This window comes from Rhodohalobacter sp. (assembly GCF_034521535.1).
Classification (GTDB): domain Bacteria; phylum Bacteroidota; class Rhodothermia; order Balneolales; family Balneolaceae; genus Rhodohalobacter.
The window spans coordinates 749,730-807,400 of record NZ_JAXHMF010000006.1; the positions used below are offsets into that span (position 1 = coordinate 749,730).

57 protein-coding genes, 1 tRNA gene and 1 pseudogene (2 of these 59 cut by a window edge) are annotated in these 57,671 nt (G+C 42.3%); 42 read left to right on the forward strand and 17 right to left on the reverse strand.

Annotated features, from left to right (window positions below):
- The 5 genes in view from hisI to U5K35_RS15605 are tightly spaced (at most 53 nt apart) and all read left to right on the forward strand, a layout consistent with a single transcriptional unit that may run on beyond the window.
- Positions 1–358, forward strand: partial view of a phosphoribosyl-AMP cyclohydrolase gene (hisI, locus tag U5K35_RS15585; protein WP_322572428.1) — the 3' portion only. 47 nt of this gene lie to the left of the window's left edge; the window shows 358 of its 405 coding nt (coding positions 48–405); its start codon lies off the left edge, out of view; it ends in the stop codon at positions 356–358.
- Entirely contained in the window at positions 359–730 is a 372-nt protein-coding gene (locus U5K35_RS15590) for a DUF2237 domain-containing protein (protein ID WP_322572429.1), read from the forward strand. It begins immediately after the preceding gene.
- Between the two features lie 53 nt (positions 731–783).
- Positions 784–1,290 carry a class I SAM-dependent methyltransferase gene (locus U5K35_RS15595; RefSeq protein ID WP_322572430.1) on the forward strand — a complete coding sequence of 169 codons (507 nt, stop codon included), beginning with the start codon at positions 784–786 and terminating at the stop codon, positions 1,288–1,290.
- On the forward strand, positions 1,262–1,426 hold the full coding sequence (locus tag U5K35_RS15600) for a hypothetical protein (protein ID WP_322572431.1): 165 nt from the start codon (positions 1,262–1,264) through the stop codon (positions 1,424–1,426). The genes U5K35_RS15595 and U5K35_RS15600 overlap by 29 nt, the downstream gene beginning before the upstream one ends.
- A 15-nt stretch (positions 1,427–1,441) precedes the next feature.
- Positions 1,442–2,059 (forward strand): GNAT family N-acetyltransferase, encoded by a 618-nt coding sequence (locus tag U5K35_RS15605; RefSeq protein ID WP_322572432.1) that lies wholly within the window; start codon positions 1,442–1,444, stop codon positions 2,057–2,059.
- A 65-nt stretch (positions 2,060–2,124) separates the two neighbouring features.
- On the opposite strand, the gene U5K35_RS15610 is transcribed toward U5K35_RS15605, so the two are convergent.
- Positions 2,125–4,671, reverse strand: a complete 2,547-nt coding sequence (locus U5K35_RS15610) for a zinc-dependent metalloprotease (protein ID WP_322572433.1) — start codon at positions 4,669–4,671, stop codon at positions 2,125–2,127.
- 147 nt (positions 4,672–4,818) lie between these two features.
- Between U5K35_RS15610 and U5K35_RS15615 the strand changes: the two genes are divergently transcribed.
- On the forward strand, positions 4,819–5,304 hold the full coding sequence (locus U5K35_RS15615) for a hypothetical protein (protein WP_322572434.1): 486 nt from the start codon (positions 4,819–4,821) through the stop codon (positions 5,302–5,304).
- A 26-nt stretch (positions 5,305–5,330) separates the two neighbouring features.
- Positions 5,331–5,822 (forward strand): hypothetical protein, encoded by a 492-nt coding sequence (locus U5K35_RS15620; RefSeq protein WP_322572435.1) that lies wholly within the window; start codon positions 5,331–5,333, stop codon positions 5,820–5,822.
- Between the two features lie 63 nt (positions 5,823–5,885).
- Here U5K35_RS15620 and atpC read toward each other — a convergent pair whose 3' ends face one another.
- The 3 genes from atpC to U5K35_RS15635 form a co-directional block, all read right to left on the reverse strand.
- Entirely contained in the window at positions 5,886–6,281 is a 396-nt protein-coding gene (gene atpC / locus U5K35_RS15625; RefSeq protein WP_322572436.1) for an ATP synthase F1 subunit epsilon, read from the reverse strand.
- Between the two features lie 17 nt (positions 6,282–6,298).
- Positions 6,299–7,786 carry a F0F1 ATP synthase subunit beta gene (gene atpD / locus U5K35_RS15630; protein ID WP_322572437.1) on the reverse strand — a complete coding sequence of 496 codons (1,488 nt, stop codon included), beginning with the start codon at positions 7,784–7,786 and terminating at the stop codon, positions 6,299–6,301.
- Between the two features lie 200 nt (positions 7,787–7,986).
- The gene (locus tag U5K35_RS15635) at positions 7,987–9,609 is read right to left on the reverse strand and encodes a Na/Pi symporter (protein ID WP_322572438.1); all 1,623 of its coding nucleotides are present in this window, start codon (positions 9,607–9,609) and stop codon (positions 7,987–7,989) included.
- Positions 9,610–9,816: 207 nt separating this feature from the next.
- Here U5K35_RS15635 and rsmB point away from each other — a divergent pair, with 207 nt between their 5' ends.
- The 3 genes from rsmB (at position 9,817) to U5K35_RS15650 (ending at position 14,774) form a co-directional block, all read left to right on the forward strand.
- The gene (rsmB, locus tag U5K35_RS15640) at positions 9,817–11,001 is read left to right on the forward strand and encodes a 16S rRNA (cytosine(967)-C(5))-methyltransferase RsmB (RefSeq protein ID WP_322572439.1); all 1,185 of its coding nucleotides are present in this window, start codon (positions 9,817–9,819) and stop codon (positions 10,999–11,001) included.
- 233 nt (positions 11,002–11,234) lie between these two features.
- Positions 11,235–13,934, forward strand: a complete 2,700-nt coding sequence (locus U5K35_RS15645; RefSeq protein ID WP_322572440.1) for a valine--tRNA ligase — start codon at positions 11,235–11,237, stop codon at positions 13,932–13,934.
- A 351-nt stretch (positions 13,935–14,285) separates the two neighbouring features.
- Complete coding sequence (locus U5K35_RS15650) at positions 14,286–14,774, forward strand: hypothetical protein (RefSeq protein WP_322572441.1); 489 nt, start codon at positions 14,286–14,288, stop codon at positions 14,772–14,774.
- On the opposite strand, the gene U5K35_RS15655 is transcribed toward U5K35_RS15650, so the two are convergent.
- Complete coding sequence (locus U5K35_RS15655) at positions 14,769–15,251, reverse strand: OsmC family protein (protein ID WP_322572442.1); 483 nt, start codon at positions 15,249–15,251, stop codon at positions 14,769–14,771. The two genes, U5K35_RS15650 and U5K35_RS15655, sit on opposite strands and share 6 nt — an antisense overlap.
- A gap of 178 nt (positions 15,252–15,429) precedes the next feature.
- On the opposite strand from U5K35_RS15655, the gene U5K35_RS15660 reads away from it, so the two are divergent.
- The 4 genes from U5K35_RS15660 to U5K35_RS15675 all read left to right on the forward strand — a co-directional run bounded on the left by U5K35_RS15660 (position 15,430) and on the right by U5K35_RS15675 (position 17,339).
- A complete protein-coding gene (locus tag U5K35_RS15660; RefSeq protein WP_322572443.1) occupies positions 15,430–15,615 on the forward strand; it encodes a hypothetical protein in 186 nt (61 codons plus the stop codon).
- A gap of 6 nt (positions 15,616–15,621) precedes the next feature.
- Positions 15,622–16,401, forward strand: a complete 780-nt coding sequence (locus U5K35_RS15665) for an SDR family oxidoreductase (RefSeq protein WP_322572444.1) — start codon at positions 15,622–15,624, stop codon at positions 16,399–16,401.
- A gap of 85 nt (positions 16,402–16,486) precedes the next feature.
- Positions 16,487–16,927: a hypothetical protein gene (locus tag U5K35_RS15670; protein WP_322572445.1), complete on the forward strand. Its 441-nt coding sequence runs from the start codon at positions 16,487–16,489 to the stop codon at positions 16,925–16,927.
- A 1-nt stretch (position 16,928) separates the two neighbouring features.
- The gene (locus U5K35_RS15675) at positions 16,929–17,339 is read left to right on the forward strand and encodes a hypothetical protein (protein WP_322572446.1); all 411 of its coding nucleotides are present in this window, start codon (positions 16,929–16,931) and stop codon (positions 17,337–17,339) included.
- A gap of 7 nt (positions 17,340–17,346) precedes the next feature.
- Here the strand turns inward: U5K35_RS15675 and U5K35_RS15680 are convergent, their stop codons facing one another.
- Positions 17,347–18,330 carry a mechanosensitive ion channel family protein gene (locus tag U5K35_RS15680; protein ID WP_322572447.1) on the reverse strand — a complete coding sequence of 328 codons (984 nt, stop codon included), beginning with the start codon at positions 18,328–18,330 and terminating at the stop codon, positions 17,347–17,349.
- Between the two features lie 58 nt (positions 18,331–18,388).
- The gene (locus U5K35_RS15685; RefSeq protein WP_322572448.1) at positions 18,389–21,445 is read right to left on the reverse strand and encodes an ATP-binding protein; all 3,057 of its coding nucleotides are present in this window, start codon (positions 21,443–21,445) and stop codon (positions 18,389–18,391) included.
- Positions 21,446–21,619: 174 nt separating this feature from the next.
- On the opposite strand from U5K35_RS15685, the gene U5K35_RS15690 reads away from it, so the two are divergent.
- Complete coding sequence (locus tag U5K35_RS15690) at positions 21,620–22,882, forward strand: N-acetylmuramoyl-L-alanine amidase (RefSeq protein ID WP_322572449.1); 1,263 nt, start codon at positions 21,620–21,622, stop codon at positions 22,880–22,882.
- Complete coding sequence (gene udk / locus U5K35_RS15695) at positions 22,833–23,498, forward strand: uridine kinase (protein ID WP_322572450.1); 666 nt, start codon at positions 22,833–22,835, stop codon at positions 23,496–23,498. Before U5K35_RS15690 ends, udk begins: the two co-directional genes overlap by 50 nt.
- A gap of 259 nt (positions 23,499–23,757) precedes the next feature.
- On the opposite strand, the gene U5K35_RS15700 is transcribed toward udk, so the two are convergent.
- Positions 23,758–24,498 carry a type III pantothenate kinase gene (locus U5K35_RS15700; protein ID WP_322572451.1) on the reverse strand — a complete coding sequence of 247 codons (741 nt, stop codon included), beginning with the start codon at positions 24,496–24,498 and terminating at the stop codon, positions 23,758–23,760.
- A gap of 85 nt (positions 24,499–24,583) precedes the next feature.
- On the opposite strand from U5K35_RS15700, the gene U5K35_RS15705 reads away from it, so the two are divergent.
- Both U5K35_RS15705 and U5K35_RS15710 read left to right on the forward strand, forming a co-directional pair.
- Entirely contained in the window at positions 24,584–25,306 is a 723-nt protein-coding gene (locus tag U5K35_RS15705) for an SDR family oxidoreductase (protein ID WP_322572452.1), read from the forward strand.
- Positions 25,303–25,710, forward strand: coding sequence for a DUF4296 domain-containing protein (locus U5K35_RS15710; RefSeq protein WP_322572453.1), 408 nt, complete (start codon positions 25,303–25,305; stop codon positions 25,708–25,710). The genes U5K35_RS15705 and U5K35_RS15710 overlap by 4 nt, the downstream gene beginning before the upstream one ends.
- Before the next feature lie 4 nt (positions 25,711–25,714).
- On the opposite strand, the gene U5K35_RS15715 is transcribed toward U5K35_RS15710, so the two are convergent.
- Together U5K35_RS15715 and U5K35_RS15720 are read right to left on the reverse strand one after the other, a co-directional pair.
- Positions 25,715–27,199: a histidine kinase dimerization/phosphoacceptor domain -containing protein gene (locus tag U5K35_RS15715; protein WP_322572454.1), complete on the reverse strand. Its 1,485-nt coding sequence runs from the start codon at positions 27,197–27,199 to the stop codon at positions 25,715–25,717.
- Between the two features lie 124 nt (positions 27,200–27,323).
- Positions 27,324–27,674 (reverse strand): DUF3127 domain-containing protein, encoded by a 351-nt coding sequence (locus U5K35_RS15720; RefSeq protein ID WP_322572455.1) that lies wholly within the window; start codon positions 27,672–27,674, stop codon positions 27,324–27,326.
- 131 nt (positions 27,675–27,805) lie between these two features.
- On the opposite strand from U5K35_RS15720, the gene U5K35_RS15725 reads away from it, so the two are divergent.
- The 6 genes from U5K35_RS15725 to U5K35_RS15750 all read left to right on the forward strand — a co-directional run bounded on the left by U5K35_RS15725 (position 27,806) and on the right by U5K35_RS15750 (position 34,410).
- Positions 27,806–28,060, forward strand: a complete 255-nt coding sequence (locus tag U5K35_RS15725) for a Smr/MutS family protein (protein WP_322572456.1) — start codon at positions 27,806–27,808, stop codon at positions 28,058–28,060.
- Between the two features lie 82 nt (positions 28,061–28,142).
- Positions 28,143–28,514 carry a hypothetical protein gene (locus U5K35_RS15730; RefSeq protein ID WP_322572457.1) on the forward strand — a complete coding sequence of 124 codons (372 nt, stop codon included), beginning with the start codon at positions 28,143–28,145 and terminating at the stop codon, positions 28,512–28,514.
- A 154-nt stretch (positions 28,515–28,668) separates the two neighbouring features.
- Complete coding sequence (ftsH, locus tag U5K35_RS15735) at positions 28,669–30,591, forward strand: ATP-dependent zinc metalloprotease FtsH (RefSeq protein ID WP_322572458.1); 1,923 nt, start codon at positions 28,669–28,671, stop codon at positions 30,589–30,591.
- A gap of 186 nt (positions 30,592–30,777) precedes the next feature.
- The gene (locus U5K35_RS15740) at positions 30,778–31,593 is read left to right on the forward strand and encodes a DUF305 domain-containing protein (protein WP_322572459.1); all 816 of its coding nucleotides are present in this window, start codon (positions 30,778–30,780) and stop codon (positions 31,591–31,593) included.
- Between the two features lie 129 nt (positions 31,594–31,722).
- A complete protein-coding gene (locus tag U5K35_RS15745) occupies positions 31,723–33,714 on the forward strand; it encodes a hypothetical protein (protein ID WP_322572460.1) in 1,992 nt (663 codons plus the stop codon).
- A 153-nt stretch (positions 33,715–33,867) separates the two neighbouring features.
- Positions 33,868–34,410: a hypothetical protein gene (locus U5K35_RS15750; RefSeq protein WP_322572461.1), complete on the forward strand. Its 543-nt coding sequence runs from the start codon at positions 33,868–33,870 to the stop codon at positions 34,408–34,410.
- A 512-nt stretch (positions 34,411–34,922) separates the two neighbouring features.
- On the opposite strand, the gene U5K35_RS15755 is transcribed toward U5K35_RS15750, so the two are convergent.
- The gene (locus tag U5K35_RS15755) at positions 34,923–35,861 is read right to left on the reverse strand and encodes an NADP-dependent oxidoreductase (RefSeq protein WP_322572679.1); all 939 of its coding nucleotides are present in this window, start codon (positions 35,859–35,861) and stop codon (positions 34,923–34,925) included.
- 267 nt (positions 35,862–36,128) lie between these two features.
- Between U5K35_RS15755 and U5K35_RS15760 the strand changes: the two genes are divergently transcribed.
- A complete protein-coding gene (locus tag U5K35_RS15760; RefSeq protein ID WP_322572462.1) occupies positions 36,129–38,135 on the forward strand; it encodes a serine hydrolase in 2,007 nt (668 codons plus the stop codon).
- Between the two features lie 429 nt (positions 38,136–38,564).
- On the opposite strand, the gene U5K35_RS15765 is transcribed toward U5K35_RS15760, so the two are convergent.
- Positions 38,565–39,224, reverse strand: coding sequence for a hypothetical protein (locus tag U5K35_RS15765; protein ID WP_322572463.1), 660 nt, complete (start codon positions 39,222–39,224; stop codon positions 38,565–38,567).
- Positions 39,225–39,589: 365 nt separating this feature from the next.
- Between U5K35_RS15765 and U5K35_RS15770 the strand changes: the two genes are divergently transcribed.
- The 3 genes from U5K35_RS15770 (at position 39,590) to U5K35_RS15780 (ending at position 41,858) form a co-directional block, all read left to right on the forward strand.
- Positions 39,590–40,069 carry a fasciclin domain-containing protein gene (locus U5K35_RS15770; protein WP_322572680.1) on the forward strand — a complete coding sequence of 160 codons (480 nt, stop codon included), beginning with the start codon at positions 39,590–39,592 and terminating at the stop codon, positions 40,067–40,069.
- Positions 40,070–40,386: 317 nt separating this feature from the next.
- On the forward strand, positions 40,387–41,331 hold the full coding sequence (locus U5K35_RS15775) for a hypothetical protein (RefSeq protein ID WP_322572464.1): 945 nt from the start codon (positions 40,387–40,389) through the stop codon (positions 41,329–41,331).
- Positions 41,328–41,858, forward strand: a complete 531-nt coding sequence (locus U5K35_RS15780; RefSeq protein ID WP_322572465.1) for a DUF6036 family nucleotidyltransferase — start codon at positions 41,328–41,330, stop codon at positions 41,856–41,858. The genes U5K35_RS15775 and U5K35_RS15780 overlap by 4 nt, the downstream gene beginning before the upstream one ends.
- Positions 41,859–42,012: 154 nt before the next feature.
- Here U5K35_RS15780 and U5K35_RS15785 read toward each other — a convergent pair.
- Positions 42,013–42,100: transfer RNA gene (locus U5K35_RS15785), tRNA-Leu, on the reverse strand.
- A gap of 313 nt (positions 42,101–42,413) precedes the next feature.
- On the opposite strand from U5K35_RS15785, the gene U5K35_RS15790 reads away from it, so the two are divergent.
- Complete coding sequence (locus U5K35_RS15790) at positions 42,414–43,481, forward strand: rod shape-determining protein (protein WP_322572466.1); 1,068 nt, start codon at positions 42,414–42,416, stop codon at positions 43,479–43,481.
- Between the two features lie 404 nt (positions 43,482–43,885).
- Positions 43,886–44,074: a hypothetical protein gene (locus tag U5K35_RS15795; RefSeq protein ID WP_322572467.1), complete on the forward strand. Its 189-nt coding sequence runs from the start codon at positions 43,886–43,888 to the stop codon at positions 44,072–44,074.
- A 1-nt stretch (position 44,075) separates the two neighbouring features.
- On the opposite strand, the gene U5K35_RS15800 is transcribed toward U5K35_RS15795, so the two are convergent.
- Both U5K35_RS15800 and U5K35_RS15805 read right to left on the reverse strand, forming a co-directional pair.
- Positions 44,076–45,785, reverse strand: a complete 1,710-nt coding sequence (locus U5K35_RS15800; protein ID WP_322572468.1) for a DUF5110 domain-containing protein — start codon at positions 45,783–45,785, stop codon at positions 44,076–44,078.
- A gap of 207 nt (positions 45,786–45,992) precedes the next feature.
- Entirely contained in the window at positions 45,993–46,277 is a 285-nt protein-coding gene (locus U5K35_RS15805) for an HU family DNA-binding protein (protein WP_322572469.1), read from the reverse strand.
- Between the two features lie 187 nt (positions 46,278–46,464).
- Here U5K35_RS15805 and U5K35_RS15810 point away from each other — a divergent pair, with 187 nt between their 5' ends.
- The 7 genes and pseudogenes from U5K35_RS15810 to pcaF all read left to right on the forward strand — a co-directional run bounded on the left by U5K35_RS15810 (position 46,465) and on the right by pcaF (position 52,767).
- Entirely contained in the window at positions 46,465–48,114 is a 1,650-nt protein-coding gene (locus tag U5K35_RS15810; RefSeq protein ID WP_322572470.1) for a sodium:alanine symporter family protein, read from the forward strand.
- A gap of 13 nt (positions 48,115–48,127) precedes the next feature.
- Complete coding sequence (gene upp, locus U5K35_RS15815) at positions 48,128–48,754, forward strand: uracil phosphoribosyltransferase (RefSeq protein WP_416221655.1); 627 nt, start codon at positions 48,128–48,130, stop codon at positions 48,752–48,754.
- Positions 48,755–48,884: 130 nt separating this feature from the next.
- A complete protein-coding gene (lptC, locus tag U5K35_RS15820; protein ID WP_322572472.1) occupies positions 48,885–49,409 on the forward strand; it encodes an LPS export ABC transporter periplasmic protein LptC in 525 nt (174 codons plus the stop codon).
- Positions 49,409–50,824, forward strand: coding sequence for an OstA-like protein (locus U5K35_RS15825; protein WP_322572473.1), 1,416 nt, complete (start codon positions 49,409–49,411; stop codon positions 50,822–50,824). Before lptC ends, U5K35_RS15825 begins: the two co-directional genes overlap by 1 nt.
- 135 nt (positions 50,825–50,959) lie before the next feature.
- On the forward strand, positions 50,960–51,166 hold the full coding sequence (locus tag U5K35_RS15830) for an addiction module protein (protein ID WP_322572474.1): 207 nt from the start codon (positions 50,960–50,962) through the stop codon (positions 51,164–51,166).
- Positions 51,163–51,456, forward strand: coding sequence for a type II toxin-antitoxin system RelE/ParE family toxin (locus tag U5K35_RS15835; protein ID WP_322572475.1), 294 nt, complete (start codon positions 51,163–51,165; stop codon positions 51,454–51,456). Before U5K35_RS15830 ends, U5K35_RS15835 begins: the two co-directional genes overlap by 4 nt.
- Before the next feature lie 95 nt (positions 51,457–51,551).
- Positions 51,552–52,767: pseudogene (pcaF, locus tag U5K35_RS15840) on the forward strand (3-oxoadipyl-CoA thiolase).
- Positions 52,768–52,928: 161 nt separating this feature from the next.
- Here the strand turns inward: pcaF and U5K35_RS15850 are convergent.
- A complete protein-coding gene (locus U5K35_RS15850) occupies positions 52,929–54,800 on the reverse strand; it encodes a peptidylprolyl isomerase (RefSeq protein WP_322572476.1) in 1,872 nt (623 codons plus the stop codon).
- A gap of 145 nt (positions 54,801–54,945) precedes the next feature.
- Here U5K35_RS15850 and lexA point away from each other — a divergent pair, with 145 nt between their 5' ends.
- A complete protein-coding gene (lexA, locus tag U5K35_RS15855; RefSeq protein WP_322572477.1) occupies positions 54,946–55,584 on the forward strand; it encodes a transcriptional repressor LexA in 639 nt (212 codons plus the stop codon).
- Positions 55,585–55,636: 52 nt separating this feature from the next.
- Here the strand turns inward: lexA and U5K35_RS15860 are convergent, their stop codons facing one another.
- Positions 55,637–55,819, reverse strand: a complete 183-nt coding sequence (locus U5K35_RS15860; protein ID WP_322572478.1) for a hypothetical protein — start codon at positions 55,817–55,819, stop codon at positions 55,637–55,639.
- A gap of 299 nt (positions 55,820–56,118) precedes the next feature.
- On the opposite strand from U5K35_RS15860, the gene rplU reads away from it, so the two are divergent.
- From rplU to U5K35_RS15880, 4 genes are all read left to right on the forward strand, one after another.
- Positions 56,119–56,427 (forward strand): 50S ribosomal protein L21, encoded by a 309-nt coding sequence (gene rplU / locus U5K35_RS15865; protein WP_322572479.1) that lies wholly within the window; start codon positions 56,119–56,121, stop codon positions 56,425–56,427.
- A 22-nt stretch (positions 56,428–56,449) separates the two neighbouring features.
- On the forward strand, positions 56,450–56,704 hold the full coding sequence (gene rpmA / locus U5K35_RS15870) for a 50S ribosomal protein L27 (protein ID WP_322572480.1): 255 nt from the start codon (positions 56,450–56,452) through the stop codon (positions 56,702–56,704).
- A 125-nt stretch (positions 56,705–56,829) separates the two neighbouring features.
- Positions 56,830–57,483 (forward strand): fumarylacetoacetate hydrolase family protein, encoded by a 654-nt coding sequence (locus U5K35_RS15875; RefSeq protein ID WP_322572481.1) that lies wholly within the window; start codon positions 56,830–56,832, stop codon positions 57,481–57,483.
- A 49-nt stretch (positions 57,484–57,532) separates the two neighbouring features.
- Positions 57,533–57,671, forward strand: partial view of a M23 family metallopeptidase gene (locus tag U5K35_RS15880; protein ID WP_322572482.1) — the beginning only. 1,691 nt of this gene lie beyond the right edge of the window; the window shows 139 of its 1,830 coding nt (coding positions 1–139); the start codon lies at positions 57,533–57,535; its stop codon lies beyond the right edge, outside the window.

A 57,671-nucleotide genomic window follows, 5' to 3' on the forward strand; every position in this document is an offset into this window, starting at 1 on the left:
GCAGTTTGAAAAACGCGGAGGATTGCTACCTGTGGTCGTGCAGGAATCTTCAACCGGGGATATTCTCATGATCGCTTCTGTCAATAAAGAGGCAGTCGATCACACCATAAAGTCCGGGAAAGCGACTTTCTGGAGCACAAGCCGGAAGGAGCTTTGGGTGAAAGGTGAAACCTCCGGTAATACAATCTGGATTGATGATATCTTAATTGACTGCGATCAGGACGCCTTGGTATACAAAGTTCGGCTTGAAGGAGATGGTGTTTGTCACACAAAAAACGAACTGGGCAAATTCAGAAAATCCTGTTTCTACAGATCACTCGACCTTGATAACACGAAACTAACTTTTCTGGAAAAGTAGATGGATAAATCAGCAAAAAATGTCTTTGGCCAGCCTTTAAAAGAGTGCAGTAAAAATCCGTTAACCGGATTTTATCGTGATGGCTGCTGCCACACCGGTCCTCAGGATTCCGGGCGGCATTTGGTTTGTGCCATCATGACCGATGAGTTTTTGGATTTTTCCATGGAGATGGGCAATCCCTTAAAAACACCTATGCCGCAGTACAACTTCCCGGGTTTAAAAGCCGGTGATAAATGGTGCCTGTGTGCCCTGCGATGGAAAGAAGCCTACAATGCCGGCGTTGCACCTAAGATTGATCTCGAAGCAACTAACGAAAAAGTACTGGATTTTGTGAAAATGGATCAGCTTTTGGAGCACGCAAACACCAAATAATCTCGCAGATCACCGGAATCAATTCTAACCAATCTCAAATTTTATCTTTTCTCATGGAAAACTGCATTCTGTGTCTTTCGAAGAAGGCAGAAGATTTTTGCAGGGCTGACGGTTACGACTACCTGCACTGCAATAACTGTGATCTTATCTACGTAAAACCCGGTCAGCGGTTAGACCCGGGTGAAGAAAAAAGCCGATACGACTTACACGAGAATGATCCTGCAGATGAGCGGTATCGAAATTTTCTGAGTCAGCTTTATACGCCCTTAAGCAAAAAGCTAAGCCCCAAAAGTTTCGGCTTAGATTTTGGTTCTGGTCCCGGCCCTACACTCAGTGTGATGTTTGAAGAAGATGGACATAAAGTAAATATTTACGATCCTTTCTATGCTCCGGATCGAACTGTGTTCAATGAGCAGTACGATTTTATTACCACCACCGAAACCGCAGAACATCTATTTAATCCAAGAAAAGAATTTGATCTGCTTTGGTCGTGCCTGAAACCCGGTGGATTTTTGGGAATCATGACCAAAATTGGTTCCATCTCTGGAAGAATTCCCTGACTGGCACTACCGAAAAGATGATACTCATGTTACTTTCTATTCAGAAAAGACGTTTCAATGGATGGCCGATCATTATGGAGCTACACTTGAAGTATTTGGCGAACGCACCGTTATTTTAGAAAAACATTCAACCTGATAAACAAATCACATCATGGAAGAAGCCGTTATTTATGAAATTATTGGCTATCTGGCATCGCTGCTGGTAGCTATCTCTCTGATGATGAGCGCAATCGTCAAGCTGCGAATCATCAACCTGCTCGGTTCTCTCACATTTACCATCTATGGTATACTGATCAATGCCTGGCCGGTTGCTTTAATGAATGCTTTTATTGTATTTGTAAATATTTACTACCTGGTGAAAATTTACCGGGATGATCACTATTTCCAACTCCTCAGGTCTACTGACGAGAGTAATTACCTGGCCAAATTTTTAGAGTTTTACCGCGATCATATCAAAACCTACCAGCCTGAATTCTCTTTCGAAAAATCTTACAACTACGTTGTTTTTGTACTAAGCGATATGGTACCGGCCGGATTAGTTATTGGAAACGTAAAGGATGACGGTACACTTGAAATGGATCTCGATTTTGTAATTCCAAGCTATCGGGATTTTAAAATCGGCAGCTTCCTGTTTGAAAAAAACCAAGCGCAGCTAAAACAGGACGGAATTCAAAAAATAGTGACGCCAACAGGAAATGAAGATCACAACAACTATCTGGAGAAAGTAGGTTTTGATCGAAAGGATTCTCATTTTGTAAAAGAGCTTTAACCCTGGTTAAAATAAAAAAGCCCCGCACTGCTGCAGGGCTTTTTCACAACTCTCACGGATTTAGTTTAATCCAGGGCTTTGTCAATTGCTGTTTTAATATGAGCCGCATGAGCTTTGGTCTCTTCGTTAACAGATCCCTTGCTATCCATCATGGAACGGATATTTTGCAGATTATAAAGTGCAGCAGACTTGGAAATATAGTCGTGACTTTCACTTTCAAGCAATGAGATCAAACGGTTCACATATTCTATCTGTAAATTCTGCCTGAACGTATTCACATTTCCCCCGGCATCAGCACTGAACGTCGCACTTGTCAAATCACTCACCACTTCTGCCACCGTGTAGGTGTTGCCATAAGTTCGGGAGTCAGTAATTCTCTTCATCGTGTTCGGATGCATCAGATGATTCAACACATTAGACTGCATGCCAAGTGCCAGATCGTGAATCTTTGGATCTTCCGACATGGAGAAGAAATTAAAACCGCGTCGCTGGATCTGAAGATAGTTATAAACCTCATGAGAACTGCTGAACGCATCCGGTGCAAAGAGGTATTGATTCAGATAGTTCATCGCCTCTTTCTGTTTTTCTGCCGGAACAGGCCGGAATGGAATATCGCCTCCCTCCTGTCCTATAAACGCCCTGTCTCTGTAAACACCGCCAACCTGCCGGGCAATAACTCCGGTCTGGGTTTGCTGCTGTCTCATCAAAGACATGAATGCATTACGTAGCATCTGATAGGATTGACCTTCACGGGTACCGAACTTCTCAAGAAGTCCATCCATCAGTTCCTTAGACATTTCGATTCTTTCCACACCATAAGCTACCGGATCAGATGACATATCTCCGACCATAACGCGAGGATCGATCGCTTTGCCCGGACTTCTCATGTCGTCTGCATCGTTACCGAATGCGAGTTCCGGATCGGTTGATCTTTCGAGATGAGATAATCTTTCACTCTCATCATTTAGCTCAGGCTTATATCCAAACTCTATCGCCCAAATGTCGTACGGACCGGGTTTGATATCATAGTAGCGTCCCTGGTTTTCACGGTCTCTGTTCACGTTCACGGATGAGTAGTCCATCACTGAACCGGTCAGGCCGATTGTATTAGCCAGCTCTTCACTGTGAATGTTTTCAGGTGAATGCAGTGTACTCGCCTGCATATTGTGGTTGAGTCCGAATGTATGGCCCAGTTCGTGCAAAATCAGCATGGTCATCGCCTCTTTCTGGAATCCTTCCAGCTCCTCTTCAGGAGCATCCAATAGACTCAATGCGCTCATTCCAAACCGGTTGTTCTGTGAAAAATGTTGCCCGTAAGTGCAGAACTTTTCATCCATCGCCTCATGAATATGAACCTCGGCATTTAGCCCTGAAGCAAGAATATCTTCTTCAAACATTCGATTTCTGAAGAAACCCCATTCCAGCATAATATCTGCTCCCAGAATCTGACCGGTACGTGGATTCACAAAACTTGGGCCATAGCCGCCAAACGGAGGAATAGGAGAAGATGTCCATCTCAGCACGTTATAACGAATATCACCGGCCTCCCAGTCAGCATCATCCGGCTGCACCTTCACTTCGATGGCATTTCTGAAACCGGCAGCTTCAAAAGCCTCGTTCCAGGCCAGCGTTGCTACCTTAATGGTTTCCCTGAATTCATGCGGCGTAGTATTTTCAATCCACCAGACAATCGGCTCTATAGGTTCTGATATTTCAGCGTCGGGATCTTTTTTAACCAAATTCCACCGATGGACTAAATCCCGGTACGGTGTTACACTCGTACTCACCTGATCATCCATCTGCGTTGTGAAATATCCCACCCGCGGATCAGCAAATCTCGGTTCAAATTCATTCTCAGGCATTTCAATAAACGTGTGCTGAAAGGCAATTTTAACAGATCTTCCGTCTGTTACCGCTCCGCTGGTTGACCCTGTTGGGTATTGAGATTCATACACATACTCCACCAAAACATCTGAATTCTTCGGAAAGCTTTTGATGGCGGTATACTTGCTTTTCTCTTGGCTCAGGTTACCGATAGAATATTGTCCCGGTCTGCTAAGCGGATTGGGACTCGGCTTGATTTGATGCAGGCTTTCAGATAGAAACAGCGGATCTGCATCAATGAGCAACATTCCTGTTGATTCGTCCTCAGCCATAATCTTACCACTGAAAAGAAGTGCGTCTGATATATTCGCGTTCGATGCACGACTCAGCGGACTCTCCTCGTCAAACCAATAGCGGTTATTTACGTGAACAAACTCAATTTTATCAAAATAGCGTCTGACTTTTACAATCTTATTGTCACGGAAATTTCCCCTGAAGTGACCCGCTTCCAGAACACCGTCCTGTGACATTCCAAAATAGATAAACTCCTTATCGAGCTGGTCTTCATGAATAGCCATTTTCGTGGAACCATCCGTTGTATCCTGATAAATTGTAAACAGACCTTCATAGGCTATGCTTTTTTCAACAGCTTTATTAAAGTCTACAGTTTCGTTCTGCTGCGCTCTATTTGATTCGGTAGGTGCAGTGGATTGAGTTGTTGCGCAGCCAATTAGCACAAAAACCAAAAGAGGTGTAATTAAAATTTTTGTCAAAGTAGCTTTGATCATAATAAAAAAGATGTCAGTTATCGTTTACGGTGAACCAATATATCCAAAGTAGCGGAATTCAATACTATTTTGATTTAAATTTCACTACTCATTGAAATTGAATACATTTGACGGAACTAAAGAAATTCGGTTTCAAAAAATATATTTATGACTTCACAACACATCTATTCTATTCTTTTTCTGTTCCTCTCTTTTTTGTTATTAAGTTGCACATCCAGCCAAAATATACAGCGGCCAACATTCCAAAAATCTACGGTAGCCGATCGGCTTGAAGAAGAACCCGAAAAAGAATCTTTATACCAGTGGTTTGAAGAACTGGGTTATAATAATGTATGGGTCGTCACAGATGAGCCGCCGAGAATGGAGATTAGTATGACCGATTTCCAAAACAGAATTAATCGATCTGTACGCAGTGATGAATCAGGAACATGTGATACACTGAGTGGAGAAAGAATAATATACCGAATAATCTTAAATGAAGAAGGGAATCCTATGCGCATCAAACCGGACAGTCATGAAAATGTAGGTTGCGTAGAACAGGTACAGATTACGATTGCATCTACTACCTGGGAACCTGCAAAGGTTAACGGAGAGCCTGTTAAGATATATTTTAGTGTTCCTGTTAAATTTTAAAGTGTCCCGTAAATAATATCTGTTCTATGAAACAACTAACCCTCATCTTTTTATCATTCGTTCTGTTTGGTACAGCCTGCAAATCAACTGAAACTCGTCCTAACATAGAGAATCGACCCGCAGTACCAGAACCGTACACTATTGCTAAAGCTATCGAAGAAGATCCGGAAAGAGCTGAATCATATAGTTGGATAGATGAATCGGAGTATAATGATATCTGGATAGTTGTAGATGATTTCCCCAGCATGGTTAACGGCATGAGAGATTTTCAATTGAGATTTTCAAGGACCGTTAATCAAAATCCGTCAGAAGATTGTACTGCTTTAGAAGGTGAGCGAGTTTATTATAATTTTGTTATAGATGAGAATGGGTATGTTTCAAATATTAATGATTCCTTAGATGAGACAAACAGCTGCGTTGATTTGGTTGAAATTACAATCAGGGCAACTGAGTTTACACCCGGAAAAATAGAAGGTCAGCCGGTTTCAACGTATTTTGGTATTCCACTAAAGTTTTAAAAAACAAAAAACCCCGATCTGCTTTCACAAACCGGGGTTTTAAATTTTTATCTGATAAAAGAGTTACTTGGCAATTTTCAGCTTGTTGTCAGCAATTGCCAGATCTTTTTCAGCTTTTTCGCGATCTAAATTTTTATCTTTTAGTCGCTCTTTAGCCTCTTCGCGTAATTTTTTTGCCTCTTCCACATCAATTTCAGATGCTTCTTCAGCCTTTTCGGCCAACATGGTCAATTTGTTATCATTCATCTCTACAAAACCACCGCTCACAGCATAAACTGTTTCGCTATTGTCCGGTTTTTTTATGATGATGCCACCCACACCAAGTGATGATACAATCGGTGCGTGATTAAAAAGCATTAAGAAATTACCGCTTTTTCCGGGAACCTGTACACTTTCAACTTCACCTTCAAATAGTGAACCTTCGGGCGTCAGTAATTGTGCTTGAAAAGTTTTAGACACGGTTTTCTCCGGTTTGATTATTCTTCCGTTTCAGCAAGAAGTTTTTCACCTTTCTCCTGAGCCTGCTCAATCGTACCGACTAAGTGGAAGGAGTTCTCAGGCAGATGATCCAATTCACCTTCAAGAATCATCTTAAATCCTTTAATAGTGTCATCGATCTTCACATACTCACCGGTTTGACCTGTAAACTGCTCAGCTACAAAGAATGGCTGACTGAGGAATCGCTGTACCCGACGAGCACGGCTTACAACAGTCTTATCTTCGTCAGAAAGTTCGTCCATACCCAGAATGGCAATGATATCCTGAAGGTCTTTGTACTTCTGAAGGATCTCTTTCACTTCCTGAGCTGTATCGTAATGTTCATCACCTACAACTTTCGGATCCAGGATACGAGAGGTTGAATCAAGCGGATCCACAGCAGGATAGATACCGATCTGTGTCAACGCACGGCTCAATACGGTTGTAGCATCCAAGTGAGAGAATGTTGTTGCCGGAGCAGGGTCAGTCAAGTCATCGGCAGGTACATAAATCGCCTGAACCGAAGTAATGGACCCGTCTTTTGTTGAAGTAATTCGCTCCTGAAGGTCACCCATCTCACTGGCCAGGGTTGGCTGGTAACCTACCGCTGATGGCATACGTCCCAACAGCGCTGATACCTCAGAACCGGCCTGGGTAAATCGGAAAATGTTATCAATAAAGAGAAGAATGTCTTTGGAGACCTCATCACGGAAATACTCTGCAACAGTCAATCCGGAAAGTGCTACTCGAGCACGAGCTCCCGGCGGTTCGTTCATCTGACCAAAAACCAGTGTTGCCTGAGACTCTTTCAGTTGCTCTTTGTCCACTTTGGAAAGGTCCCACTCTCCTTTTTCCATTGATTCGAAAAATTCGTCACCGTACTTAATTACGCCGGACTCGAGAAACTCACGAAGAAGGTCATTCCCCTCACGAGTACGCTCACCAACACCGGCAAATACGGAAAGTCCACCGTGTTGCTTGGCGATGTTGTTAATCAGCTCCTGAATCAATACCGTTTTTCCTACACCGGCACCACCGAAGAGTCCAATTTTACCACCCTTTGCGTAAGGACAGAGAAGGTCAATTACTTTAATACCGGTCTCAAGCATTTCAGTACTCGTAGCCAGATCTTCAAACTTAGGAGCCTCGCGGTGAATAGGATATCGTCTTTTACCTTCCGGCTGGTCGATACCGTCAATCGCTTCACCAACAACGTTAAATAGGCGGCCTCGAATATCTTCGCCGATAGGCATTGATAGCGGGCCTCCGGTATCAATGACATCCATATTTCGAACAAGGCCGTCAGTAGAGTCCATCGCAATGGTTCTAACCCTGCTTTCTCCGAGATGTTGAGCAACCTCTAAATATAGTTTCGTTTTATCTTCGCGTTCAATGTAGAGTGCGCTCAAAACTTTGGGAAGCTCTCCCTTACCAAAATCAACGTCCACTACGGGGCCAATAACTTGTGCTACAGTTCCTTTATTCATTCGATTATAATCGTTTTTTATGTCTTTACGCGTATTGTAAACTGTTTTACTTCTTCTTTCCGGCGGTTCAGATACACCGAAATCAAATCGGTTTTTACCTCCCCCACGAAAGCTCAAAAAGTTACCCACTTATTACTCAAAAATCAAAGTACAATCGCATCTATTAATATTTTAATTCAGTACTTTTTTTGATATTCGTGTTATTCCGGAATCAACTTCTCTTGCGGCTCCGATAATGTACGCATCCCATACACCATCATACGGCAGGATTGTGTTACTACACGGTTCAGCATCAGTAAAAATGTAACCTCTGTCTTTTTAAAGTCAGGCCGACTCACTGCAGCTGAACACAACCGTATATACTCCTTATCCTCCGCTTCCACCATTTCGTGGAGTTCTTCTATTACCGATTTGATCTCAATCTCACCGCCATCAACCTTATCGATATCGATTTTACGACCGGTTGAGATAAGAGCATTTATTCTGGCCTTGATTTTTCGATACGCCTTTTGATGGATTTCATCTGTTTCACTTTCCAAAACGACAAGTTCATCTTTTGCTTCAAAGAGGTATTTGGCGCTGTTCATTAAACTGCGGCTCACACGCAACAGTTTATCCAGTTTCTCCAGGGTAGGCTGATCCAGATCATCTGAACGCAATTTCGCATAATATTCAAAAATTTCCGCGTGATATCTCTCCAGATCTAAGTAACTGAACTTTCTAGTAGGCGATCCCAGCTTAAATATCGGCTGTAAAAAATCGAGCGTGTACTGAAGCTGACACACAATCTCTTTTTTAAAAGCAACTACACCGGCCTCCGTAATTTTAGGATCTGTAATGTGAATGAAGCTGCTTAACGAAACTATTTTTTCCGGTATCCACTTTTCAACTCTTGATGCAAGTTGAGGTATAAACGGATAGTAAATCATCACTCCACCGATATTAAATATTGTGTGAAACAGTGCCAGCCCCAGAACAAGATTTTCATCAAACGAGAAGAGATCCAGAATCAACCAGGTCAAAACCGGCAATAATAAAAGAGCAATGACAGCTGTACCGGACGTGAAAAGTAACTGGCTCACCGCGGCCTGTTTTTTAGTATGGATGCCCCCAATGGCTGCCAACATCACGGTAACCGTAGTCCCCACATTTGCACCAATTACCATCGCGGCTCCTGCCGTAAAACTGATCACACCACTGAACAGCATCGTTAAAACGATGGCAATAGTGGCCGAACTGCTCTGCATGATTGCTGTTAAAATCAACCCTGCTAACGCATAGACAAGTACTCCATAGCCTGCAAACATTTCCGGATCAATTACATTCGATATTTCATCCACGCTGGATTTCATGTAGTCAAGTCCCATGAAAAGGAAACCAAAAGCAACAAGAAATTTACTCACATTTACATACTTGGGAGATTTTGCCAGTGCTATCATCCCTAAACCTCCAATGCCGATCATCGGCAAAGAAAAGGCTTCGATATTGAATTTGAATCCAAATACAGCTACGATCCATGCCGTTGCAGTTGTCCCGATCTTCGCCCCCATCATCACTGAAATGGCCTGAACCAGATTCATGATTCCGGCACCCACAAATGCCAATACCATCAGCGATACGGCCGAACTGCTCTGAAGTATTGCCGTGCTAAACATACCGCTTAAAATCCCCTTAAGCCGGGTACCGGTAGACTTTCGAATGATGGATTTAAACGCAGCGCCACTAAGAATCCGGATCGATTCTTCCATCATATGCATGCCGAATAGAAAAATTCCGAGCCCTGCAAAGAATGTCCAAATCTCAAATTGTGAAATGAAGTTCATGGTTAACGGCGTTTTATTCTATTTACCCGAAAGTAATAAGAAACTTTGGATTATTACGGACAGACCGGGTTCAATTTTATCGGAATCAACCATTAGCAAAAAGTATCACAATCTACTATCTTTAAGACTCTTTAAAATTCGACTCCTTACCGATTATATTCGGCTTCGAATTGTTGAAATTTGAATTTATAAAACCGGGAAAAACCATTGGATACGGAACTTACAGCGCGATCAGTCAGTATTGAACTACTTGAAAAATTTGATGAAACAAAGAACCTCGACTATTCAGTGGCTAACGATCTGGAATCGAGAGAACGGGCTCAGGTTCGGGAGTATGTTCAAAACATTTTACGCAAGCGAAGTTACCTCGACTTTATTATTGGAAATTATTCCAGCATTTCACTCGATGAAATGAAGTTCTCTTTGAAGAACATTTTACGCCTCGGGCTTTACGAAATGCTCTTTATGGATGGCACACCCGATTATGCCGCTATCAACGAAGCAGTTGATCAGGCAAAACTTAAACTGGGTTCTAAAGCCGGAGATTTAGTCAATGCTATTCTCCGAAATATCCAGCGAGATATTGAAAATCTTCCCAAACCCGCTTTTGAAGACAGAACCAAGCTTATTGCAACAACCTTTTCGCACCCGGAGTGGATGGTTGAGCGATGGGTAAAACGGTTCGGGGAACGAGAGGCATTCCAGCTGATGCAGGCGAACAACCAGCGCCCCAACTACTATGTGAGGGCGAACAATCTGCGCACTAAAACTGAGAATTTTAAACTCCGCATGGAAAAGCTCGACATCGAGTTTGAAGAGAGCGATTGGCTGCCGGGATATTTTAAAGTTGATAGCGTGGCCCCTTTTATTGCAAAAGACCTGCTGAAAAAAGGAATCTGTCTCGTACAGGATATTGCCGCTGGATTTGCTCCAACGATTGTTGAGCCTGAACCCGGTGAAACCATTTACGATCTTTGCGCAGCGCCGGGTACCAAGAGTATCGTGATGTCAGACATGATGAATGCAGAAGGCAGTATTGTAGCTGTAGACATCAATCCGGGCAGACTGGAACTGCTTGCTGAAAGTGCACTGAACTACAACGCAGAGAACATCAAGATTCGTCAGGATGATGTTCGTGAGTTGAACCTTAAGCTGGCCGACGGCGTGCTTTTAGACGCACCCTGCACCGGAACAGGCGTTTTAAGCAAACGAGCCGACCTCAGATGGAAACGCACCAAAGAGGAACTTGAAAACTCCGTAAAACTTCAGGAAGAGCTGCTTGATGAAGCAGCCAACCATGTGAAACGCGGCGGACGCCTGATTTACAGTACATGCTCTCTGGAGCCTGAAGAAAACTGGGAACAGATTCAGAAATTCCTGGAGAAAGTATGACAACTACGAGCTCGAAAAACTGGACGAGTTTCTGCCGGAAGAAGTTCTGGTTGAAGATGGATACGCCTACCAGACATTCCCTCACATACACGGATGTGACGGACACTTCGGCGTTCGAATGATACGAGTGAAGTAAACAGTATATACAGTAAAGACTAAATTTAGAATACAGAACACACCGTTCTGTATTCTGCTTTTTTGTAAACCTACGTTACCTGAATGAAAATCTTTTTATGAGTTCATCCAACAATTTACAAGACCTCCCAAAGCATTACGATCCCTCTGAAACTGAAGACAAGTGGTACTCATTCTGGGAAAAGAATAACTATTTCCACTCTGAACCTGACGATCGTGAATCATTCACAGTTGTTATTCCTCCGCCAAATGTGACCGGTGTTCTTCATATGGGACACATGCTCAACAATACCATTCAGGACGTTCTGGTGCGCCGCGCCCGAATGAAAGGATATAATACCTGCTGGGTACCGGGAACCGATCATGCTTCGATTGCTACAGAGGCTAAAGTTGTACAGAAGCTTCGTAAACAGGGAATCAAAAAGAGTGACCTCTCCCGAGATGAATTTATGAAACACGCCTGGGAATGGACGGATGAACACGGCGGAATTATTCTTCAACAGCTCAGAAAACTGGGAGCCTCCTGCGACTGGCAGCGAACACGATTCACTTTAGAAGATGAGCTCTATGAATCGGTCATCGACTGCTTTATCGAACTTTATGACCGGGGGCATATCTATCGCGGTCAGCGAATGGTTAACTGGGATCCCGCCGCTCAAACGGCGCTGAGTGACGAAGAGGTGATTCACAAGGAAGTTCAGTCCAAGCTTTATCATGTGAAATATCCGATTAAAGATTCGGATGAGTTCATTACGATTGCAACTACCCGTCCCGAAACCATCCTGGCGGATACGGCCGTATGTGTAAATCCGGAAGATAAACGCTACACTCACCTGGTTGGTAAGAAAGCTATCATCCCAATGATAAATCGTGAAGTTGAAATCATCTCAGATGAGTACGTCGATAAAGAGTATGGATCAGGATGTTTGAAGATCACACCGGCTCACGATCAGAATGACTATGAAATTGGCGTAAAGCACGGTCTTGAAATTATCGATATGCTGAACGCCGACGGAACTGTTGCTGAGGTTGCCGAACATTACGTTGGCAAAGATCGCTTTGAAGCCCGCAAGCTGATCATCAAAGATCTCAAGGAGCAGGAATTACTGGTTAAAGTTGAAGAGATGGCCAATAAGGTTGGCTATTCCGAGCGGACTGATGCCGTTATCGAACCACGACTCTCGCTACAGTGGTTCTGCAAAATGGATGAGCTGAGTAAACCGGCACTCGATAACGTGATGAATGATGAAATTCAGTTTCATCCGGCCAAATTCAAAAACAGTTACACGCACTGGATGGAGAATATCCGTGACTGGTGTATTTCACGACAACTTTGGTGGGGCCATCGAATCCCTGCCTGGTATTACGGTGAAGACGAGGAAGATTATGTTATAGCAAGAACTGCTGAAGAGGCACTCCAAAAAGCCAAAGAGAAATCAGGAAATTCCGGATTAACGGAAGCAGATATCAAACAGGATGAAGATGTACTCGACACCTGGTTTTCATCCTGGCTATGGCCGATGTCTGTTTTTGATCCGGATTTTATCAAAAACAAAAAAGGAAGTAAAGAGCTCGAGTACTACTACCCTACACAGGATCTGGTAACCGCGCCCGAAATTATGTTCTTCTGGGTAGCCCGGATGATTATGGCGGGTTACGCTTTTGCAGATGAGAAACCGTTCAGCAATGTCTATTACCACGGTATTGTTCGGGATGAACAGCGCCGGAAGATGTCAAAATCTCTCGGTAATTCTCCTGATCCACTGAAGCTTATCGAAAAATACGGTGCCGACGGAACCCGCGTGGGAATGCTCTTCGCCTCTCCTGCCGGAAATGACCTGCTGTTTGATGAATCTCTTTGCGAACAGGGACGAAATTTCTCCAACAAGATCTGGAATGCCTACCGCTTCCTCACCATGAATATGGAAAAGGGAGTTGAATATTCGCCAACCACCGAGATTGATCAGAATAACGTGGCCGACAAATGGATGATGGGACGTATCCAATCCACGTTGCGCGAAATGGAAGATGATTTTTCAAAGTATCGCCTGAATGAAGCGTTGAAAAAAATCTACTCACTCATTTGGGACGATTTCTGCGACTGGTACATCGAGGTCTCTAAGGCGAATGAATATGGCAAAAACATGCCGAAAGAAAATCTTGAAAGAGCTCTCGGATTCTTTGAAATGCTGATGAAGATGCTCCATCCATTCATGCCGTTCATCTCTGAGGAGATCTGGCAGCGAATTCAGAAGCGATCCGCTGATGAGGCACTGACGATTAGCTCATGGCCAGAAATTCAGGATAAGGCATTTGAAAACTCTGTCTCTCTTTTCAAAACCGTTCAGGATCAGATCTCTTCCGTTCGGAATATTCAGGCAGAGATGAACCTGTCGCCTAAGGCTGATCTGAATATCATCATCAAACCCAAAAATGCTGACTTGGCTAATCAACTTCGATCTGCAGAGTGGATATATCGAAAACTTCTGCCTGTCGAGTCGATCTCATTTGATGTAGATGCCGACAAACCAAAAGCGTCAGCTGCTTCCGTTGTTGCCGGTTCAGAAATTTACGTGCCGCTCGAAGGTTTAATCGATCTGGATAAGGAGCGCGAACGAATCCAAAAAGAGATTGATCGTCTGGAGGGTTTCCTTAAAGGTGTTGAGAAAAAGCTTTCCAACGAAGGTTTTGTCAATAATGCGCCGGATGACGTGGTTGAAAAAGAGAGGCAGAAAAAAGCCGATGCCGAGACAAATCTTGAAAAACTGACGAAACAGCTGGAAGAGTTTAAAGGATAGAAGCGAGATTTAACACAGCAGTTTTGTGTACTGAATTTCGGAATACCGAATATTTTCTAAATTATTAATTAACTTGAGTCCAAAATAAGAATTTGCTTTAAAGTGTCCCTCCGACAGCTGTCGGAGGACAATGGGGGATGAAAAGTAGTAGATTCAAAGATAAATGATAAATTTTCAAGCTAAACATTAGTTCATCAGGTCATCCCCCTTGCCCCGACAGCTGTCGGGACTCTTCCCCCTTCTAAGGGGGACTTTTTGGCGTCAGTTCTTTATCTCGAACTGACGTTAATCAAAAACAGCAGTTATACAGGCTGCCTTACTCTACAAGCCTTTTGACTTACGGGAGTATCTATGATTAGCTCAAATACATTTTGGCGCACCGTTATTTGCGGTTTCATCGCAACATTTATCATGGCAATGGTCTCATTTCTACAGTCCGGACTGGGACTACCACCCATTGATATTGCCTATCTGATAGATCAAAGCCTGAATCATGTTCATGGAACGGAAGTCTACTCAATTTCATGGGCAAATACGGCATACATCATTGGCGGAATACTGTTGGCTCTTTTTTGGGTTGTATTTTTGCACAACCGGATTCCGGGAAATTGGATTGTAAAGGGGATAATTTTCGGGATTTTGATTTCAATCTTCTCAGGAGCCGTCGTTAGCCCTCTCGTATCAGCAGCAGCAGGAGATTCATTCGGGTTATTTTATACGAATACATGGTTTCCGGGAAAGTTACTGCTGGCGGGAATAATTATGCACCTCAGCTACGGAATTTCCCTGCTCTTGTGCTTAAAAATTGCAGGTGTTAAAGGATTGGATTCCGCCTCATAAATTCTGAACTGTTTCCATCTTTGGTGAAATTTCTATCTCAGATTTTATCGAGTTTGCTATAAAGCATTTTCGGTGTGCTTCCTGATGCAATTTGAGAAAATCTTCCCGGCCGGGTGCATTATCTGCTTCAAATGATACAACCGGTTTTATATAAATTCTTGTTATAGCCAGTTTCCCCTCACCGTTCTTCTCCAGTACACCCTCAGAGTGATCCGAATATTTATTTACTACAAATCCCCTCCCGGCTGCAATCGATAAAAACCACAGCATATGACAACTTGCTACAGAAGCGGTAAACGCCTCCTCAGGATCAATAGCTGAAGGATCTGTGAAAGAGTCACCAACAATATGCGATGAAGCAGCAGCCTTCAAAGTCAGACCGTTTTCAAATGTCCATGTGTGCGATCTCTGATATTTATGATCCAGAAACTTCGCACCATCTCTTTTCCATTCTATCGTTACCGTGTAATGAGCCATCAACTTTTAATTGTTTATTTGAAAGGTGATTTTTTACAGACACTTATTATTTTATGAACATTTAAATTCTGAATAAAAATTGAAAGAGTTGAACTCTCTCAAATTACTGTATGTTATGATATTAACTGACTAAACAGGTTACCTAATTTTTAAAATAAAAAATCGAAGGAGCACAATTATGAAGCTTAAAGATTTATCACGAGAAGAGTTGGAAAAACTGATCGCAAAAAAAGGAATTGGATCTGATTATCTTAACCGTGCCGAACGCATTCAGAGAGACGTGAATCTGGCACTTCTTGTAGGATCTGCTACTGTATTGCTGGGCCTCACTGCCTGGACAATCTACAAATATAAAGGTGAATAACTGTAAATGAGTAAACGTGCATTAATCACCGGAGCATCCAGCGGAATCGGTTTAGAACTGGCAATGATTTTTGCCAGGGAGGGTTTTAATCTGGTGTTAAGCGCCCGGCGTGAAGAACGTCTGATGAATCTGAAAGAAGAGCTGGAAAATACCCATTCCATTCAAGTACATGTCTTTGCTGCCGATCTGTCAAAATCTGATGCTCCGGATTCTCTCTTTCAATTTTGTACAAATCAAGATCTCCAGATTGATGTTCTGATTAACAATGCCGGGATTGGTGACTACGGCTTTTTTTCAGAAGCTGATTGGGACAAAACAGCAACAATGATTGACCTGAACATCAAATCACTCACACAGTTGACTCACCTTTTTTTGCCCGGAATGATCGAACGCGGAACCGGAAAAATCATGAACGTAGCGTCCACCGCCTCCTTTCAACCCGGGCCTTTAATGAGTGTCTATTATGCGACTAAACACTACGTGCTTGCTTTTAGTGAGGCGCTCGCAAACGAGGTTGCAGATTATGACATTACGGTTACAGCTCTGTGCCCCGGCCCCACCCAGTCTGAATTTCAGGAAACCGCCAATATGGAAAAATCGAAACTGATGGACCGGTTTCCAATGCCGTCATCTGCAGATGTTGCTCAGTACGGTTTCAATGCACTTCAAAATGGAAAACGTGTAGCCATTTATGGGGTAGCGAACAAAATAATGGCAAGTATCATAAAATTTTTCCCTCGCAGGTGGGTCACAGCCGTCGTTAGAAAAATTCAGGAGAGAGAATAAATCTGTTATAGAAGCAGCATTTTCGATATAATATTACCGAACTGGAAACGTAGATAAATTAAAGAGTCCTAAACAGTTCCGGTCTATGAAATCACTATCAATCTTTGCCAAATATTTTATTCTTACGGTCTTTTTAATTTTCAGTACATCCTGTGAAGAGATATCTACAGACAATCTCGAAGAACTTTCTATAGATGAGGTTGCTCAGTTAATCGATCAGGAAGTAGGAAACGCCAATGCAGAAACAGTTAGCAGCTGTAGAGTACTTGCAATCGGAGCAAAACCCTGCGGCGGACCTTGGGGATATTTGGTCTATTCAGAAGAGGATAGTGATCCTGAAAAACTGGAGTTGCTTGTGGAAAGATATAACGAACTGGATGAGATCAGAATGAAAGAGAATGGTTACGGTTCTACATGCGACTATGCCACGGAACCCACCCTTTTACTCAAAAATGGGAGCTGCCATGGCGAGGGATATGCCTGGAATCCCGGTGACATCATTGAACACCATAACCGCAATAAATAATATGGATCTCTCAACATTTACCCTGGTTCTTTTCAGCACAACTTTACTTCTGTTTTCGTGCGCCTCAACAAATCAAGATAAAACGATTGAACAAATAGCCGATGAAATTGATGAACTCGTCGGGAATGCAGAAGCTGACACAATCGAACAGTGCGCATTCATGCCAATCGGCGTTAAACCCGCCGGTGGTCCCTGGGGATATCTGGTTTATTCCACAAAAGATACTGACCGAACAGAACTGGAAGATTTAGTAAACGACTACAATGAACTGGACGCCGAAAGGAACCAAGAGTCAGACGCTTTTTCTACCGCTGATTTTGCAACCGAACCTTCACTCAAAATTCAGGACGGGAGTTGTATCGGAGAGGGGCAATATGCATGGAATCCGGGAGAAGTCCGGGAGAACACATAACTCACCTCTATTCAGCAGGTTTTGCCATTGTATTGTCTATAAAAGGTTGTGGAATCATTCCAAGTTTATTGCATTCATCTACAATCATCTCCGTAAGATCACTCTTGAAGAGAAATTCAAAACGGATATCCACCACATAAGCTTTTACTCGCAGCTTGTAGACAAAATGCCGATTCTCAAGCTCATTCAGCACAATAACTACAACCGGTTTATTCAAATAGGTGTACGAGGATGCATAAACCGCTTTGTATGCAATTTGCTTCACTTTTTGGATATCAACGGTTGCCGGCAGATAAATTTCCGCAACAACCTGGCAGTCCAGCGCGCTTGAGTTTGAGTTTGAAACGGCGGTATTCATCAATTCAGCGTTTGGAATGGATACAACCGAATCGTCCGGAGTGACAACCCGACAAGATCTCAAACCAATATTCAGAACCTCACCGTAATGTTGGGCGACCTCAATCTTATCTCCTACCTGAAACGGCCGATCCAATATGATGATAATTCCTCCAAAAATATTCTTCAGAATATCCTGAGACGCAAAACCGACGGCAATACCGACCGATGCGCCGATAGCAACAATCGTCTCAAAAGGAGGAGAGATCACGCCCGCAATAACAATATAGATAGCAAAAGACCAGATCATTATCCGGCTGATGGGTGCAAGACGTTTAATAAACAGCCTGTAGTTCGTTGCTTTCTCGGAAAGATTATCGAGAATCAATGTCAGGTACTTATTTATAAAGTAGGTTAAAACGAGAATGATGATAATGGAAAGAACCTTGGTAAAAGAGATCAACTCTCGAATTTTAGCAATTTCTCTATTCACTTCAGAAACTCCTTCTCCGGACTGATTTTCAGCTTCCGCTGTACTTTGCTCCTGCTCCGCTCCTGCATCCAGTACCCATTCATCAGCTAAAAAAGGTTCTGCACTTTTTGCCCGCACCGGTTCTGCCTGAAAAAAATCAGCTAAAATTATTAACAGGATCAAGCTGATCCCGATTCTAAAAATTTGATACATTCTGTTTTTCTTCATGGCCCGTCTCTCCTTAATGAATAATATTTCTTCGTTTCAGCAACCGTACAACCTGCCTGTAAATAAGATGATTGAGCTTATACCCATCTTCATCGTTTTGTACAATTCCTTTACTCTTCAGTCTCGCCAGCATCAAACGGCTTGCGGCTTCATCCTGATGAAGTGACATTGCAAGTTCTGTTTCAGTTAAATTTTCATGCAGTACCAAGGCAGCCAGTGTAAAAAGAACATCCCGGGAAGGTACTTCAAGCTTATCCAGATCAGCAACTTCCGTGGGCAACTGTTTAACTGATCTGTCATCAAACTCTTTAATCGACTGTAACCAGTAATTCATGGCTATTGATAAATTGCCCTCCGCTACCTGATTTAACCGATCAAAATACTGCTCGTGCAAATACTTCTGCTTTTCTGACTCGTTAGACATAATTTTTTTAAACGATCTGCTCCTTTCAGTAGCAGCTCCCGGCTCGAATATCAGCTCATATCCTGTTGCTTTATGACGGGTTAAGATCGATTTTTCAAGCATATCACGGTCGATGTTATCGGTTCGGACGATGTGGGAGAAATATTGATCCGCGCCGAACATCTTCTCATAAAACTTCCATGCAAACGCCGAGCAAGTTACAACCCAGAATAATTTACCCCTTGTAGACGCCATTAACACCCAAAAGCTCTCAACTCCCTTGAATCCATGTATATTTCGCACAAAAATGTTGTGGATGTTCTCCACAACTAAAACTGTACGACTTCTTCGCTTCTGTATTTTATCAATGAGTTCTTCTCGGGTTTCAATGTTTTCATATCCAAAGGCATCGCTAATCGTGTGAATCAACTCCTCCTCTGTATGCATTGTTTTTCTGAAGTTGACAAAAACTGTTTTTTCATCCTCAAGAAATCGTTTTTCAATAAATTTAAGAGACAACGTTTTACCACTGCCCCGCTCTCCAACTATTAAAAAGTTGGTATCTATGTTGAGATTCCAATCTTCGAAAGACTGTTCGAAATATGTGAATAGCCCCTGTGGCTGGATATAAAAACGTTCATCAATCTCAAATTCGTAGCTGAACATTCGCTTATACACGAATGGGAATTTTTGGTGAAAATTTACCTTTGCAAGGTACTCCGCAAGATTCCGCTTTTCAGTTGTACTGACTGATCCCTCATCTTTAAAACCCAGGAAACGGCTTACTATATTATTTATCTCCTTAAACTTTTTAACAAAAAAGCGCCTTAACAGCTCAAATCTCTCAAGAAGTTTGTAATAGATCTTAAAGAACCTCTCCCGCCAGTTCTTCGCAGTCGCTTTTACCTGAAGCGCTTTATCCTGCATCTCCAGATCATCATATGACCTTGAAAGCATACTCTCGGCAAGAGACTGAATACTCTGAGGAAAATCTTCCTTAACAATTTTCTCATAGGAGTTTTGACGTTCGCGTACACGTTTTATGGTCGCTTCAAGCTGGCTTACTGCCCGATCCGTCCCGGAAATTGCGATCTCCAATACGGATTCTTCTTCATCTTTCTCTTTTTCAGACTCTTTTGCGGAAAGTAGATTTACATCCACCACCTGCATAATCTCTTCAGACTCAGATGAAAGTTCTTTGAAAAAGGAAACCCACTCCCATTTCTCCGGGTCCATCTCCCGCAATGCATTCTCCTGCACATAGCGTGTAGCAAGTTTTTTCCAATTTACACTGTCAGTTTTTACCTGCGGTTTCCCGTTCTCAATCGATCTCTTTTCTGCAAGTGTAAATGTCTCTGTAAAGCTATAAAACCCAAGCTGAAGGTCTGTAATAGTTTTTTGTATCTGATCAATCAAATGCTGCTGACTCTCCTGATTACCTATGGTTTCCAGCAGTTCAGCCGATAATTTATCAGATATTTCAGATCTGAGCTCTTGCACAAGTTTAGCCGGAAGCTTATCGGCCTTTTGCTTTTTAAGCACTTCTGAAATCTCTTTGATCCGTGTAACGGTATTCTCTAATGGCAGATAGCCGTAGTCTCTGAAAAACCGGTGGGTAAATCCAAGAATCTCTTCCCGTGCTCTATCGGCTAAAAACGAAAACCTTGCAATTTCGATCTGAATGGCAAAGTCTGAATATTGGGACTTTATAAAAGTTTGCCACTCTTTTTGTCTTTTGTTCAGAAAGCTCCCTTTTTCAACCAGTTTTGCATTTAACTGATCTTCTTCCAGCAGTTTCCTTTCATCTTCAACAGTACCGCTTTTGATGGCTGCCTGATAGCACTCTTTATAAACCCGGGTTGAGATTGGCGATTCGGCTTCTACATTTTTCAGGATTTGAATAGCGTTCTGAAGATGAGACTCTATCTTGTTAATTACCTCAACCCTGTAACCATTATTGCCGCTCTCTTCTATATTCTCAGCTTCATTTTTTTTCGGCGCCGATTTGTCTGCAGCCGGCTCATTCTTTTCTTCACTCTCTTCTTCATTCTGATTACTATCATTTGCCTCCGCCTCGGAGGGCTGGGGCTGTTCCTTAACCGGTTCCCGTTCCAGTAGCTTGCCAATGGCCCTGCTCAGTATTTCAAACTCCTCACCCATCAGTTCATCCGGTAACTGCGAAATACCAGCAAGCTCCAGTTTAGCACTTTTTTTAAGCTGAATAACCTGTTTCCAGCCGGCCTTATCCTTCTTGAACAGCATGCTGACCGTCCTGGCCAGCCGTTTAAGCTTTTTTTGGATTTTTAGTTTATAGGAATCATCCTCCTGTTCCGTAAAACGCTCTTCAGACTGATACTCAACTACGGTTTCAGGTAGCGGCTCTGTTATTTCATCAACCAGGTTTTTCCACTTTTCGGACCACAAATTCTCATCATATCTCTCTATAATGTTCCATAGATCAGAGATATTTTTGTTCAAAGTATCAATCACACGCTTTTTGCGTAATTCATCCTCCTTCTTAATTCCTAAAATCTCTTTGTAGGTTTTCTGAAACCACTCTAAAAGCTCATTTCTAAAATCTATTTTTAGATCGGTATAAGCCTTATCAAAACTCTCACCAATCTGCTTTTTCAGATGATCCGTTACCGATGGATAGTTTTTATTCATTTTTGAATATACTGAAGAATTGTACAGCCCGTTTGATATAACATAGACAAATTTTTAAAAATAATTAGATGTAACTCCACTCTTTAGTTGCATTTATTATACTTAACACAAAAATTTGTTTACATTTAAAAAATCATCACACAGGCTGCTCTGAATAATGAATGCTTTAGTCAAATGAAGAGGAAATTTCTATCCCTTCTGTTACTTTGTAGTACGATTTTGCTGATCATACCGGCCGAATCACTTTTTGCTCAAACCGAGCTCAACAGGATATCTATCGCTGAACGTAGTGACGGTAAAGGTTTTGTTGTTCGCAATCATCTCTCCAATATGGTTGATTCAGTAAAGGTTGAACAGCCATCTTCCGATAGAATTCAGATGCTGCTGTTTGCTCAGGATCTCGACACGCTGAATTTTCAGTATCCTCCCGAAACCAATACGTTCAATCATTTTGACCTCTATCCGGTTGATAACGGAATTGGTGTTGAAATTTCACTCAGTGCGGGAAGTTATTTCAAAACCAGAACCTACCCCGATCAGAATGGCAAGGATTTACTGCTGGCTATGGAGAGCATCTCCTCATCAGAAATAGATGAAATTACGGCCAAATCATCCGAGATCGACTTTACGAGTTATATCGCAGACATTCACGGATTTGATGATGTCGTAGAAGCAGACAACTCATTTCTTCGGATTAGAGACAATCAGGAATTTAATGTCATTATTCTGGATGCGGGGCACGGTGGGCACGATCCCGGCACTGGAAATAGATCTATGGGACTTCAGGAAAAAGATATTGCTCTCGCAGTTACTTTAAAGGTGGGCGAATACATTAAAGAGCATATCCCCGAAATGGAAGTGGTTTACACAAGAACCGATGATACATTTGTACCATTAAGTGAGCGAGGTCTCACGGCAACCCGAAATAAGGCAGATTTATTTGTATCAATTCACGTCAATTCAGCTGCCAATGCACCATCCGCGCGTGGAACAGAAACTTTCTTTCTGGGGCTGGCAAGAAGCAAATCGGCCCTGGAAGTTATGAAACGAGAAAACAGTGTGGTTGATCTGGAAAATGGACCGGGCTCACTCGATCTAAGTGAAGAGGAACTGCTGGTCTATGAGCTTACCAATACCGGAAATTTAGCAATCAGTGAACGCATCGCCTCGATGGTTGAAAATCAATTTAAAAACCGGGCACAGCGCAGATCTCGGGGTGTAAAACAGGCCGGTCTCGAAGCCTTGTGGCACGCCTCCACTCCGGCTGTTTTGATAGAACTTGGTTTTTTATCTAATCCTTCGGAGGCAAGATTTTTAAATAGTGATTATGGCCAAACCATTATGGCTTCTGCCATTTTCAGGGCAATACGGGATTTTAAATTAGAATATGATAGAAGCATCAAAGCAAATGGAGAACGGCAAGCAAGCAACGAATGATAAACCATTAATCATTGGGGTTGCCGGTGGCAGCGGTTCGGGAAAAACCACCGTTGTCAATAATATTATTGAATCTATTGGTCCCGACAGAGTCCTTCTGTTACAACACGACTCCTACTATCGGGATTTAAGCCATTTACCATTCGAAGAGAGAACAAAGCAAAATTTTGACCACCCTTCCTCCCTTGAAACTGAATTAATGATCCGTCACCTGGATGCCTTGAGAAGTGGTTATCCGGTAGATGTTCCCGTTTACGATTTTGTAGAGCACACCCGATCAGACGAATCCATATCTGCACTTCCTCACCGTATTATACTGGTAGACGGTATTTTGATTTTCAGTGAGCCAAAGCTCAGAAAGCTCATGGATATCAAAATTTTTGTGGATACCGATGGCGATGTTCGTCTTTTGAGAAGATTGCAAAGAGATATCAACGAGCGCGGCCGGGACTTGAATGGTGTCCTGAATCAGTATGAAAGATACGTACGCCCCATGCACCTCGAATTCGTTGAACCAAGTAAACGATATGCGGACATTATCATACCCCGGGGCGGAGAAAACCTGGTGGCATTGGAAATGGTCACCGCTTTAATCGAAGGAAAGCTCTCCTCTTAATTTCAGTTCGCTTATTTCTCCATTACTCCGAAAAGGATTAAAAAACTGCTCAAAATACTTCCACTATCAAAGAAGATTAAGGAAAATAGTCTCTCCTATTTTAGAAATATTAAGAGTTGATTGTTTTCAAAATCAAGAATCACATTTAATTGCCACGGAAGCACGGAACTTTCCGTGTTTCCGTGGCTTTTTATTCTCCAACCTCATTATGAAGATCCATCATTTTTTAAACTAAAAATTTCATTCCGAACTCAGATTCTCAGGTTAAGTTCTCCTGATCTTTCCAAAACATCTCCATCCCATCAAATAACAGGTGCGGTCTATGATGAACTTTCAGAGAAGATTGCAAATTATCCATTAGATAGAATGAATCTCCACCGGTTATAAACAGGTCGGTCTCGGAATCAATATGCTCCATATATTTCCGGATAAATCCCTCTATGGCCATTACAAAAGACCCACCTGTACCCCATTGAACACTCTCTGCCGTGGTTTTGCCCGGCCAGTTACCGGGAATTCGATACTCTACCGAAGGCAGCTCCCGAAATTCATTATCAATCGCTTTATGGAAAAGTTTTAAACCCGGCATGATAATCCCACCTCTGTAAATTCCCTCATTCGTCATCCAGTCAACCGTGCAGGCTGTCCCCGCATCAATACAAATTATATCGTTATCTGTGATTGATAAAGCACCGTAGCAGGTCAAAAACCGATCCATTCCAAGTGTTTCAGGAGTATTATAATCCAGGTTGTCCCGATCAATAAGTGAGTTTGTCAGGACTTTTAATTCTACAAAGTGAAGTGCTTGCAGTAATTTCTTTAGGAGATCTTCCCGGACAGAACTTATTACTACCAATTCTGTATCCGGATACTCTTTAACAACTTCCGCCATGTTATCGGCTGTTCCGTTTGATGCCTTGTAGATGATCTCCCACTTAATCCCCGTTTTTTTGGCTAATTTAATGTGGGAGTTACCGATATCGAGATATAAAATTGACATCTTTTCTTTTCAATTTGGAATGATTGCTGCTTTTCATGTTTTATATTACCAAACAAATAATTTAACGAAAAATTGATCCTTCCTAATGGAATTAAAAAATAAAGTTGCCATAGTTACCGGTGCCAGCAGTGGAATTGGAACCGCATTTGCTCATAAGCTCATTGAAAAAGGAGCTACCGTTTACGGTCTTGCTCGCCGATTAAATAAACTCAAAGAGATACAGTCTAAGCTGGGTGAGCGTTTTATACCTGTTCAAATGGATGTAACAAAACACAAAGATCTTGAAGAGTGGGTAACTAATCAGTTTTCAGAAGATCACCTACCCGATATTCTCGTGAACAATGCAGGGCTTGCCAAGTTTGGCAATGTGGACGACCTGTCGGTAGAAGATTGGGATACCATGGTTAATACCAACTTAAACGGTATTTTTTATCTTACCCGACTCATTGTTCCGCTTATGAAGGAAAACCCGGATCACTGTCATATTGTAAATATTGCATCTGTTGCGGGGCTACTGGGTAATCCGCAAATATCCGGCTACAACGCCACAAAATTTGGTGTCAGAGGTTTCAGCGAGGCTCTCTTTAAGGAACTTCGATACGATAAGATCAAAGTCTCGGCTATGTTTCCGGGATCTATTGCCACAGACTTTTTTGAAAAAGTAGGCAGTGAAACTCATTCAAATATGATGCGGCCCGGTGACGTTGCAGATACGTTAATACATCTGATTGAAACACCCGATAATCTGTTAATAAATGAAGTAACGATGCGACCACTAAACCCCAAAAATCCGGATAGCAAAGAGTGAAAAACTACTTAACCTTCGCACTGGTTTCGTTATTCTTTCTCACATTTAACGCCTGTGAGAAGGAACCGGAATTAGTTGATGAAGAACTGTACAAAACCATAATGACGGAACTCGCTATTCTCAATCAAATGGATCAGGATTTATTGGGAGAGCGGGATAAATCCGATCTGCGGGAAGAAATTTTTGTGAGTTACGGAGTTGAAGAAGAGAAGTTTAACAGATCACACGAGATTTATCAATCCGATATAGAGGCCCAGATGGAGCGGGTGAAAGATATTCAGGATCGTCTCAAAACAGAACGCGATTCAATTCAGGCAGCAGAACGAAGGTATAAGGACGAAACCAAGCTTGGCCCGGAAGAGATACGTGAGCAGGTCCGAAATCGAAACAAAGAATCCAATTAAACGATTACTTCGGAAAGTCTTTTTTGAAGCTGAATTTTAATTTGAAACCATCCTCGCTCTCCAATTTATATTTCGCCTGAAGCTGTCCGATCAATGCTTTGATAATAGTGATGCCCAACCCCTTACCATCTTCAAATTGCTCTTTTTGAAATCCCGGACCGTTGTCGAAGTATTGAACATGAACATAGTCTCTATCGGAAGTGACATTTAAATGAATCTCTCCTTCGGTTTTATCGGTAAAGGCATGTTTAAAAGAGTTCGTAACCAGTTCACTGATTAAAACACCCAGAGGCAGCGCCTGATTGATACTTAGAGTTTCAACGGAGCTGTCAATTTTTACATCAATACTTTTTTTGTCTTCCACATAGACGTCAAGATGCCTGTTGATCAAATTGCTTAGATATTGGCGAAACGGAATACTGGATAGATCATCGGAATTGTAGAGAAGTTCGTGTACGCCTGCAATGGAGTGAATCCGGTTTTGTGTTTTCTGTAAAATGTCAATTACGTACTCATCATCCGTTTCAAGCCTCTGCAGATCGATCAGGCTGGAAATGACCGCCAGGTTGTTCTTCACTCGATGATGGATCTCCGATATCAATACTTCCTTCTCTTTTAAAGCCTCTACATTGCGCTTATTTGCCCGATAAGCCGAAATCATAAAGTATATAGCACTACCAAAGAGCAGAGCAATCAGCATTCGGAAAAACAGGCTGATCTGTCCTGAATTTAGGATACCGGATGAAAAATAATCCTCATCCAAACTCAGTGTCAGTGTCCATTCATTCGATGACCCGCTGATGAAATTTAGTTTTTGAGTGCTGGTATATTTCTCATCTTCTGGTATGTCACTATTTAAATACTCATAGAATATTCGATCATTTTCATCACGTATTTCTACACTAAACATCTCTCTCCCGGCCATGATATCATCAAAATCATCGGTAAAATCCATCCCTACCGTTAATGAACCGTGAAATTCATTATTGTAGTACAGAGGGGCATCAATCAAAAAGGCACTTCCGCTTTGAACAAGATCCGTCCAGGGAGTCATATTTATGGAGGAATCCCTTTTCATCTCCATCCAGTCTTCGCGACGATAATCAAGCTCGAGGATATCAAGACCAATGGCCTCCCGGTTCCCTTCGTACGGCTCAATCAACTGAATAACCCCATCCTGATCAATCCATTCAAAAAAGGTAAATGCCGGCTTTACATTTAATAGAAGGTTAGTTTCGAACTCGAAATTTTCGAAATACTGACCCTTGGTAAACTCCACTCTTGATTTATGATTGGCTAACAGAAGAAGGTTCTCATTCACCGTTTCCTGAATAAGTTCTGATAGAAGACTCGCAGTAGATTCCACAGTTTGGGTTCTGGCTTCCCGGATTTGATTCTGATCAGCCCGCCAGCCAAAATAGAATATCATTACCAGTCCAAGTGTAACCGATAAAGCTGAGACTAATCCTTTTTTAGAAATATTTGGCAATGGGAACCCTCGGTTTGCAGATGAATTTATCCTTACAAAGATAAACTATTATTCGCACAACATTTAAAGATATAGAAAAACTCAAAAAGAATAGTGACGGTTTAAATATCCGGAAATTTATCCTTTAGAATGGAGCTCTTTCATCGTCGCTGTCTGACCCGAAATCTATGATTACTTCATCTGCATCTCCTTCACCTTTTGCCGGAGCGCCTTTCTCAATCTTCCACGCTTTCACATCGGTATACCAATTTCCCTTGTATTCCCTGCTTTGAATATCAATAAACGCCGTAACAGTCTCATCCTTGGTTACAGAGTTTTTATCGATTTGATCTCCCCACTGCGTGATGCAGACTTTGCGTGGGTAATCTCCCTCCGTTTCGAGAATAAAGTCGCGTTTCCTCCAGGGTCCGTTTTTTCCCTTGCCTGACTGTTCTTCTAAAATCTTGATGACTTTACCTGTGATGTGCAGATCCATAATATTGCTGCTTGTTGAGGGTTAATTTTTTTCTCATTAAAAGAGATACGCTTCTAAAATAACGTGATTTTTGTGAATTTCAGAACTTCAGAATATGTTTCCTGAAATTAATGACAATCAAAATCGGCTTCATGGCAAAATTAAAACTCGACCTGCACGACATTTACAACAAAGGAGATCAAATTGACAGGGAATTGGAAAATATCATCGATGAAGCCATAGAAAAGAAAATTAAAACTGTTGAGATCATCCCCGGAAAAGGATCAGGACAATTAAAGAAACGAGTATTAAAGTTTCTGGATCAAAAACATATCAAACAGAAATATCATCGTATAGATAAAGACAGCAAAAATCACGGCAGACTATTCGTCTACTTCAAATTTTAGCAGTTCTGAAATTGAGATATCTTCATGTTTTTGTAGATTTCATCAATTTTATGATCTGACTATTATAAAAATAATTGAGTAAATGGATGAGAAAGAGCGATTAAAATTAGCAAAAAAGCGACGTCTTGAGCTTAAAAAGAAAGAAGAGCTGAACAATCTAAAACGTGAGCTTAAAACAAAAGAACAAAAGATCCGTCAACAGGAAATCCGTGAACAGCACACCGGAAAATACGGAGACAGGATTGTCATCTTTTTCACCACCTTTGGCATTCTCTACCTATTCTATTATTTGATCTCTTTTGTGCTCAATTACATGTTTGGAGTAGGAATGGGTTTTTTGGGAATCAGTTTTGGTTGGCTCACTCCCGTCATTCACATTTTAATTCTCGGGGCATCCGTTATCAGCGCCGTCAGGAATCGATCTATTGTAGATGACATCGTTGATCGATTTTAGCCGCCAACAGACCCGTTTATTCATCGAGTTCATCGAATCAGCTATTAAGATCATTCTATTCGCGAACGAATCTATAAAAACCTATTTTATGTAAATTCAAAGAGTACAAGATATTCACTCTATTTGCTAAAAAACTCAAAAGAAATTTACAGGTTTGAAAAATAAGTCTAACCCATCAAATAAAAATTCTGACGGCAATCCCAAAAAGGGAAAAAACAAAGCTCAGCGTCCAACCGGTTTTATCTATTGGTTCTATCTGATCATTTTTGTTGTACTCGGTTACTGGATCCTAACAGACGGTAACGGCTTTTTCGGAACGCAGCCGGAAATTGAATACAGTACGTTTAAAGAGCAGCTTAGAAATGATAATGTAGAACGTGTTCATATCCAGGGAGATCGGATTGACGGTACGTTTCGCAACGAGCAGCAACTGCAAATTACCGAAACCGATACGACAAACTACAAGAACTTTATCACGGTAATTCCCTCATTTGGTGACGATAGTTTAACCGAACTGTTGGAAGAAAAAAATGTAGTTATCTCTGCAGAATCGGAGTCCGATGGTTATTGGTGGTACTTCATGATTTTTTCAATGCCTCTCCTCTTCCTGCTCATAATCGGCTACATGTTCTACCGGAGAATGCAGATGCAGGGACGCGGAATGTTCAATATTGGCAAAAGCCAGGCGAAACTTCAGGAGCCCGGAAAGAATAAGACCACATTTGACGACATTGCCGGAATGGATGGTGCCAAAACTGAACTCCAGGAGATTATTGAATTTCTTAAAGATCCCAGTCGGTTTGAAGAAATTGGTGCGAAATTACCCAAAGGTGTTCTTTTGATGGGCCCTCCCGGCACAGGTAAGACACTTCTGGCCAGAGCGGTTGCCGGCGAGGCGAATGTTCCCTTCTATACCATTACGGGTTCCGACTTTATGGAAATGTTTGTAGGTGTGGGGGCAAAACGTGTCCGCGAAATGTTTAAGGAGGCAAAGGAGAAATCTCCGGCAATCATTTTTATTGATGAGATCGACTCCATTGGACGCAAGAGAGGCGCCGGCCTTGGTGGCGGACACGACGAACGCGAACAGACTTTGAATCAGCTCCTTTCAGAATTGGACGGTTTTGAACCGAGTGAAAATGTAATTGTGATGGCGGCTACAAACAGACCCGACATTTTGGATAAAGCTCTTTTGAGGCCGGGGCGATTTGATCGGCAGATCAGCGTTGATCTTCCCTCTCAGAATTCAAGACATGAGATTCTAAAAATTCATGCCCGAAATAAATCCATCGATGAGAGTGTTGATCTCAAAAAAATTGCCAGCAGTACACCGGGATTCAGTGGTGCCGATTTGGAAAATCTGCTGAATGAAGCTTCACTGTACGCGGGAAGAAATAAGCGCAAAAAAATCATTATGGATGATATTGAGAACGCGCGTGATAAAATCATGATGGGGCTGGAGAGAGAAGGAATGCAAATTGATGACGAAGAGAAAAAAATTCTGGCTTATCACGAGGCAGGACACGCAATTGTTGCCGCAGCTCTGCCTAAAAGTGATCCGCTCCACAAAGTGTCCGTCATCCCAAGAGGAAAAGCGATGGGAATTACAATGCAGCTGCCCGATAAAGAAAAATATCTTTATGACAAAGAATACCTGCTGGACAGAATGGCCGTGATTATGGGAGGACGTGCAGCCGAACAGCTTATATTTAACACCGCCACAAGTGGCGCTCAGAACGACCTGATGCGCGTAGCTAAACTCTCCCGTAAAATGGTTGTGGAGTGGGGAATGAGTGAAAAATTTGGTCATCTCGCATTTGGCAGCGATGAAGAGGATGTTTTCCTCGGCCGGGATATGACCCGTCAAAAAAGCTATAGCGATGCAACCGCCAGGGAGATTGATCAGGAGGTTCAGGCTATTTCCCGCGAAGCCTTCGACAGGGCTATCGATATCCTTCAAAAGAACAGAGACGCTTTTGATAAACTGGCAGAACTTCTCATCGAGAAAGAGGAAGTTTCAGGTGAAGAAGTTTTATCCCTGATGGGCAAAAAGAAAGAAGACAGTGAAGAGGAATAGTTTCTGTCTAAAATTAGCTGATTATCAATTCTCCATTCATTCACGGCTTTGTTATTGAACATGGCCGTGAATGATCGATACTAGTAAATCAGACAATTTTTTACACTTTTTCACTTCAATTCGTTTTTGATTCCTGAGAAATATGATGTAACGTTTAGAATCATTGAATTAAACCGAATTAAGTGCATGTTACAGACGATTTCAAACCGTTTTTTTCTACCTCTTTTCAGCATATCAACCATATTCTTTTTTCTATTTAGCGCCTGCTCTACAACACAGCAATCCTCAGAACAACCTGCACAAGAGCAGACTGCTCAGACCGTGGAAACTCAGAGGCAAAACCATGCTGAGATGGAAGAAATTTATTGGGACCGTATTGAACAGTCCCGAATGAATTTTACACAGGCTGATATCGATTTTATGACCGGAATGATCGCCCACCACTCACAGGCTTTAATCATGTCTCGAATGGCACCGGAGAACGGAGCCAATCGATCCGTTCAAGTTCTTGCGAGCCGTATCATCAATGCCCAGGCTGATGAAATTGCTTTCATGCAGCGATGGCTGCGCGATAGAGGACAAGCGGTTCCCATTGTTCACATCGATGGTATTAACATGACTATTGAAATGGAACAGGCCGATTCTGAAAGCAATCACAGCGATCATGACATGGATTCGGATATGGATCAAGAGCAAGATCACGACATGGATCACAATATGGATCACGGTGCCGATATGATGCATGATCACAGTGATATGCCGGGAATGCTCACTCAGCAACAACTTGAAAATCTTGCAGAAGCCCGTGGAAAAGAATTCGATCGTCTTTTTCTAACTTATATGATCGAGCATCACAAAGGAGCAGTTTTCATGGTTGAAGAACTTTTTGACGCAGACGGAGCGGCTTCCGATACGGCGTCTTTTGAACTTGCCTCGGGTATCAATGCAGAGCAGGTTACAGAAATTGAAAGAATGAAATTAATGCTGGAAAATATCGACTAAACGCTACTGCTCCTGTTAAGCTCTTCATTGTGCTCAAAAAGACTATCGTTCTATTCAGCAGGAATAGATTAGCTACTCTATGTTTTCCAAATCGATCTCTTAAAAACCCAAACAAATAATCCTTCAAGTATGAAACGATTACTACCCGGGATGATTCTTGCATTTGCCTCGTTATTGGCAGTGTATAGTTGTGCATCCTCAGATATGCCTGAACAAAATGTTCAGCCTACCCTATCTCCATTAACTGAAATTGAACAACCCGATCCCGATCCGCGTGTGGGTCTGGCCGGTGGCCTTTTTGATTACGAAGAAGCCATTTGGAATCTAAACCTGCTTTCAGCTACTCCGCCGCCGGAAGATTTCCTTGGTTCCTGGGGAACAGATTTAGCCTTCAAAGATAACTACATCATTCAGGGCAACTATAACGGATTTATTGTATGGGACATGACCAATCCTGAAAACCCTGAAGTTGTGGTTGATTTCTTATGCCCCGCTTCTCAAAGTGATGTTTCTGTTTACGAAAATCTTCTCTTTGTTTCCGGTGAAGGTTTAGGCGGTCGATTAGATTGTGGCACCGAAGGAGTGAGAGAAACGGTTAGTTCAGAAAGACTTCGCGGTATTCGAATTTTTGATATCAGTGATATTGAAAATCCGGAGTACATCTCCAATGTACAGACTTGCCGTGGTTCGCATACCCACTCTGTGCTTAAGGACCCTAATGACGATGAAAACGTTTTCGTATACATTTCAGGTTCTGCTCCTGTACGTCCGGAAGAAGAGTTACCGGGCTGTTCCAGCGCCTTCCCGGATGAAGATCCTGAAAGTGCTCTTTTCCGAATTGAAGTGATTAAAGTTCCACTGGCTAATCCTGAGGAATCGGCTATTGTAAACTCTCCCCGAATTTTTGAAGGACTTACAGCTCCTCCATCTCACGGACCTGCACCTGAAGAACTTGCTGCTATTGAAAGAGCACGGGAAGAAGGCCGATTTGTTGCAAATTATGATGGATCACCTCGTGTGGTGAATAATCGCCTGGTTCAGGTTTTCCTTGAACAAATCGTTGAAGAAAGAGGCGGTGACGGTGAACCGACACAGGCAGACAGCACAAAACTTCGTGAAAATCTGGATTCATACTATGCACAGTTTCTGGAAGAGCGAATGGCAGCAAGAGGCCGCGGAGAAGACGTTGGGCCAAACCAATGTCACGACATCACCCTCTACCCAGAAGTAGGGCTTGCAGGCGGTGCATGTGAAGGTTACGGACTGCTGTTGGATATCACTGATCCTGTAAACCCAACCCGAATTGATGCTGTTGCTGATTCAAACTTCTCATACTGGCATTCAGCTACATTTAATAATGACGGAACAACCGTTCTTTTTACAGATGAATGGGGTGGCGGAACACAGCCAAAATGCAGAGAAACCGATCCATACGAGTGGGGCGCAAACGCAATCTATTCTATCGGTGACGATGGCGAAATGGAATTTCAGAGCTACTATAAAATGCCGGCACCGCAAACATCAGCAGAAAACTGTGTAGCTCACAACGGCTCAATGCTACCTGTTCCGGATCGGGATATCATGGTTCAATCCTGGTACCAGGGTGGAATTAGCATTTTCGATTTCACTGACCCCGCTAACCCTGTAGAGATTGCCTTCCATGATCGTGGCCCAATCAATCCTGAACGAGTGGAAACCGGCGGTAGCTGGTCGATCTATTGGTACAATGGCTATCTGGTAAATTCTGAAATTGCTCGAGGTCTGGACATTTTTGAGCTGACACCGAGTGAATTCCTTACTCAGAATGAAATTGACGCGGCAAATACGATTGAGTTGAGTTATAAAAATGCTCAGGGACAACCTAAATACGAGTGGCCAACAACCTATGCATTGGCACGCGCCTACACGGATCAGCTTGAAAGAAATCGTGAGCTGAATATGCGAACCATTCAGATGGTCCGAAACGGTCTGGATGAGGCTGAAAACAGTAACGGTTCCGGTACATCCCGGGTACTGAATGAAGTTGCGGCTTCACTTTCAAACAGTGCGGCTTCATCATCCAACAGTGATAAGGTTATGAAACTGGCTCGAATCATTCGTGATCTTAATTCTGCTTCATAAGCAGTTTTAAACGTTTTAAAACTTATCAAACCGGCATTGTGTCTAATTCAATTAGATTACGATGTCGGTTTTTTTATTATTCACGGATAAAAAGTGAAACCGGAGCTATCCAAAATCGTAGTGAAGATTAACCGGTCATTAAATCAAACTTTTATGATACATCTGATTCAAAAATATTTACTGTCTTCACTATCAGTCGTACTGCTGCTTATCTCCTTTCCACAACTTTCTGAGGCACAAGACAGCGGTACATTTATCACTTCAAATAATACAGAGGCTGAAATTGTGCCCCGGTATCCAAAAAATGATGCAGAGTATCATATCACCACACAGGAAAACAGTGTTACCCTTTTACTCACCAACAGCGCCATCTATCTTCAGTTTACAGACGATTATTTAGAGAAGATTGCCGAAGAAATTCGCGGAAAAAATGAATCGGATGATTCTGATCACCTCGGTGCTGTTTTACGGTCTGCTATAAGTAGCGGGGTACAAACACTGCTGGATCGGGCTATCACTGTTCCTCTCAATGAGATTGAAGAGATCTACTACGAAAACGGCCGATTGGTTATTATCAACCGTGATGGAGAAGATATGTTTAAGGAGGCCGAAGTTGATGATGTCTTAATTATGGAGGATTTCTCCCGCAGAGATGCAAGGCGATTCGTTGCAGAATCCGAAAAGAGAATGATATAGAATAGTTAAAACAAAAAAAGGAGCGACTACCCCCGGGTCGCTCCTTTTTTTATGCTGATCACTTCTGAAAGGGACCGCTCAAACTCCCTCTCAAAAGTCTCTGTCTTGATAGTCATTACGTCAATTTGGATTGTTACAACCAATCTGACTGTATGACACAAGAAAGAGTAATTCCTTACAAAATATTTTCAAATAACATGAATTCGATATAAAAAAAACTGATGACGGCACTGAACTATTCTCCCCTAAAAAGGGGAGATTTAGAGGGGTGTCTATAGGATTTTTTTCATCATTTTTTAATGAATATCCATCGTATTCCGCCTTTGTTAAGGGGTACTTTAAATTCCAAATTCTTATCTCGAACTCACATTAATTTAAAAGCCACGGAATCACGGAAGTACTCTAAATATTCCGTGCAATTCCGTGTTTCGCTTCGCGTCAAAAGATGAGCCGTGGCAATAGAGTTTAAAGTCTAATTTTTTTTCAAAACAGTTCATCGAACCCACGTCATTTTAAGGTTTAATCACTGTTTTACCTTTGGTATGCAGTGATTCTATCTCCTGTAGAGCCTGCTGAGCATCATCCAGTTTAAATGTTTTGGAGACATGAACCTTCAATTTGCCACTATCTGCCAGTTCACTTAAGTGCTCCAGTTGTACGGCATTGGGTTCCACAAATACATACTGAAAGTGTACGTCGTCCCTTCGTTCAGGATCGCTATTGGTAATGGAGATTAATCTACCCCCATCCTTCAGCCTGTCGTGCGACTGCGCCAGTGAATCTCCCCTGGAGCAGTGAAAAATCATATCTACACCATCCGGAGCAATCTTATCAACAGATTCACCGACATCACCTTTGCTGTAATCAACTGTGTAGTCAGCTCCCAGATCTTTCATATAATCCTGACTTGATGATCCGGCAACACCAATCACAGTTGCTCCTTTCCATTTCGCAAGTTGAAGAGCAAAAGAACCGACTCCTCCGGATGCTCCCAGAATCAGAATTGTCTCTCCTCCTTTCAAATTTCCTGCATCAAACAGAGACTGATAGGCGGTTAAACCGGTGAGCGGGACTCCCCCGGCTTCATCCATTGTCAATTTATCCGGACTCTTTGCTACATAGCTTTCCGGAATGGAAATATACTCTGCAAATGTCCCGTGCTGAACCTTTGGTCTCCGTGCATAGGCGTACACCTTATCACCTTTTGCAAATCTTCGTGCAGAATGTCCCCTTTCTTCAATCACACCGGCAACATCCCAACCTGGAATTACAGGAAATTCTGCAGGAATAAACTCATTCAACATTCCTCGAGCCACAGCTGAATCCACGGGATTCACACCGGCTGATTTAACCCGGATTAACAACTCTCCTTCTGCGGGTTCAGGCTTTTCCAGTTCACCAACCTTGATTTGATTTAACTCACCAAACTCATCATAATAAGCGGCTTTCATTTTATTCACTCATAACTGATCTTAATTTTTTAATTTAATTGATTTTATCTCTTCACCGTTTAAAACAAGGTTGATATGAGATGCGTTTCGGTTCTTCTGCTGATGAAACATGTTCAGCCTTCCGTTCGTAGCAAAGAAAAAGTTTGAACACATTTTTTAAACAACTTTATTTATTTAACGTCAGCTCGAGACAAAGATGCCTCAAATGATGCAATACGTCACATTATTTACACAATTAAGAAATTTATCAATCTAAATCGGGGAATTATGAAAGCCTTCACTTCGCTCTTTTTCACGCTGTTTTTTCTGATATCTTTTTCTACAGGATTGGCCCAAACATCTGACAAATCCAATTATCCCTTAACTGTTGGAGAAGTGGTTGAAGACTCTTTAACATCCGAATCCGTGCACACATACACACTCGAACTCGGGGAGGAACAATTTGTTCACGGTTTTGTCATTCAGGAGAGTGTAGATGTTACCATTTCAATATTCAATCCATCCGGGGATAAAGCTGCTGAATTTGACTATTCCGCAGTCGGTAAAGATTCATTTCAGTTTAATACAAAGAGCGCCGGAACATACAGGATCGAAGTAAAACCCTTCAAAGAAGCTGAAGGAAATTACTCTATCAGGGTTGAAGTTGTGGAACCGATAGCCACAGAGCCTGCTGCCAGGTTGAATCAGATGATGGTGGAATATTCCGGAGATGATGTGCCCGGTGCAGCGGTTTTGGTGATGAAAGACGGAGAAGTAATTTTTCAGGAGTCCTATGGGATGGCCAATCTCACATATGATATTCCCATTACCGAAAACACCCTCCATAATATCGGCTCCACATCCAAGCATTTTCTTACACTCGGCCTGTTGCTACTTCAAGAAGAGGGTAAACTTTCCCTTGATGATGATATCCGTGAATACATCCCCGAACTTCCGGAATTTGAACACACAGTCACTCTTCGTCATTTAATTACACACACAAGCGGTTATCGAGAATTTATCAACCTGTTAGTCATGACAGGACGGAATATTAGTTCAAGTCTCGATACAGATAAGATCATCGAGATTGTTCAGCATCAGCCCGAACTGCAAAATGTTCCCGGTAGCGAGTTCAACTATAACAATACCGGTTACTCGCTGATGACCGAAGTGATAAAACGTGTTACAGACACTCCATTTGACGAGTGGATGAAAACAAACCTTTTTGAACCATTGGAAATGCACAACACCGTTGTACGAACCAGTCCGGATCAAGTCGTTGATAATCGATCAACAGGTTATAGCTTTGGCAGCAGCGGTTATGAAGAAGTTACTGATCTTGGTGGTGCCGCCGGTGCGGGTGGTATCCACATCACTCTTGGCGATTTTGCAAAGTGGATTCAAAACCTGAATCATCCTGTTGTGGGAACACCGGAAATGATTGAGGAGATGACCACTCCTTATGAACTCAAGAACGGTAACTCGACAGGGTATGGACTCGGACTGTTTATTCAGGATTACAAAGGATTAAAACAGATTCATCATGGAGGCGGTGATGTGGCTCACCGTTCAATGCTTATGATTTTTCCGGAAATTGATGCGGCTGTGGTCACTCAGAGTAACCTGGCCTCTTTCAATGGATCCATTCCAAACCGCGTTGCCGATCTCTTTTTTGGAGAATACATGGAAACTGATGAAGAACCTCAGCAGACGGACGATGCACTTGCCTCTGAAGGAGAATCCGAATTTGAATATGATCCCGAAAATTTTGACCGTTTAGCCGGACGATACGAATTAAGCATCATGCCGGGTTTTATCCTTACATTTGATCGTGAAGGCGAACGTATCTATACCCAGGCTACCAATCAGCCCGAAATTGATCTGACAGCCACATCCGACTCCACGTTCAACCTGATGGGAGTAAACGCCTCTGTGACCTTTCACTTAAATGAGGATGCAACAGCAGACTCCCTCACACTTCATCAAAACGGCAATCATATTGCTAAAAAGATTGACTTCACACTCGCCCCCGATGAAATGGCTGAATATACGGGCCGGTACTTCAGCGAAGAAATTGAAACCATCTACACGATAGTTCTAAAAGATGAAGAGCTCTTCATGCAGCATTACCAGCTGGAGGATGACCTAAAACTGGATCCAACCAATAAGGATCAGTTCGGTTCTGTAATGCCCATACAAACCGTAGAGTTTGTCCGAAGCGAGGAAGGAGAAATTACGGGATTTAATGCCTCGAATGGCAGAACAAGAGGTGTGTTTTTCAGGAAGCTGGAATAATCTAATATGGGTTCGCAATAGGAATAGACATTCGTATCTCCCCACCCTCATAAATGTGGATAGAGGCTTATATTTCCCATGCTACTATAATTTTAGTGTTGTTGATTTATTGAATGCAATAAATTAAGGCGCTTATTTTTCTTATTGAATACAACCGTACTCCAATATGAATTGATACTTTTTTAAAAAAAGAAAAAGATCCCTCCGGCCTTGATTGGTGGAGGATTAGCATGGTTTGCACCAAAGCGCGGGAGACATCACAATATCGGCTCCCTTTTGGGAGCAATCGATGTTGTGTAACCGCGCGGGCCAACCAGGCCCGGAAGCGATCACAGCCGGGAGTTTTTGGTTACTTTTGGCGGTCCAAAAGTAATAATGAAAACATGTATAGTTGGATCTTAGCTATGAGATTATTAAATATTTCTCTATTCAAAACCCAACCCAAACCGGAACATTCAAAAATTCACCCAGTTCACGGGCATCCTCCAGGATTTCATTCTTATTGCCGTGATCGATTACATTAAGACGGCGTCCATCTTCAAGAACCAGATTCAGTTCATAGCTGTAGTAGGATGTTTTATCACCTTTCACGTACTCTCTGATTAACTGGATGGCGTAGATGTTGCTAAACATTGCCGCATCTTTTTTATCTTCAGGTCGATAGATGTAGTCAGGCTTTTTATGACCTTTCCAGTACATACTAGATTGCTTATCAAAAACCCGGGGCTTTGCCATCGAGAAGTAGACCCAGCCTCCCGCCCCGGCAAATACGGCTCCAAATAGAATAATAACAAGAACAGCCCAAATAGACTGCATTTCCGGACTATCTGAACCCGCAGTTAAAAATAATGCGGGAAAACCTATACCAGCAGCTATAAACACACCTGAAAAAAGCTTAGCTCCAAGTGTGGGTCGGAATTCCAAACGGTTATAATCCACAGATACCATTTTGTGAGTGTGGAAATTACTCCCTCCCCTTTTATGCGGCGTCCACTCAATAAATTCAGCTAAAGGGTCATTAAATCTGGATGGATCAAATGGTTCGATAGAGCCGGCTGTTTTAATCCACTTCTTCAGTTTTTTTAGCATCACTATTTATTGTTAAATGAAAAATTTTAAACCGATATCAGTCCGCTTGAACACCGTTATAAATTATTAATAATTATTAATAGAAAATTGTATACACTTGCTGAATGAAAATACAATTAAATCTATTTAACAAATTCTTACTATCAGATAATAATCTGATATCACAAACACAACTCACCTTAATATTTTACAGGAGAAATTTTGAAATATAGTTTAAGCTTTTTAATCCTGCTTGCAAGCATGCTGATTTTTTCAGCTTGCAGTGACAGCACCGTAAGTAGCTCTGAAGTTGAATTGACTACTGAGGAGTTCAATTCAGAAGCCGAAAAGAGAGCTCCTTCACCGGCGATCAAACCATTGCTGATATTGTAGTTGAATCTGCTTCAGCTGATGAGGCTGAATTCACGCTTTTACTGGCTGCACTTGAGTATACCGGATTGACCGGTGTGTTTACAGGCGGTGACCAGTACACGGTATTTGCTCCGGTTGACCAGGCTTTTTTAAATCTTGTTGAGGCACTATCCGGTGATCTCGATCAGGATATACTGGAAAATGAAGGCCCATTCGCGGCCATCGATGATCTCTTAGGCGAAGGAGCCGTTGCCAATGTGCTGCTCTATCATGTAACCGAAGGACGCCGTGCGGCAAATAGTGTGGTTCCAAAAAATATGCGGGCCAAAGATCGTAAAATTAATACACTTCTTGAGGGCGCCAGCTTTAATGTCGCATTCGGTGGAGTAATAACAGATATCGCCGGACAGGAAGTTAATATCACAGCCGCAGATATTTCTGCCTCAAACGGAATTATTCATGTGATAGATACTGTGCTGCTTCCATTGGAATAAGCAGAGCGTTCACGACATAATTCAACTCTTAGAAAGCCCATGTAGTAATCTGACTATATGGGCTTTTTTTTGGCTTTACCTTCCGACTCTCTATCAGTCAAAAAAACCATTGGCAGGATGGGATTGGCGTTGAGGCTTTAGCGTAGTTGCGCTTCTCTCCTGGCTAATTCCGGTAGAATTCGAAAATCAATTCTATAGTCAAGTTAACATGACATATATCAACTTAAATTGACAAAAGTCAAGTTAAATTGATATATTATCATTCCAATTCGGTAGAAATGTAAATAGTCATGAAGAATTCAAATCAACATAGTGCTTTGAAGCACCCACTTAACTCCATTCTTGGTTCGAAAGGGCATGTAATTGTACTTCGTGAATTAATCAGGGCAAACCATCCTGTAAGTCATTCTGAACTGCTGCAGCGAACAGACCTATCCAGGCAAGGAGTTTATGACATTACGAAGAGACTGGTAGAAACAGGAGTTGTAACGTACACCGGTTCCGGCAGGCAACAGCTGGTCACTGTACGGGAAGAGTACCCTCTTTATGAGGAATTGGTAAACCTATTTAGCAAAGAGACTCAACGCTATGAAGAGTTGGTGGATACGATGCGCTCAATAGTACATAACCTCAAGAAACAACCCGAATCCGTATGGATCTTTGGCAGTACTGCACGAGGTGACGATGAATATGGTGATCCGGTTCAAATAGCCGTTTTAGGAAAATTGAAAACCATTGATTCATTAACCGATGAATTCAGGGAAAAACTAATTCAGAATAACGTAGAATCAACCTTTGATGTAACGATTGATATCAGAGGCGTAACAGTTGCTGATCTGGAAACAAAACCTTCTCTTACTGAGCAAGGAACGGTTCATTTGTGGGGGATCGATCCAAAAGATTATCTGAATCCGCCAAAAGATGAAACCACTTCAGTAAAAAGTCACCGGGACCTGGATGAAAGATCACAGGTGGAATCAAAAATCTGGACAGAACTGCTCAAATCAAATCCGGAAATTATTCCAAGAACCATCTCCCTGCTTGATAAGCAGATTGATAAAACCTCTACCGGTGAGAAGTTGGAGCTGTTGGAATGGAAGAATCTTCTTGATAACAGTTCTTTTCAGAGATTGAAAAAATTTATGGAGTCCGATTCCGAGAAAGCCGTTCGTTTGAGGCAGTCACTCCCCTTTTGGCAAGTTCTCACGGAGAATGAAAAGAATAAGTTTGAACAGTTAAAAAAGGAGCTTAAGCAATCATGAACAGAGAACAGCTGGAACATGCCATTCGAGCAGCCTGCACGGTTTCTGAGGATCAGGAACTGATCATTTTTGGCTCGCAGGCCATTCTGGGTCAATTCCCTGATGCTCCTTCAGAGCTAAGAAAATCAATTGAGGTTGATGTATCACCGAAGAACAAGCCTGAAGCCGTTGATAAGATTGATGGCGCGTTGGGAGAGAATTCATTGTTTCATAAAACTCATGGATTTTATGTTCACGGGGTTCCCATTGAAACAGCAAAACTGCCAAAAGGATGGGAGAAGAGAACGAATAAGGTTCAGGATTACATGGATGGGAATTATCTTGGTTATTGTATTGAGGCTCATGACCTGGCAGCCAGCAAGCTGATCGCATTTCGTGAAAAGGACACAGAATTTGTTAGGCGTTTGATTCTCGAAGAGATGATTGACATTGACACTCTATTGAAAAGGTTAAAAGTCACAGACGCAGAAAAAGAGATCAAAGAACGTGCTATCCGTTGGGCGGAACGTATAGCAGAAAATCTATAAGAAAGCTAACATGTTCCTCGGGCCGGGCTTCCCGATTCGACCGCAAAAGGCGCGGCTCTCATTTCCCTTCGGCGGGATAAACTTCTCGCCCGGCTAATTCTATCAGTGTATTTAAAATAAAAAACCCCTGAGCCACATTGTGATTCAGGGGTTGTACCTCGGGCCGGGCTCGAACCGGCACTGACATTGTAATGTCAATTGGATTTTAAGTCCAACGCGTCTACCAATTCCGCCACCGAGGCATCCAATTGAATTGGAAACACTGTCTTTTAAAACAGATTTTAAATATAAGGGAATCCCCAATACTTGAACAACATTTTTTGAGGCTTTTTTCGCTTCTATTTACCACACATCTCAAATTTCTTTCCAACCATCTACTCAATCACTTTCCGCAAATCGTAGCCGGGAACAATTTTCGAATTACCGATTTAAAATAAAATTGGTCTCCATGCACTAAATCAGGAACAAACCGTTTCAAACACAGTTCTGAATATTGGGGCTTCTTATCGGAGCGGGGCCCTACGGAATAATACTGAATACCGAATCCTGTTGTTTATGAATACTGAAACTGCTGCCAAAACCACTGATAAATCCCGATCCAAGTCTAAAAAAGGATTTTTTAACTCGCTGAATAGTAACCTGGCGATCGATCTGGGAACTGCAAATACCCTCATATACCTTAGCGATCAAGGTATTGTTTTGAATGAACCTTCAATCGTTGCGATCGACCCCAATGGAAAAATTATTGCAGTAGGGAATGAAGCTCAGTTGATGCATGAAAAGACTCACAAGAATATCAAAACCGTTCGTCCTCTGAAAGGCGGTGTGATTGCCGATTTTGACATCGCTGAAAAAATGATGCGCGAAATGATTCGTAAGGTGATGAAAAAGCGATGGTTTGCCACCGTTAAAAAGATGCTTGTTACCGTTCCCAACGGAATCACTGCAGTGGAGAGAATGGCCGTGCGCGACAGTGCAGAAAATGCCGGTGCCAAAGAGGTCTTTCTCATTGAGGAAACAATTGCAGCAGCCGTAGGCATGGGACTGAACGTTAATGAACCGATGGGAAATATGATTGTAGACATCGGTGGCGGCACAACAGAAATTGCCATTATATCTCTCTCCGGAATTGTTCATGCCCAGTCGGTAAGAATTGGCGGTGAAAAGATGAACGAAGAAATCGTGAATTTCATACGAAGAAAACATAACCTGCTGATTGGTGAACGGACCGCAGAGAAAATTAAGCATGAAATCGGATCAGCCATTCCCGGTGGTGAAGATAAAGAGATGATTACAAAGGGACGAAATCTGGTAAGCGGAGTTCCGAAAACTCTAACCGTCACCTCTGAAGATGTTCGTGAAGCCATTCATGAATCAGTCAATGCTTGCCTGGATGCCGTAACCAAATCCCTGGAAAATACTCCTCCGGAACTGGGAGCTGACATTCTGGATCGCGGTATTATGCTAACCGGCGGTGGTGCACTGCTAAAAGATCTGGATCGAATGATCTCCGAAGCTATTGAACTTCCGGTTCATGTGGCCGAAGACCCGTTGACCACTGTAGTGAGAGGAACGGGAATTATTCTTGAAAATCATGATGAGTATCAAAACTCACTTTTTTAAATCTGTCAACTCCCAGAGCTTCCAAACAACTTATCCAATAGGTAAAACCCCTTACTTCTAAACCGCTATTTTTGATTAATAATCAATTATCACTGTCAGGAAAGTACAAAATCTGTGTCTTACACCCAGTTTAGAATTTGTTCTAAATAACGTGAGTTTGATACAAAGTAATTGAATTTGGTTACATGAGAAGTCCCCTCCTTTTCAAGGAGGGGATTTAGGGGTGGTTATTTAATGCGAATGAACTAACTTTACAACTTGTAGCTCCACTTTGAGGACTGTAACCTCCCCCGACCCCTCCTTAGGAAGGAGGGGAAACATTTTTTCCAAACTCTTATTTCGAACTCACATTAAATAGTCATATTCAGCAAGAGAATTCACTCACTTACAAACATACTATTACATTGAAAAATAGCAGCATATCTCGGCCGGAATTCAATCCTGTCGCCATTGAAAAGATTGAAAAGTATATAAACGGTTCACTGAATACAGAAGACATTGAAGAGCTTTGGTCTTTTTTCATTCAAAACCCGGATTGGTATTTATTTTTTGAAACCTACCTGACGATGAAATCTTTGTCTGATCAGTTTTAATTCAGAACTCAATTCTAAACTCAGTTCTCTCACTATCATTTTGTGTCCAGTTTAACACCAATCGTCGCTGATCTGCATCATAGCTCCATCCCTCATCATTTGAAATAACTTCTCCATTAGCGGTTATTTGAACCGGTTCATCCACAAATTTAAAGCGGATTGTGTACTCGGTTTGATCTCTCCTTCCGGGAAAATCGTTGACCCGGGCCCCAATATTGAAGGTAGCATATCCATCCCCTTCAAAATATCGATACGCTATAGTTGAAAACTCTCCGGTCATATAATCCAACGACTCTCCATCATCTTCATAAAGACGAAATGTCCCGGAGTCGCCTCCGTAAACATCCAGAATCAGTTCTTGATTATCTTCTGAACCAACCGGAACAGTGGCGTCCGGCCTCTTTGGAATTATAGCGCCGGCCTTTACAAACAAGGGGATAGAAAATAGTGAGACATTGACCTCAACCCCCTGTCCTCCCTCGTAAAATTGACCTGTTTCATATTCGTACCAGATGCCTTCTGGCAGGTAGAGTTCTCGGATTTCGGCTCCCTCCTCAAATACCGGTGCCACTAAAAAATAATCTCCAAACAGAAACTGATCGGGATAATTCCGGTCTCCTGTGATGAGTTTGGTACCTATAGTTCTCGCCCTGTTGGAATAGCTGTAGATGTAGGGAAAAAGCTCTCGCCGAAATTCTATCAACCGGCGGTAATATTCCCGGTTCTCCACTGCCTGATCTTTCGACTGAAAAGGTGAAAACATCACATTCTGAAAAGCGGATAGCTGCAGTGTTCGAATCATCAACTCTTCGGAGATTTCACCTTCAACTTCATTTTGCGGATCATACCAGTCCGGAAGAATGAGAAGCCATGGACTTTCGTAGGTTACCAAATCGGGATTTGAAAGAAAGTGAATCGTTTTTTTCAATACTTCAAAACCGGCGCTTTCTTTTGGCCTATACCAGGGTAACGGGAAGTTCTTGTGGGTAGAGTCAAGAAGGTTTTGAGCCGGATAGAGATCAAATGACCTGGAGTTTGAAGATTCAGAATCTAAATCTTCAAAGGAAGTGAAATCAGTATAAAAATTAAATTGCCCACCGGTATAATCGCCGTCAAGCAATAAATTATTAGCCGGATTAACGCTTTGGTTCACTATCACGCCAAAAACCCATGCCGGTGGAATTCTGGACTGCTGGAGTCTTTTTTCGATTTCAGGTTCCATGCGCCAGTCTGTAGTTTCGGGAAAACCGGCCCCGGAAGGAATTATACTACCATCTTTTGAAAAGTGCAGCTTGCTGACGTGCAACCCTCCTGCACCGCCCGACTCCAGCTGTACTCTGTAAAAACCTTCATTTTCAGCCACAAGCACTACCGGATCTTCGGTTAACTGATCCAGATTTACCCAACGAGGTACTTCCTCTGGGAGAAGTTCTAGCCTATGAATAGATATTGTTTCATCGCGTCCATCTAAAAATCTTAATTGTAGCGGCTGGGTTTTTTCGGAGCTTGTGTGCCCCAACAACCAGAATGCATATCTTCCCGGCTCACGAATATAAAAAGAGATGGAAGTCTCTCCTGTGGTTCTCTCTTCTAACTGTTCTGATACTAATGAAAAAGCAACTCCTGAGGAATCCGTTGTCCAGTTAGTATTTGAATAGGCTGAATCTGCATGAATTGATACGATGCCCTCTGCATCATAGAAATCCGCCATTGGCGGACGATTGCAGGACCAAAAAATGATAGGAATTATAAAAAAAAAGAGTCTGAATACTCTGGCTACTCTCATTTGAAAAAGTATAATTAAGCGATTTGTGGATTGCAAAATCGCCAAATCATTTTCAATTCGGAAAGTAATTTTCAGAATTTTGCGAGTGTCTCTGATATCTTAAAGACAGAAAGCACTCGCTTGACTCGACTTTTAGTCGTGAGACTGATTTACCTGTTCTTTAAAGTCCTTCGACATTTTTAAAACCGGTACATGCTGTTCCGGGACAATTACTTCTTCATTCGTCTTTGGATTTCTTGCTACGCGTTGCGCACGTTTTACAACTTTAAAACTGCCAAATCCACGCAACTCTATGTGCTCACCTCGTTTCATGGCATCAATTACAGTGTCCATGAATCCATTTACCACGGCTTCAGTTTCTACTTTGGTAATTCCCGTCGAAGATGAGATTACATCAACAATGTCTGCTTTAGTCATAATTATGGGATTTACGTCTATTTTTATGAATTATTACGAAATCAATTTAGAGAGTATAATTTAACTCTTTAGTTTTGAAAGTAATTTTGAAAAGCTATCGTTCACTTCATAGCTTATTTCATAAAATTTTTAAGTAAATCTTTTATACATTCGGACTTGAATTAATTCAAAATCTTAAAGAATAAGGATGGAAACGCTAGAAAGAGTAGTAAATTTTTTAAATAACCTGGTTTGGAACACCCCGGAAATGTTGCCTCTTATGGTAGTCGCCCTTCTGGGTTTTGGTATATTTATTACCATTAGAATGGGGTTCATACAGCTTCGTAAATTTGGCCATGGTGTAAAAGTTGTAATGGGCCACTACGATAACCCCGACGACACCGGCGATGTTAACCACTTTCAGGCTCTATCTACTGCTCTCTCGGCTACCGTTGGTATAGGTAATATTGCCGGTGTTGCTATAGCTATTCACTACGGTGGTCCCGGAGCTCTTTTCTGGATGTGGGTAACTGCGTTTTTTGGCATGGCTATTAAATATTCCGAATGTTTGCTGGCCATCAAATATCGAATCAAAAACGCCGACGGTTCCGTCTCAGGTGGTCCGATGTATTATATTGAGCGTGGTCTTGGCCCAAACTGGAAATGGCTTGCCATCACCTTTTCAGCGCTTGCGGTAATCTGTTCCTTCTTTACCGGTAACGCCATTCAGGCGAATACGGTTGCCGACGTAATGGAGAACTCATTCATTTTTACTATTCCCACATATGTAACCGGTCTTATTACGGCAACTTTAGTTGGGTTTGTAATTATCGGTGGTATAAAGCGAATTGGATATGTAACAGCCCGCCTCACTCCTCTCATGGCAATACTTTATGTGTTGGGAGCATTAATCATACTTCTATTGAATTATGATCAAGTAATTCCTTCATTTGTTACCATTTTCACATACGCATTCAACCCGGTTGCCGGAGCGTTTGGAGTAGGATCAGGACTTTTCATTACCACAATGGTATGGGGCGTGAAACGTGGACTCTTTTCAAACGAAGCCGGGCAGGGTTCTGCCCCCATTGCTCACGGTGCCGCTAAAACGGAAGAGCCGGTACGTGAAGGTGCTGTAGCACTTCTTGAGCCGTTTATCGATACAATATTAGTTTGTACCATGACCGGTCTGGTTATTATCTCTACCGGAGTTTGGGATACGAAACACCCAACCGATGTAAACCTGAATTCGCCGGACATGGGTTATGAAGTTGTTGAAGTTGCTGAAAGCCCATCCATCCTTCAAGTGGAAGGCGGTATTGTTCAGAACGGGACCCTGTTGAGAAACGATTTCTCTATAGACACTCTCTACGTGGATCAGGCTCAAACCGAATTCTTTAGCGGAACCATTGATATGAGTACGTACACTGCATTCCGATCGGATACCGGAGAAAGTTCAGGCACGGTGTATGGAAATGCAATTTACAATGGAGCAACACTCACTTCCCAGGCTTTTGAAGTAGGCCTGTCTCCACTGATGCCCGGCGGTAAGTATATCGTTACAATATGTGTGCTTCTCTTTGCTATCTCTACATCTATTGCGTGGAGCTACTATGGAGACCGATCAATTCAATATCTCTTAGGGGACAAATCAATCATCTATTACAAGGGCGTCTATATTTTGCTTCACTTTGTGGGAGCCATTACTGCCTTAAGTACAATCTGGGCAATTGGTGATATTGCACTGGGCCTGATGACCTTCCCGAACCTGATCGCGCTATTCGCTCTATCCGGTGTTGTTTATGCCACATCTAAAGAGTATTTCAAACGAATGGAAGAAACCGATTACGATGAGTAAACGTCAGGAAATAATTGACAAAGTAACCGTTATCGATCACCCGGTGGTTGCCAGAGATCTCTCCATTTTGAGAGATAAAACCACCGGCACTGCCGAATTCAGGGCCGCATTGGGGCGTATTGCCACCATTCTCGCGTATTTTGCCCTGAAAGATCTGCCTCTTAGAAATACATCCATACATACTCCTATTACCGAAACCGCAGGCTGCGAAATTGATACCGAAATTATAATTGTGCCCATCCTCCGTGCAGGATTGAGCCTTGTAAACGCCATTATCAATTTCATCCCTGATGCAAAAGTCGGCCACCTGGGTATGTACAGAGACGAAGAGACACATAAACCCGTGGACTACTATTCAAATCTTCCAAAAGGAGTAAAAGATGGTTTGGTTCTGGTCGTAGACCCAATGCTTGCAACAGGTGGCAGTGCGGATGACGCCATCGGGTTTATGAAAAAACAGGGAGCCAACAATATCCGTTTTATTTCGTTGATTGCTGCACCGGAGGGGTTGGAGCGAATCAGTAAAAAATATCCGGAAGTACAAATAATTACCGCTGCTGTTGATGAAAAATTAAACAGTGACGCGTTCATCGTGCCGGGTCTGGGCGATGCCGGTGATCGCTATTTTAGCACTACTTAGACAAAAGCTTTACTGATTCGGGATTTAATCATCCTTTTACCTTCAGATTTTCGATCAGCATTTTTTAAGACGTAATTTCAGGATTCCATTTGTGTCTGACTTTCACTTTCATCATATCGTCCCGTTTTTTTTGATCTCCCTGCTTATAGCGGGAGCTTGCAGTGATCTTTCAGATTACGATAGTGAGCAGGTACAATCTACTTTAAATGACTCTCTCATCACCTCCACTGAGAGCTGGGACGTTGAAATGACGCTCATGCAGCAAGAGCGAGCCCGTATTTTCATTGAGGGAAGCTATGCGATATCCTATCAAACCAGGGAGCGGGCAGAAACACATATCGACGGCCCTGTTTACGTTCAACTCTTCGACACCACCGGTTCCGTTGAGACTGAAGCCTGGAGCAATAGAGCGGTTTATCTGGAAGAAAAAAGTGAATTTGAACTGTACGACTCCGTCCGGGTCCTCACAAACTCAGACCGTGAACTCTATTCAGATTATTTAGTCTGGTCGCAAAAAACCGATCGTATTACCTCGCCAAGATTTGTAACCATCATCACCCCAACCGACAGTATTTCGGGCCGCGGTTTTGATGGATTAACCGACCTCTCCTCTTACACTATTGATGAACCTCGTGGCAGATTGATCGTTGATTAATGAACAGGATTAAATCATATCTATTCATTTCCGTCGGGCTGATGCTATTTTTGATAGCTCTCCCTGAGCGGTCTGAAGCTCAAAACCGTGTAAACATTCTGGATGCGGACAGAGCAGAAGGTGCAGTTGTGGATGGGCAGTTCGTAAGAAAACTACTCGGCAATGTGATACTTGAAACCGACCAGATGGTTATGGAAGCGGACAGTATTTATGATTTTTCAGAACAAAATATGTTGCACGCTTTCAACATTCAGATAGAAACGGAATCTGAGATAATCTGGGCTGATACACTCTATTACAACACTCAAACTGATTACAGTGAGCTTAGAGGCCGGGTGATCGTACAGTCTGAAAATAACACCGTATTCAGTGAAAATATGGACGCCGCTCTTGCACTGGAGCTCATCATATTCAGTGATCCCGTACGATTTGAGGACGAACGAGGTACCCTGCTTGCAGAATCCGGTTTATACTATCAGGATGTAGACAGCGCCGCATTCCGCGGAAACGTCCAGCTTGCCGACAGCACTCAGTATCTTGAGTCGGATTCACTATTCATGAATCGCCAGGATGACCTTTATGAACTCTATGGCCGCGTTTATGCCGAAGATTTTGAAGATAATGTGATTTTCACCGGCGATTATCTGTATGCAGATTCAACCGGATACCGACTGCTCACCGGCGATGACGCCTGGCTGATGGAGTTGAGCGAAAATGAGGCGGATACAACACACCTGCTTGCAAAAAAAATAGAACTTCTTGAGACAGACACAACCTCAACGATGGATGCCTTTGAAAACGTCAGGATTTGGTCTACAAAATTCTCGGCCATTGCTGATACAGCGCTTTATCGGGACCATGAAGAGAAATTTGAGTTAAGGTCGAATCCAAAGCTTTGGCAGAAAAATATTCAGTTAACCGGCCCTGTCATTGAAGCACATCTTGAGAATAGTGATATACGGTTTCTATCATCTTACCCCCGCCCTATTGCTGTTCAGGAAGATACAGTAACAGGGCGATTACATCAGATGGCGGGTGATACGCTGCACGCCTATTTTAACGATGGAGTTGTTGAACGGATTGTCGTTTTTGACCAAAGCGAGATTATTTTCCATCAGCGCGATGAAAATGACGAACCGGATGGATTGATTGAATTGATTGCCCAGGGATCTTCCACCATGTACTTTCTTGAAGGCGAGTTTGATTTGTTCAAGGCCGAAAGGAATATCGATGGCTCCTATCTGCCTGAATCCACTCAGAATGTGAATAGAAGATTGGATAATTTTTCCTGGAATCCTGAACAAAAACCTCAAAGACCCACGATTCAGGTTCCGCGCCTGCCCACTATCCCCGAAGAGCGGCCCTTTGAGCTGCCCCCAAGGTATGTTCGATATATTGAAAATAATCAGAATTGAGATTTTAGTTTTGAGTTTTCGATAGTTCATAACTTGCATATTTTGTGGTCAAGCTATGTTAGGGACAGACAGAGGATAAATCTTGCTTATTAGATTATCTTTTCAAAGATTGTTTTAAATAATTCAATGAAACTTATGAGTCAAAAAATTTCCATAAAAGATCTGACAACTAAAGAGAAAATACAGCTTATGGAAAGTCTGTGGGATGAGTTGAGGGATCCATCTTCCGGGTACACCCCACCCCAGTGGCATGATGAAGTATTATTAGAACGAGAAGAAGCTCAAGAACCATACACAGATTGGGAGGTAGCCAAAGAAGAGATAAAAAATCGAGTTCGATGAAAATTCGGATTAAAGATTCCGCAAAAAAAGATTTAGTGGATGGATTTAAATTTTATGAACTACAAGAAACCGGATTAGGAAGCTACTTTTTAGACTCGCTCTTTGAGGATATTGATTCACTTCGTTTAACTTCAGGTATCCACCCATTAAAGTTTGATCGTTATCACTACTTATTAGCTCATCGCTTCCCTTTTGCCATTTATTACACTGTTAAAAATAAACTGATACTCATTCATGCTATTCTAGATTGCAGACAAAATCCATTAAAAGCATCTGACCGTTTATCTTGACTTTTTAGATTTGGATGATGTTCGAATACAGTTTTTTTTATCTACTAATGAACTAGTTATTTTCAATCGATTAAATTTCAAACTATTACAACCTCATGTCTGACCCAAAAGAAGCTTTTATTGTTGATGCCATTCGAACGCCAATCGGAAATTTTCGCGGTACACTGTCTCCGGTTCGTACAGATGATTTAGCCGCACACGTTATCAAGTCTTTGATGGAGAGGAATTCCAATCTGGATCCGGCATCAATCAACGATGTGATTATGGGGTGTGCCAATCAGGCCGGAGAGGATAACCGAAATATTGCACGCATGGCTCTGCTACTGGCAGGACTCCCCTTTTCAGTTCCGGGCGAAACAGTGAATCGGCTCTGTGCATCTAGCATGTCGGCCGCTGTTCATGCCAATCGTGCCATTAAAGCAGGTGATGGAGACCTGTTCATCACCGGCGGTGTAGAGCATATGACGCGCGGGCCATGGGTTATCTCAAAATCGTCAAAACCGTTTGGAAACGATTCGGAGATGCATGATTCAAGCTTTGGCTGGAGATTCATCAACCCAAAAATGGAAGAGCTCTATGGCACCGAAGGAATGGGAAATACGGCAGAAAACCTGGTAGAGAAGTTTGATATTTCACGTGAGGCTCAGGATAAATTTGCAGCTTGGTCTCAACAAAAAGCAGCCAAGGCAAGAGAGTCCGGACGATTGGCCGAAGAGATTGTTCCGGTCGAAATTCCGCGCAGAAAACAAGAGCCAATTCTATTTAAGGATGATGAGTTTATCCGCCCAACCACAACTCCTGAAGTTTTAGCGAAGCTGCGTCCGGCGTTCAAAAAAGACGGTAGCGTAACAGCCGGAAATTCCTCCGGCCTGAATGACGGCGCGGCCGCAATGCTGATCGCCTCAGGGAAAGGCGTAAAAGATCACAATCTAAAGCCGATGGTACGCATTGTATCATCAGGAGTTGCCGGAGTGGAACCTCGAATTATGGGAATTGGTCCCGTATACGCCTCAGAGATCGCCCTGAAGAAAGCCGGTCTGACTTACAATGATATGGACATCATAGAGCTCAACGAAGCCTTCGCTGCTCAAGCTTTGGCTTGTACCCGAAAGATGGGCCTGGATGATGATGACCCGAGAATCAATCCGAATGGCGGGGCCATTGCACTGGGACATCCACTTGGGAATGAGCGGTGCCAGAATCCTGCAAACCGCAGCCATCGAACTGCAGAAGCAGAACAAAAAATACGCCCTCGTTACAATGTGCATCGGAGTTGGACAGGGATATGCAGTTATTTTGGAGAGAGTGTAATCCCTTAGTTCTTAAAAGGTGTAATATGCAAATACTCTGCGTAATTCTGCGGCTATCTCAGCGCTAATCTGCGAGAAAAGAGCAGCCGCTATGAGCAATATTCAGATTTTATCATTCCTCTAATCGTTTTGGACAGATAAGGGATTTTTTAAATCAGGTAACTACTCCGGATAGATCTCCGCTTCAATAATTTTATCTCCAACCTGTAGCTTATCAAGTACATCGATTCCACGGGTTATATGTCCAAAATTGGTATAGTGTCCATCCAGATGAGGCGCCCAGCGGTGCATAAAGAAAAACTGACTTCCCTCCGTATCCGTACCTGAACTGGCAATTCCGGCCATTCCACGGCTAAAAGTCTCAAATGAAGGCTCCGTGGGAATTCGATAATCAGGTCCGCCAAAACCGTCTCGCCTGTCAAAATCACCGCCTTGTGCTACAAAGTTTCGCACCACTCGATGAAACACCACCCCGTTATAGGCGCCGGCCCTGGTCAGACTGTCAATCGATGACACAGTAAATGGAGCTGAGAGTGGATCCAGTCTCACAACAATGGTTCCCTGTTCAGTTTTCAGCTCCCAGAATGGGCGCGTTCCCATTTGATATAAACGATCGGTGTTAGGCAGTCTGAACGGTTTTTCAAATTGAAAATCTGCAGCTTCAAATTGATCGGAAAATCTCTCTTCCAGAACTCTCTGTAAAATCCGAGCCTGTTCTATCAAATCCTGCTCGATATAGCGTTCATAAGCATTATTAAGCGTTTCAAAGATGTCATCAGAAAGCACCCGGTCACTCAAAAATACCTCTGCTAATCCATCCAGTGAACTCCGGTTTCCGTCATCCAATACGTAAGTAATCAGTTCCTCAACGGAATTCCTGAATCGGTTTGGAATACCCCTTCTTTGCAGAAAACGCGTCATCATACGGCCGGCGTGAAGTGCTTCCACTCCCCCGCTTTTAATATGACCGGAAAGTCTTTCGAAATACTCCTCATCCGAATCCAGTGCACTGTAAATGATCAGAAACTGCTCTTTGAGATAGGGATTCCTTTCGGATAGTTCATCCAGGCGAAATCGATGGGATGAAATATCCATCCTATTTCTTAAAAACAGATTCAGTGAACTGACGAAAATTTCGGGATCACGGGTTGGTATTGTAACCTCTTCTTCTATTCTGTTTAGGAATGGCGGAGTTAAACGATCATGTTGGGTTAGCGAAGTTAAAACCTGGACTACAACATGATTATTCTTATGATGCAGAAGTCTAAAAATAGGCTTAACATCTTCAGTTTTTGGAACAGAGATCCCCAATGTAGATGCTAAATCAATGGCAAGTCCGGGCCTATCATTAAGCTCCTCATCCGACAGTTGATCCATGGCAACATGTAAACCTCTTTTTCCAAGCATTCTCACAACGGTCATATCCAGAAATTGATCCTGCCCAACGCCAAATTCTTTCCACTGATTCTCGGTAAGCGACGCCAAAAACGAATCCGCTTCCGGTCTGTTCACAGATGCACGGTAATAACCGTACAAAAGATTTCGCCGGATTTCCTGATCTTCATTTTCAAAAACAGTTCGTATCACTGCTTCATTAAGTGATTCGGGCACCTCCACTCGCGACATGATTCCGCCAATTGCTTTGGAGCACTCAGCCGAGCCAATCAAATCCATGGAGGATATCAGATATTCCAGGTCGTCGAGTTCGCCCTGTCTGAAAAATACGTTACAAACTGATTTGGAGCTGATCTCTCCTGCTCGAAATGCATTACGGATAGAATTAAGCCTATCACTGTCCAAGTCGTGAAAACTTACCGCAAACCATCCTCCTTCTACATCTTTTCTAAACGCTTCTTCAATCAGCAGATCCAACTCGGATTCATCCAGCTCCGTTTTTGCCAGTGCCTTCCAGGCTAGGTTTGAGACTTCCTGTTCATCATGGTTCACAAATTCCATCAAGCCGTTAAAATTCCGATTGGCAATCTCCTTTGTTATTTCAGGATATACCGTTTGTACTACTTCAGATTTGTGCAAGTACTCTTCATTTTCCGTACAACCCCAGAATAGGATCGATATCAAAAACAGTAGAAAAAAATAATGCGGTTTAAGATAAATGAAATTGAATTTTGAATGAGAAGTCCGTTTCTTACACATATTTCTTACAGTAAATGAATTTGTTATGGATAAAGTACAGTTGACGCGAAAACAAAAAGAATTTTTCGATTACATCGTGGAATATAAAAAAGAACATGATGTTTGGCCGACCTATCGGGAAATCTCCGATGAGTTTAACTATAAATCTCCAAACAGTGTAACACAAAATATTCAAGCACTCCTTAAAAAAGGATATTTGGTTAAGGGTGAGGATGATGAATATGACATACACCCGGATCATGAAGAAATTCTGGGAATAAAAAGCGGTGGAATTGAAGTTCGCGGGGTAATTGCCGCGGGTTACCTTCAGGAAGCTGTTGAGGCCGATCTTGGAAAGATTACCCTAGACACCCTGTTTCCAAACCTGGATCAGATGTTTGCTCTTCGTGTAGCAGGAATGAGTATGAAAGATGCCGGAATTTACGATGGAGATTTCGTACTGCTCATGGACAGTGATGTGAAGGATGGAGACATTGGCGCTATTCTTTATGACGGAGAAACTAGTCTTAAGCGTATTTACTACGATAAAAATGGTCTTCGCCTGGAACCGGCCAACGATGAATATAAAACCATACACGTTGAACCGGATGTATTTGAGGAGGTTCGCGTAATCGGCAAATATATCGGACACGTAAACCGAAACGGAATTCACAAAGCGTTCTAAAGAGTTAAATGCCGGTGGCAATTATTTAGTAATAAATAAGCCGGCACTTAATTTACTCTTTCTCTTCCTGCTTTTCAGATTGTTTCTCTTTTACCGTTTCCAGGTGACCGTTCGCTCCTTTTCGGGATTCAAATAGCTGGGAGTCTTTAATCCAGGCTCGTCCGCCATCGTGCTGAAGACGTTTACGGTTTTTATATTTGAACGCTTGTTTGTGTAGATCGGGCAGATTTTTCATATCAGTCGGTTTTTTTGTTTTGTAAAATACGTTAACTCTTCAATTTAGAAAAACAGTTTCTACTCTTTGATGTTCAAAAATATCCGTCAAAAATTTTAGCAACTTCCATTGGAAATAATATTTAGCATCATATTTTCATCAAATACGTATCAATGTCAGGCATTTACCGGTTCCACTAACCGAGCAGAATCATTTATCAATAAAAAACATTTTCATCACACTTTTAGAATTATAGAAAAAGCATTATCTTTGGGTTCTATCCAAAAATTGAATTGCAATCAAAGAAATTATTTAATCTTATGTACGCTATCGTAAAAATCGGCGGGCATCAATATAAAGTTGCTGAAGACCAAACACTGTTTGTTAACAGGCTGCCTGAAGCAGAAGGAAAAGTTACATTCGAAGATGTACTTTTAGTAAAAGATGGAAAAGGTAATCTTAAGATTGGCCAGCCTACAGTGGAAGGTGCAAAAGTTGAAGCATCTATAGTCGACCACTTAAAAAGTGATAAAGTGATCGTCTTTAAGAAGAAGCGACGTAAAGGATATCGGGTTAAAAATGGTCACAGACAGCCCATTACCCAAATTAAAATTGACAAAATTTCGTAATTAACGACGACGAGGTATACCAATGGCACATAAGAAAGGTCAAGGCTCCACAAGAAACGGACGAGATTCAGAATCGAAACGATTAGGTGTAAAAAAGTACGGCGGAGAAGTTGTTAAAGCCGGAAATATTATCGTTCGCCAGCGCGGCACCAAGTTTCACCCCGGTGAAAATGTCGGACGTGGCGGTGATGATACACTGTTTGCACTATCTGACGGTAAAGTAACCTTCAGACGCAGAGGAAACGGAAGAAAATACGTTTCTATCGAACAGGTATAAGTTTACTCTTTACCTAACTATTATTTTCTAAGCTCCGATATCTTTTATCGGAGCTTTTTTTATTTTGAGATATTACCTTCGCGTACATTCAATTTCATGAAAGATTATCTCAAAACGGAAACATTATGACTCACCTTATCCCCGACTTCCCTGATTACCGATTTGGTTCTGTTTACTGTATCGGGAGAAATTATGCGAAGCACGCCAAGGAGTTGAAAAATGAAGTTCCGTCAGAACCCGTTGTATTTCTGAAGCCAAGAAGCAGTCTCATTTTTAACGGCGATTCTATTAAAATCCCGGCTCAATCAGAAAACGTACATCATGAAGTTGAAATGGTAGTCCTTATCGGCAAAACAACTACCAATGTGTCGGTTGATAATGCATTGGAGTCTGTGATGGGATTCGGTATCGGATTGGATATGACGGCCAGAGATCTTCAATCACAAGCTAAACTAAAAGGCCTGCCATGGACATTGGCAAAAGGCTTCGACACATTCGCACCACTTGGAAATTTGGTAAAGTATCATTCAAACATAAATTTATCAGACTTAAACTTAACGGTTTCCGTTAATGGAGAGAAAAGGCAGTCAGGTAATACGTCCGATATGCTTTTTAACGTACCCAGCCTGATCTCCTACCTTTCAAAGCAATTCACGCTTACGGCCGGCGATCTGATCTTTACCGGTACTCCTGAGGGCGTTTCCGCCGTTGAAAAAGGCGATTTAATTAAAGCCTCCCTGGGTAAAGGGCTTTCAACACTGCAGGTTCATGTATCATAAACTGAAAACATATTTACAACTTACTCTGCTCACAATTTTCATCTGTCCGATGTCTTTATTGGCGCAGGAGAACCCGGTCTCTTTTCTAAGTGACTCCACAGAGTATGCCTGGCCAACGGATGCCACCGAGTATCTTTCTTCCACTTTTGGAGAAACCCGTTCCGCCCATCTTCATTCGGGAATCGACA

Bases quoted from the DNA above. Each gene is read 5' to 3' on its own strand.
- U5K35_RS15590 (WP_322572429.1), top strand. From the start codon at position 359: ATGGATAAATCAGCAAAAAATGTCTTTGGCCAGCCTTTAAAAGAGTGC.
- U5K35_RS15595 (WP_322572430.1), top strand. From the start codon at position 784: ATGGAAAACTGCATTCTGTGTCTTTCGAAGAAGGCAGAAGATTTTTGC.
- U5K35_RS15605 (WP_322572432.1), top strand. From the start codon at position 1,442: ATGGAAGAAGCCGTTATTTATGAAATTATTGGCTATCTGGCATCGCTG.
- U5K35_RS15610 (WP_322572433.1), bottom strand. From the start codon at position 4,671: ATGATCAAAGCTACTTTGACAAAAATTTTAATTACACCTCTTTTGGTT.
- U5K35_RS15615 (WP_322572434.1), top strand. From the start codon at position 4,819: ATGACTTCACAACACATCTATTCTATTCTTTTTCTGTTCCTCTCTTTT.
- U5K35_RS15620 (WP_322572435.1), top strand. From the start codon at position 5,331: ATGAAACAACTAACCCTCATCTTTTTATCATTCGTTCTGTTTGGTACA.
- atpD (WP_322572437.1), bottom strand. From the start codon at position 7,786: ATGAATAAAGGAACTGTAGCACAAGTTATTGGCCCCGTAGTGGACGTT.
- U5K35_RS15635 (WP_322572438.1), bottom strand. From the start codon at position 9,609: ATGAACTTCATTTCACAATTTGAGATTTGGACATTCTTTGCAGGGCTC.
- U5K35_RS15645 (WP_322572440.1), top strand. From the start codon at position 11,235: ATGAGTTCATCCAACAATTTACAAGACCTCCCAAAGCATTACGATCCC.
- U5K35_RS15650 (WP_322572441.1), top strand. From the start codon at position 14,286: ATGATTAGCTCAAATACATTTTGGCGCACCGTTATTTGCGGTTTCATC.
- U5K35_RS15655 (WP_322572442.1), bottom strand. From the start codon at position 15,251: ATGGCTCATTACACGGTAACGATAGAATGGAAAAGAGATGGTGCGAAG.
- U5K35_RS15660 (WP_322572443.1), top strand. From the start codon at position 15,430: ATGAAGCTTAAAGATTTATCACGAGAAGAGTTGGAAAAACTGATCGCA.
- U5K35_RS15665 (WP_322572444.1), top strand. From the start codon at position 15,622: ATGAGTAAACGTGCATTAATCACCGGAGCATCCAGCGGAATCGGTTTA.
- U5K35_RS15670 (WP_322572445.1), top strand. From the start codon at position 16,487: ATGAAATCACTATCAATCTTTGCCAAATATTTTATTCTTACGGTCTTT.
- U5K35_RS15675 (WP_322572446.1), top strand. From the start codon at position 16,929: ATGGATCTCTCAACATTTACCCTGGTTCTTTTCAGCACAACTTTACTT.
- U5K35_RS15685 (WP_322572448.1), bottom strand. From the start codon at position 21,445: ATGAATAAAAACTATCCATCGGTAACGGATCATCTGAAAAAGCAGATT.
- U5K35_RS15690 (WP_322572449.1), top strand. From the start codon at position 21,620: ATGAAGAGGAAATTTCTATCCCTTCTGTTACTTTGTAGTACGATTTTG.
- udk (WP_322572450.1), top strand. From the start codon at position 22,833: ATGATAGAAGCATCAAAGCAAATGGAGAACGGCAAGCAAGCAACGAAT.
- U5K35_RS15700 (WP_322572451.1), bottom strand. From the start codon at position 24,498: ATGTCAATTTTATATCTCGATATCGGTAACTCCCACATTAAATTAGCC.
- U5K35_RS15705 (WP_322572452.1), top strand. From the start codon at position 24,584: ATGGAATTAAAAAATAAAGTTGCCATAGTTACCGGTGCCAGCAGTGGA.
- U5K35_RS15720 (WP_322572455.1), bottom strand. From the start codon at position 27,674: ATGGATCTGCACATCACAGGTAAAGTCATCAAGATTTTAGAAGAACAG.
- U5K35_RS15725 (WP_322572456.1), top strand. From the start codon at position 27,806: ATGGCAAAATTAAAACTCGACCTGCACGACATTTACAACAAAGGAGAT.
- U5K35_RS15730 (WP_322572457.1), top strand. From the start codon at position 28,143: ATGGATGAGAAAGAGCGATTAAAATTAGCAAAAAAGCGACGTCTTGAG.
- U5K35_RS15740 (WP_322572459.1), top strand. From the start codon at position 30,778: ATGTTACAGACGATTTCAAACCGTTTTTTTCTACCTCTTTTCAGCATA.
- U5K35_RS15745 (WP_322572460.1), top strand. From the start codon at position 31,723: ATGAAACGATTACTACCCGGGATGATTCTTGCATTTGCCTCGTTATTG.
- U5K35_RS15750 (WP_322572461.1), top strand. From the start codon at position 33,868: ATGATACATCTGATTCAAAAATATTTACTGTCTTCACTATCAGTCGTA.
- U5K35_RS15755 (WP_322572679.1), bottom strand. From the start codon at position 35,861: ATGAAAGCCGCTTATTATGATGAGTTTGGTGAGTTAAATCAAATCAAG.
- U5K35_RS15760 (WP_322572462.1), top strand. From the start codon at position 36,129: ATGAAAGCCTTCACTTCGCTCTTTTTCACGCTGTTTTTTCTGATATCT.
- U5K35_RS15765 (WP_322572463.1), bottom strand. From the start codon at position 39,224: ATGCTAAAAAAACTGAAGAAGTGGATTAAAACAGCCGGCTCTATCGAA.
- U5K35_RS15780 (WP_322572465.1), top strand. From the start codon at position 41,328: ATGAACAGAGAACAGCTGGAACATGCCATTCGAGCAGCCTGCACGGTT.
- U5K35_RS15790 (WP_322572466.1), top strand. From the start codon at position 42,414: ATGAATACTGAAACTGCTGCCAAAACCACTGATAAATCCCGATCCAAG.
- U5K35_RS15800 (WP_322572468.1), bottom strand. From the start codon at position 45,785: ATGGCGGATTTCTATGATGCAGAGGGCATCGTATCAATTCATGCAGAT.
- U5K35_RS15805 (WP_322572469.1), bottom strand. From the start codon at position 46,277: ATGACTAAAGCAGACATTGTTGATGTAATCTCATCTTCGACGGGAATT.
- U5K35_RS15810 (WP_322572470.1), top strand. From the start codon at position 46,465: ATGGAAACGCTAGAAAGAGTAGTAAATTTTTTAAATAACCTGGTTTGG.
- U5K35_RS15825 (WP_322572473.1), top strand. From the start codon at position 49,409: ATGAACAGGATTAAATCATATCTATTCATTTCCGTCGGGCTGATGCTA.
- U5K35_RS15830 (WP_322572474.1), top strand. From the start codon at position 50,960: ATGAGTCAAAAAATTTCCATAAAAGATCTGACAACTAAAGAGAAAATA.
- U5K35_RS15835 (WP_322572475.1), top strand. From the start codon at position 51,163: ATGAAAATTCGGATTAAAGATTCCGCAAAAAAAGATTTAGTGGATGGA.
- lexA (WP_322572477.1), top strand. From the start codon at position 54,946: ATGGATAAAGTACAGTTGACGCGAAAACAAAAAGAATTTTTCGATTAC.
- U5K35_RS15860 (WP_322572478.1), bottom strand. From the start codon at position 55,819: ATGAAAAATCTGCCCGATCTACACAAACAAGCGTTCAAATATAAAAAC.
- rplU (WP_322572479.1), top strand. From the start codon at position 56,119: ATGTACGCTATCGTAAAAATCGGCGGGCATCAATATAAAGTTGCTGAA.
- rpmA (WP_322572480.1), top strand. From the start codon at position 56,450: ATGGCACATAAGAAAGGTCAAGGCTCCACAAGAAACGGACGAGATTCA.
- U5K35_RS15875 (WP_322572481.1), top strand. From the start codon at position 56,830: ATGACTCACCTTATCCCCGACTTCCCTGATTACCGATTTGGTTCTGTT.